The organism is Myroides odoratimimus (assembly GCF_038039805.1).
Lineage (GTDB): Bacteria > Bacteroidota > Bacteroidia > Flavobacteriales > Flavobacteriaceae > Flavobacterium > Flavobacterium odoratimimum_B.
In genome coordinates this window covers 1-44,706 of sequence record NZ_JBBPHK010000027.1, presented here as the reverse complement: position 1 = coordinate 44,706, position 44,706 = coordinate 1, and the positions used below count along the sequence as shown (strand labels likewise).

Here is a 44,706-nt window from a genome sequence, read left to right as displayed (position 1 = left end):
ATTATCTTATAGTATAGCCAAGTGTAACCTTTTACTACAGTCTTGCTAAAACTTAGTACGATAAGAGGTTAATTTAGACTACTTCAAATTTTATAATTGCTTTAATTCTATTAAGTAACTATTCCCTAAACATTCTGAGTAATTAAGTGATAAATAGTATAAAAGATAAATATGATTCATTTAATAATTTACTAAACTTATTTTTTTCTAGTATTGTCAAAGAACGAAGTAGAATTCTATGACAGCAAAATTAACGATCCAGAGAATAACATTTTTTCAAAAGGGAAATATATTCCACTTTTTTCCATTTTTTTCCAAAAAAGACCACTTTTTTCTCTTTTAAAAAGCACAATACATTGATTATAAAATATTTAACATGTTTAATAAGAGCATTTCTTCGGAAGGTCTTCGGAAGAATTCAGTATTTGTTCGGAAGGAGGGGCTGTTTTCCGAAGAACTTCCGAAGCCTTTCTAAACTGCTTCCGAACAACGTATATATAAAGTACTGTAATACAGGTGTTTGCTTTAATTTAGTTTAAAAGCGATTAACAAGTGATTTTAATTAGTTTCGAAAGAAAGCTTAATCAGTATCATAACAATATTTATCCCCATTTTTGTTGATATATTTTACTGCAATACGTCTTATAGCGCAATGTAACTGCCAATTTAAGATTCTAATGATTACTAAAAAAAGACCACTTTAATAGTGCATATTTGTAATTGATACTTTTTCAACAATTTAATGTGTTTAAAAAATTAGCGACTCTATAGAAAAAAAAATTAAATATTAATATTAATATAGACATGCCCCAAAACGTGTCTAACTTTTTGGGGCATGTCTATTAGGAGCTTTTAGTAAACTATAGTATATAACTAAAGTGAATTTAAAAAGGCTAGTAAGTCCTCTCTATCTTTCTTATTTAGCTGTTTAAATTTCTCTTTAGAGGATTGTGCTTCACCACCATGCCAAAGTATTGCTTCTGTCAGGTTTTGAGCTCTGCCATCGTGTAGAAATTGGGTGTGACCATTTACTAAATACTGAAAACCAATTCCCCATAAAGGTCTTGTTTTCCATTCTTGACCATTAGCTAAGAAATCTGGACGCCCATCTGCTAGACCTTCTCCCATATCGTGTAAAAGCATATCTGTGTAGGGATAAAAAGTTTGATTAGCTAATGCTTTAATAGGACTATAACCAGTTTTTTGTTTTGGTTTATGGCATTTAGCACAGTCAATTTTTTCAAAAATTTGAGCTCCTTTTCTAACCTCTGTATTATCGTGAAAGCGAGAAGCAGGAACGGCTAAAGTTTGAGTATAAAAAGTAACTGCATCAGCGACATCATTAGATATCTCTAGACCACTATTTTGTCCATCATTACCATTGCTTTGCCCAAAGCCTGTTTCTTGTGGAAATATATAATTAGTTATTCCCATATCATTATTAAAAGCGGCTGTACATTGTTCTAGCAATGAAGCTGTATTCGCTTTCCATCCAAAACGACCAAGTTTTCGTTGTTTAGTTACTACATCGAATACATAATTAGCTTTTCCAAATATCCCATCTTTATTACTATCATTGGCATCTACATCCGCTAAAATATCTTGCTCAGGTATCGCTTCTAATAATCCTAATCCAAAAACAGGAGAACCAATACGAGGTGAGATCAATATATTACTAGGTACGGGGATGTAGGAATCTTTTAAGCTATAATGTGGTTTGCGTAGTATCACTTTGGTTCCATCAGCTAATACTTCAGTAATATCTGAATAAGTAACATTAAACTTAGCTTCTGATTTTACGCCAAAGACTGCTTGATTTTGCACTTGCAAACCAAAACCTGGAACAGGAACAGGGCCACCATTCTCTGCTATACCAGGCAAACTTACACGAAAAAAGAAACCACTTCGCTCATTTAAATCAGATGGAAAGGGAGCTCTTCCATCCTTAGGATGACAAGAGATACACGATGAGTTATTAAATATAGGACCTAATCCTCCATTAATAGGATTAGGAGGAGTGACATATACAAATTCGAAAATCTGATCTCCTGTAAGATGTAGTACTAGGTCTGGAGCAGATAAGTTAGGAGCAGGAGTACCGTACGCATTACTTGTATTTATAAAAACGGTAGTTTCTCCACCTGCTAATCTTCGCTCATTTAATAGAGGAAGTTCTTCATAGCTCGAGGAATCATTACTAGAACAGGAGGTGAATAGTATTATGAGCAAAAGTGGGAGAGAAGAATATTTCATAACTAGATATTTTAATGAGATAAGAGCCTGTTTATATATAAAACAGACTCTTACTTTACGTTTTTTTGATGTAATCTATAATGAATTTATAAAGGGTTTAAGTTTAGACTTTAATAACTTAGTAAGTTCATTAACACTGTTCTGAGCTTTGATTACCTGAGGCCTATTTTTATAAATAGCTTGTGTGAAGGTACCTGGTATAGCTTCTATATCTTTAATAGCTGTTGTAATTGCAGCTTTTACTTCATTATCTAAAGCTTTGTTCTTTTCTGCTACTAGAGTTGATAATCCTTTTACTTGTTTATTATACTTTCCTAAATAAACATTTTCAATTCCTTTAATATTATCAATAAAATCTTGTTTAGAATTATTACTGAAGCGAGATTCTTCTTTTTCAGGGAAAGGAGAACTTCCTTCAGGGTTTAAGGGGTCTTCTATTTTACCAGTTGCTACTTCATCTGATATAGTGATTAGTCCTTCTACTATTTCTTCTAATGCTGCTATTCTCGATGGGTATTTTTTAGACCCCATTCCTGCAGTATTAAGGACAGCAGCATAGTTTCCACCATCTGATTTCCATTCATTATATAGAAACTTAGTATTGTTTTGTAAATCTTCTGAGGCAGCTTTAAGATATTCTTTTTGTCTAGCTGTAATCTGTTCCGCTTTTTTAGAACCATCTTCTCCCCATAATAAAAACTCTATTAGGTGAAAACCTCTTGCTTCATTATTAGAACTAATCAAAGCTGGAGTTATTTTTTGATTACTTTTTAGAATATTATTCATCGCTTCTACATCTACAGGCCAAGTATCCATAGCAGGATCAATACCATTAGTTTCAACAGGACCATAAAGAAAACCTTCAGATAATTCCCATGGTATACGAGTGTCTACCCATGCTTTTTTAGCAAGTTCTAAGTTTTGTTGAGTTGATGTTGTATTAAAGGTACTAATTGCTTTGTCTAATGCTATAGCTTTATCATTTAATTCTTTATAAGTCTCGATAATTATACTACCAGTAAGGTCTGTAATGACAGCTGTATGTAGTTTGTCTTTACTATCATCTATAGTGGGACTATCATCATTGTTACTACAGTTAGTCATCATAAAAGATATCGTGATAAGTCCTAATGTTAAAATTTTGTTTTTCATTTTTATTGTATTATTTGGGTTAATTAAAAAGTAAATCCTATTCCAGCAGTAAAGGTATTTTCTCGCTGTTTTTTACCTGTGTTTAATGAAGTAATAGGGTCAAAGTGATCAGAGCCTAATCTTCTAGAAGAGTAATGCGCTTTTAGAACTACCTGAGGATGTAAAAACCAGTTGATACCACCGGTTATAACACTTCTTTCCCATCTAGGTTTACGTATTACTGCACCTTCTGTTTTATACATTGTATCATAGTATTCATATCGCATAAAAGGATATAATTGTTGCTTTGTTTTGAAGTTTAGGAAGTGTAAAACTTCATATCCAATATCACCAGAGAAACCGATCATTGATTTCCCGACAGGGGTTCTTTTAACACCTAGATTATTAGATAGATTAGCATTTTTTCTACTTACAATATTTGAGTTTTCAATATTACCATATAAGAGTACAGAACTAAACTTTAGGTTATTTTCATCATAACTCACATGTCCTTCAAAGATGGTTACATAAGCAGAAATATCCATATCTTTTTTAGGTCTATTGGCCGCGGCATCATTGATATAAGCAGCAATTCCAGCAAAGGTATTTTTGTTTTTTCCAAATTTATAGTCTAGACGAGCTGTATAAGCTAAACTATTACCCACAGCCATTTCAAAACGAGTTTGATGTCCTCTTTTTACCCAGTTACGCGAACTAAATCCAGTAGCGTCTAGTCCATTTGTAACAGATACTTCATAACGAAGACGATCCTTGAGAAAAGTACCATAGAACTGAATACCATTCTCATACCAACCTAATGGCAGTATTTCGTTTTCCATTTCTTGGCGATGTGCTGTAAAGTAATTAGTAGGTCTGTCTAGATTCTGAGCTAAGTTGAAGTGAAGTTTCATTCGACCTACACGAACATTAAAATAGGGACGAACTTTAAAGTCTATAAATATTTGTTCTAACTTAACTTCTCCACCTGATTCAATTTCTTTTTCATACTCTCCAAATTCTTCTTGAGTATCTAATTCAATAGTAGAACCAGTACCACCATGTTCAAATTCAATCTCTGTCTTTAAGCTAATCCAATCATTAAAATGATAACCTAAATATAGATTTAATCTTTCAGCATCAAATTTGTTTTTAATTTGAGGATCTGTATCATATTTACCGTAATTATAATAGTTAATAGCACCATAACCACTAAGTGTAAAGTTGTCCCAACTTAACAGTCTTTTTTTATCTTCTTTTAATTCTTTAATAATCTCTTTTTTTAATTCATCCTTTAAGATTTGTCTCTGGATAGAATCATTTTCTTGAGCGTAGGTAAGGAAGCTACTAAATAGTAGACAAGCAAGTAGTTTTGTCTTCATTTTAGATCTTATAAAGTGAATATTCGTATTTATTTTTCCTCAAATATATACTTATTTAGATTTATTAAATATTATATTTTAATATTTGTTAACTTAATTTTAAAAGTTTTTAGTGATAATTATCTATTTTATCCTATTAATGGTATTAATCAATTATTAAAGTAATATTGTGTTAAGATAATTAACTGTACTATTTGGAATTATTCTTGTTACTTCTAAAAAAGAAAGCTACTTATAGAAGATTATTGAATAAAAAAGCCTCATAGTGAATAAACACTATGAGGCTTTTTTCCTAATTAAGGTATTTAAGAAGAATTACTTTATCTTCTCTATAAATTGATTAACCATATTCTCATCTGTAGCCCATGACGTAATCAGTCTAATAGCAGCATAATCCTGATTTATTGCTTTCCATATATAGAAATCATAGTCTTTACTCAGTTCTTCTATCAACGCTAAAGGAAGAATAGGGAATAGCTGATTCGTAGTAGAATCTCCTAAGAAATGATATCCCTTTGCTTTAAATGCTTCTGTTAATTTGGTAGCCATTCTATTTGCGTGATGGGCTAAGTCAAAATAGAGATTATCCGTAAATAAAGTTTCAAATTGTAATCCTAATAATCTTCCCTTGGCTAGTAAGGCACCTTTCTGCTTTAAGTTATAATCAAAATAAGTGGCTAATTCAGTATTGCTAAACACAATAGCCTCACCTAATAATCCTCCATTTTTAGTCGCTCCTATATAGAATACATCTGTTAAATCAGCGATATCTCTTAAGGTAAGGTCATTATTATTAGCTGTCAATGCGTGTCCTAATCTAGCTCCATCTATAAAAAGGTATAACCCTAATTGCTTACAAATAGAAGAGATAGCTGTTAATTCTTCTTTAGTATAGATAGTCCCTAGCTCTGTAGAGTTAGAAATATACACCATCTTAGGCTCTACTACATGGGGTCTTAATCCGTATTCACCTGCCGTACGTTCTATATCTTGAGCAGTTAGCTTACCATTAGTAGTCACTACAGGGATTACTTTATGCCCTGTCGCTTCTATAGCTCCTGTCTCATTCGCAAAGATATGCCCTGTCTGAGGCGCAATGACTGCCTGATGTGTACGTAGGATAGAAGAAATAACTAATAAGTTAGCTTGAGTTCCTCCAGACACGAAGTAGATCTGTGCTTTAGGATTCTCTATTTTGGCTTGGATTAGTTCTTTTGCTCTTAGTGTATATTCGTCTTCACCATATCCAGCTTGTTGGATTAGATTCGTCTCTATTATTCTATTTAGTATATTAGGATGCATGCCTTCAGCATAATCATTTTTAAAACTGTACATAGTCACTTAGTATTAATTGATACACAAAAATACAGTAGAAATAAATAAAAAAATAGAATGCTCTAAACCTAATAGAATATACTTAACCTTTGTGTTGATTTTTAAACACAGCAGGAGTCACACCATATTTTAATTTAAAGATGCGTATAAAATGGCTCTCATCAGAGAAGCCACATTGATAAGCTACTTCAGCTTGACTAATAGGGCTGTATAATAATAAATCGACTGCCTTTTTTAGTTTTTGTTCTCTTAAGTATTCCCCAAAACTCATTTTAAAATAGACAGGAAACTTCCTAGATAAATAAACAGGGTGTAATTCTAATTCAGTAGCGAGGTAATTTAAACTTAATACTTCCCATCGCTCTTCATTAATTAGTTCTATCAATTTATTTACCCATAGCGGTTTATGAGTATTTTGATCTTGAGCTTGAAGACGTGTAATCTGACCAAAAGTCTGTAGTAATAAGCCATCTATAGCAAGATTAGTAGCCTGATCTGCTAATTGAGATTCTATATGTATTTTATGAAATAGCGTTTGTAAACTAGGGTCTTTTAAGAGTAAGTTTCCTTCTATAAGACTAGGAGACAAATCATATTTTAAAAACCAAGCAGAAGGCAATTCTACATGTAAGAAATCAAAATCTTTCTGTATATCTTTATTGTAATGTGGTTCTTGACTATGATGGTATAAGAGTGTATTAGGTTGTAATTGTAAAGTTCCTTTTTTAGTTACCTCATTTAAGTAGCCATTTATGTTGTATAAAAAATAAGCATGCTTGTGATAATGCCATGGAATATGATCAGTAGGAGAGGCATTTGCCTTGCTTAGAATAACATCTTTCACAACGAGTTGTTGTTTCTTTTCTCCGAAGTGTTCTCCCTCTTTTAAATAGTCCATATATCTTTGCTTAAGACCTTAAGCAAAGATAATAATACTTCTTAAACTAATCATGACATTCCATCATCAATAGATTCCCTTTTAGATAATCTATTGTCACTAGTCCATCTTCAGCTACAGTATTACTACTTCCTGTGCGCTCTCCTAGTATAAGGGATTCATTATGAAGAGGGTAGATGAGATTAGTTGTGGTGATATTACTTACCTCACCTACTGGGATAAGTGAGATAATTGTATCTTTCTCATACCACTTTTTGAAGTGATTAGGGAGTGGGTATATACGTGAGTAGTCATCATACATCGTTATCTTCAGTCTATCTTTGTATTTGCTAATATTCGTAATATTCGTGATAGTGTGATCTGCACGTTTACCAGTAGCCCAGATTACATTGGCAGCAGGTATACCACGTTTTATAAGATAGTCAAATGCCTTTTCTAAGTCAGTTGAGTTCTGATCGGCTATATGTACGATCTCTATGGGATACTGCTTTTCTCTATACGCATCTGCATCGAAGTCTCTATCAAAATCACCAAGTAACACATCCACTTTCACACCTAAATCTATTACTCTCTCGATAGCCGAATCTAGTACAACGACTAGGGGAGACCATTCAAGTAATTGGCCCATAAGTTCTTGGCTGCAGGCAGCACCATTAGCAATGATTAAAGCAGGCTCTTGGTCATCTCTGACGATATGATGTGAAGACATATTAGTGAGTTTTAATAAGGCAAATTAAGGTATAATGTAGGATATAGACTCAATTTATTTTAAAAAAATTTCATTTGAAATAGAATAACTTTATATTTGACCCAATTACTAAAAGAACAAACAATGACAAATTTATCACAAGAACAATGGTGGGAAAAAGCGCAAGCTGATTCTAATGCTATTATACTAGACGTACGTACAGAAGAAGAAGTAGAAGAGAAGGCTATTCCAGGTTCTATCAATATAGATATCTATAAAGGACAAGGTTTTTTAGATGAAATAGCTAATCTAGACAAAACTAAAGCTTACTATATCTATTGTAAATCAGGTGGAAGAAGTAGCCAAGCATGTCATGTAATGGAGTCTTTAGGTTTCGAAGAGACACATAACCTTTTAGGAGGGATTACAGAATGGGAAGGTCCTATTAAATAAAGTATATTAAAGCCAATTCTTTAGAGTTGGCTTTTTTGTATTTATAAGGCTATCTCATTTTATGACTATTCCATTTATAGGCGAATATACTTGCACTTTGCTAGAAGTATTCTTGCCCATTTCTTCGAGAAAGAGATGCTCTGGGGAAGGAAACTGCAAGAAAACCGCAAGCAATCCCCTAGAATCAGCAAGCGAGACACAATATCGATTATATATAATATAGCATAAAAAAATATTCAAAATCTAAACTTTAAGGATATCATAAGCATTCTGTAATATTATTATTAGAATAGCTTTGTATATTTGTATTCTCATAGCGTACATGCTGTATAGTATATGATATATTCAAATCTTATTATGAAAAAAATCTTTTTTATCGTTAATCCAATTTCTGGAAAAGGAAAGCACAATATTACTGTAGATTATATTAAAACATTCTTTGATGAAAAAGCATTTGATATACACGTACTATATTCTACTTATAAAAGACATGCTATCGAATTAACACAGCAGGCGCTATCAGCAGGTGCAGATGTTATCGTAGCCTGTGGAGGGGATGGGACCATTCATGAAGTAGCTACACAAGTAGTGGGTAAGGATGTTGTATTCGGAGTAGTACCTGTAGGGTCAGGTAATGGATTAGCTTCTAATCTATCTATTCCTAAAGATATAGAGCAGGCGATAATACGCGTACGCGATGGAAAAGTAATGAATATGGATGTAGGTAGTATTAATGGAGAATATTTTTTCAGTAATATGGGATTCGGAATAGATGCTACGATTATAGATAACTATGAGAAATCAGGTAAGCGCAAATTAGGTGCTTATATCAAAGCGGCATTAAACTCTGCTCAGCAGTATAAAGCTAAGAGAATGCTCGTTACGTATAATGGACAAACTAAAGAAGTAAATCCACTTCTATTATTTATCTCTAATTCTAATGAGATGGGATATAATATGTCCCTGACTCCAAAAGCAAGTCTGACAGATGGACTATTAGATTATTTAATGGTGCCAAAAATCAATTTATTAAAGCAACTAACTTTTGGTCTTTATGTAATTTTAAAGAAAACAGAGAAGTTTAGAAAGACAGATTATGTTCAGTCAGATCATATTACAGTAGAGATCATAGGACAAGAAATAAATGGTTTTCAGATGGATGGAGAATATTATGAATACGATACTAATCTGTTTGAGATCCGAGTTATTAAAGGAGGACTAAGAGTATTGTGCTAGGAGTGATGATTATTGATAAAATTAAGAAACTTTAAAGTTCTCTTTTTAGACTAAATTATATAAAAAGTGTAACTTTGTAAGATATATAAAAACAACAAATAAGATAATATATTATGAATTCATTTGACGTAGTTGTAATTGGTTCAGGACCTGGAGGATATGTAGCAGCAATTCGTTGTGCTCAATTAGGATTTAAAACTGCTATAGTAGAGAAATACTCTAACTTAGGAGGAACTTGTCTTAATGTAGGATGTATTCCTTCTAAGGCATTGTTAGCATCATCTCATCACATGGAAGAGATTGCTCATTTTGCTGATCACGGAATAGAAATCACTGGAGAAGTAAAGTTCGATTTATCAAAAATGATCGAAAGAAAACAAGCAGTAGTTGATCAAACATCTTCAGGTGTTAAATATCTAATGGACAAGAACAAGATTACTGTTTTTGAAGGAGTTGGATCATTTGAGAACGCAACTACTATCAATGTAACTAAAGCAGACGGAAGTGTAGAAACATTCGAAGCTAAACATAGTATTATTGCTACAGGATCTAAACCATCTACTTTACCATTCATTACTTTAGATAAAGAAAGAGTAATTACTTCAACAGAAGCTTTAAAACTTCCTGAAGTACCTAAACACTTAATCGTAATCGGTGGTGGTGTTATCGGTCTTGAATTAGGTCAAGTATACATGAGATTAGGATCTAAAGTATCTGTAGTAGAGTATGCTGATAGAGTATTACCTACAATGGATAGCGCTGTATCTAAAGAATTAACTAAAGTGCTTAAAAAAGCAGGTATGAAGTTCTATACTTCTCACAAAGTACAAGGAGTAGTGCGTGAAGGAGATGTAGTAACAGTAACTGCAGAAGATAAAAAAGGAGAATTAGTAACTCTAGAAGGAGATTACACTTTAGTAGCTGTAGGTCGTCGTCCATATACTGATGGATTAAACGCTGACAAAGCTGGAGTTAAATTAACAGAAAGAGGACAAGTAGAGGTAAATGATCATTTACAAACTTCTGCTTCTAATATCTACGCTATCGGTGACGTAGTACGTGGTGCTATGCTTGCTCATAAAGCTGAAGAAGAAGGAGTAATGGTAGCTGAGTTCTTAGCAGGACAAAGACCTCATATTGATTATAACTTAATCCCTGGTGTAGTTTACACTTGGCCAGAAGTTGCAGCTGTTGGAAAAACAGAAGAGCAATTAAAAGCTGAAGGAATTGAGTACAAAGCTGGTAGCTTCCCATTCAAAGCTTTAGGACGTGCAAGAGCAAGTGCTGAAACAGATGGATTAGTTAAAATCTTAGCTGATAAAAATACTGATGAAGTATTAGGAATACACATGGTAGGAGCTCGTGCTGCAGACTTAATCGCTGAAGCAGTAGTAGCTATGGAGTACAGAGCATCTGCAGAGGATATCTCTAGAATGTCTCACGCTCACCCTACTTTCGCAGAAGCTATTAAAGAAGCTGCGTTAGCTGCAACTGATAACAGAGCATTACACGTATAATCTAATTATACTGAAATACATAGAAAAGCCTAGATATATTCTAGGCTTTTTTTATTTCCCATTATAAATGAAAAAATTGGATTGTAGTTTATTTACATTTTTTATAGTAAGTGATGGTATATTTGAATTTAAAAAAAGCCTTATTAGCTACTTCTGTTATCTATTGCTGTTCCTCTAATGTTCTATTTTTAGATTTTAAAACATTCTTTTGTGTCTTAAAAGTTTTTGCTAATAACATAAAATCCATATAACACTTCTAGCTTGTACACAAGCATTAACAATTACTACTTTGTCTATTATGTTTAATTGACATAAAAAAATATAACAAAATATTATTTTATTGTACTATGTTTGATTTAACAAAAAATGAAAAAATGAAAAAAAACATTTACCTATTAATTCTAATACTTCTAGGAAGTATACAAGGATTTAGTCAAGATATGACTAAAATGTCTGATGAAGAAATAATTAAAAAAAGTAAAGAAATTGCTTTTAATTATATTAACACAGATTCTTTTTTCAATAATAGTAGAGTTGACAATGATATGACTGTTAAGACTAAAGTTTTTTTAATAAAAAAAGAGGATGAGATTTTAAAGAGTAACTCCAATTATAAGGAGGGAGATAAACTCATTTATATTGCTTACTATAGAATAGATATTACGCAGATTCCTCAAGCAGTTATATATATTAGATTAAAAGATTCAAAAATAGTCAGTAAAATGAGAGGAACTGATGGTATGGGATTAGATTTATAAAGAAAAAAACTATATAATTATTATAAAACCTGTGAGAATTTCATAGCTCATAGGTTTTATTCTGAACGTATCTTGACTTTTTAGTATTCTAAAATTTCTTTAATTCTATGACAATAAAAGCAATGAAGTTCTACGATATCTAACTAGAAAATGTGGTATCAAATTTAGTGATTAAAGAACTAACGCTATCTAACCAAACATTCGTTCTTTCAATAGCATAACTTTCTTTCTATAGTTGTTCATCCAAGTAGCTTTCTTCATTACCTTGGCCATTTCGTTTATTAGGACAGATGTTAGCTATTATTTCTTTATCACTCAATATTTTTCTAAGTTTTTGTAAATCAAATCCTGCATCAACATTAATAAATAATCCAACAGTTGGGATTTTGTTTGTTTAGCGTTACAAAATTTTATACTCTTTTTTATTCTACAAAAGTCAAGACGACCTCATAATACTAACATTATATTGGCTTTTAGATTTATTTTTTATTAGTAGATTTGTTACTATAAATACTTGAAATAAATGATCAAATTCAATAAAGAAACTAAAAAGCTTGAAATAACAGATAATCAAAAAGGACGATTAACATCTTCTAGGATTATGTCTTCTGCTATCCTAATCTTAGGAGCGGCTAGGCTATATACTGCTAACTGGCAACAGCCTAAAGAGATGGATTATGTATTCTGTATTATTGTAGCTACCTTTTTATATATTACAGTAAAGAACTTCTTAATGCAGACTGCTGTTGACTCTATCGACAAATATGATATTAAGTATGTGAAGATGCCAAAAGCATTAGGTACTAAAGCTGTGATAAAACTGAATAATAGAAAGACTAGAGACGTGTTTGGACTTAAAACTCCTGATACTAAGAATGCGTTCAGAAAGGTCTTAAACGATGCTAAAATAAAAGTGATTAATTAATGGCTGTTGTTAAAAAACATTACTGTGATTTCTGTAATGAGCTACCTTTAGATTCAGACAATCCGAATAAGTATTATCACGATTATGAATATGGCTTTGAAGTAACAGAAGACAATGCTTTATTTGAAAGGCTAGTTTTAGAGATAAATCAAGCAGGGCTGAGTTGGAATACTATTCTTCAAAAAAGAAAAAACTTCCAAAAAGCTTATGTAGGGTTTGATATAGATAAAGTGGCTAATTTTACGCAGGCTGATATTGATCGATTATTACAAGACAGCGGGATTATTCGCAATAAACTAAAGGTTAATGCTGCGATCTATAACGCTAATCAAATCATCGTGTTACAAAAGGAATTCGGCAGCTTTAAGAACTGGTTAGACTTGCATAAAGAGCACACACTAGAAGAATGGGTAAAGTTATTTAAAAAGCACTTTAAGTTCGTAGGAGGAGAGATTGTAAATGAGTTTTTAATGAGTACAGCTTATTTACCTGGTTCACATCGAGTAGACTGTCCTATCCATAAAAATACAAGATTTTATTTAAACAAGTAAAATAGATATACAATCACTGGAATGCAGTAGTTTAAAATTTAACTCTCAAAGTAAGTTACTTTGGGGGTTTTTTGGTTAATATTGCATGATCATTTCATTATAAAATAGCCAAATGGAGAATCAATTGGGGTTAAGAACAGTTACTGTTACTAGGTATATTATGCCACTGAGAGAAGGAGGTTCACTTCCTGCGCTTGCGGATGCTGATGACGACTTTAAATATGTATTAAAATTTAGAGGAGCGGGGCATGGTATCAAAGCATTGATTGCTGAGTTATTAGGTGGTTTAATTGCTAAGAGATTAGGGTTAAATGTACCTGAGCTAGTCTTTGCTGAATTAGATGAGGCTTTTGGTAGAACGGAAGCAGATGAAGAAATACAAGACCTGTTACAGTTTAGTAAAGGTTTAAATCTAGGTCTTCACTTCTTATCTGGAGCTTTGACTTATGACCCTTCTGCTTTAGAAATAGAAAGTAAATTAGCTTCTCAAATTGTATGGCTAGATGCTTTCATTACCAATGTAGATCGTACATTTAGAAATACGAATATGCTAATCTGGCATAAGGAATTGTGGCTAATAGATCATGGAGCTTCTTTTTATTTCCATCATTCTTTTACAAATTGGGAAAAAAGTGCGTTGACTCCTTTTCCATTTATTAAGGACCACGTATTATTACCTGTAGCAAAAGAGTTAGACTTAGTAGACAAAGAATTTAAAGCATTACTTCAAGAGGAAGATCTTAAATACATTACAGATCAAATACCTACAGATTGGTTAGAATGGGAAGAGAGTGATTTAACTCCTGAAGAGATAAGAACAATTTATTTCTCTTTCTTAAAGAACAGATTAGCTAATTCTAATCTATTTGTTAACGAAGCAAAAAAACATCAGAATGCAGGTATATGAGTATGCAGTAATAAGATATACGCCTAAAGTAGAACGAGAGGAGTTTATCAATATTGGAGTATTAGTATTTTGTAAAGCTAAGCGACTGTTAGTATCTTCATTTCATTTAGATAAGAAGAAGATTGAATGTTTTGAAAGCGAGTTGGACTTTGATACGCTAAAAGAGCATGTTGATGCTTTTGAACGCATTGCTAAAGGGCAATGTAAGATTTCTCCTATAGGAACTTTGGATGCAGCAGAACGCTTTAGATGGTTAACTGCAGTGAAGAGTTCTTGTATACAATCTTCGCGTCCACATCCGGGAATGTCTGAAGATATAGAAAAAGTATTAACTAGACTTTTTAAAGAATTAGTATTATAAGATGCCACTGTACTACCTTAAAGATAAAATAATAAAACAGATTACCTTCGTTCTTAAAAGGTTGCCTTTTTGGATCAGCTTTATTGCTCTGTTTTTACTGATATACGATTTAGGTTTTAATACACTTAATGACTATCATTATCATCTAAATATATTTTACAATATCTGCTTGAGTGTTGGGATGCTTGCTATCGTTAGACGTTATTTTAACAAAGATAACCACGAGACTTTAGGAGTGAAGATATTTGACTGTTTTAGTATTTTATTATTTCTAATTTTAATTATAGCGAGATGGCAGCCTGAGCATACTATAAGATTCTTTGATAGTAATGCTGTTATTTCTTTTGGGTTATTCTTAATGTTAGTTAGAGAGTTTTCTGTCTTACAGTTAAACTTAAAACAGACTAGAATGAACCCTGCACAGCTATTTGTTGTCAGCTTTCTATTAATTATTTTCATAGGAGCATTTATGCTTTCTTTCCCCAAAGCTACCAATACACCAGGTAGTATGCGTTATATAGATGCATTATTTACAGCTACTAGTGCAGTATGTGTAACGGGGTTGTCTACTGTAGATATCGGAGCGCAGTTTACTATATTTGGAAAGACTGTTATGATCTTTTTAATGGAATGTGGAGGACTTGGAATCATGACCTTAGCGAGTTACTTTAGTTTTTTCTTTAGAGGGAAAGCCTCTTATGGAAATCAGTTAGTACTTAAGGATATGTCTTATATTGATAAACTAGGAGATGTATTTGCTACTCTGAAACGAATTATTATTATATCTGGTATTATACAGTTTATAGGTATGATCGCTATATTTATCAGTATACGCCATCAGCATTTTGAATCTTTATTTGACAGAGTATTTTTCTCTATTTTTCATGCTGTATCTGCATTCTGTAATGCCGGTTTCTCTACTTTGCCAGAGAACTTGTACACTTTTGAATACCGCTTTAATTATCCATTGCATTTAATTATAGCAGGGTTGTTCATTATGGGAGGGTTGGGCTTTCCGATTGTATTTAATGTATATAAGTATGTTAAACACCTAATTATAAACAAGCTTCTTCCTTTTAGTATGAAGGAGGCTAAGATTCACATTCCTCGTGTTATTAATCTAAGTACTCGAATTATCTTAATCACCACAGCAGTATTAATAGTAGGAGGTACCGCAGTAGTCTATATTTCAGAATATAATAATACACTAGCAGAGCACAGTGGCTTCGGGAAGTTAGTCACAGCATTCTTTACCGCTACTTCACCTCGTACTGCTGGTTTTGCGACAGTAGATAATAATCTATTTACTACTTCTACGTTCTTAGTTGTGATTCTATTAATGTGGATCGGGGCATCACCAGTATCAACAGGAGGGGGGATTAAAACAAGTACTTTTGCTATCGCTGTCTTAAATATATGGGCCTTAATGAAAGGTAGGTCTAGAATAGAAGTATACAGAAGAGAGGTAGATCAACTGTCTGTACAACGTGCTTTTGCGATTATCTTCTTATCTTTATTTGTGATAGGAATAGCTATTTTTGCACTTTCCTTTTTTGAGCCTAAGACAGATTTACTAAGATTAGCTTATGAGGCATTCTCTGCTTATAGTACATCAGGATTAAGTACAGGGATTACAGCTCAGCTGACAGATCCAAGTAAAGTAACTTTGATTTTACTTATGTTTATTGGACGAGTGAGTATGCTTACCATTTTAATAGCGATAAGTAAAAAAGAAAAATTAACGAATTATAGATATCCAACAGAAGAGATTCTGATTAACTAATATATAAGGCATGAAATATATTATTATTGGTTTAGGAAATTTTGGTGCATCACTAGCACAAAAACTTACTGAACAAGGAAATGAGGTAATAGGTGTAGATAAAAGTATGGCTAGAGTAGATGCTTATAAGGATATAATATCCCATACAATCTGTCTAGACGCTACAGATCAATACATGATGTCTGGATTACCTCTAGCGAATACAGATATCGTGATAGTAGCAATAGGTGAAGACCAAGGAGCTAATATTATGACTACTGCTGTTCTGAAAAATTTAAATGTAAAAAGACTTATTAGTAGAGCTATAAGCCCTGTACATGAAAACGTATTACAAGCCATAGGGGTAGACGAAATCGTACACCCTGAAGAAGAGACAGCAGAGAGATGGGCTAAGAAATTATGTATAAAAGGGGTAGTGGACTCTTATGAAATTAATGGACGATACAGTATTGTAGAGATAACTGTTTCTGATCGTTTTGCAGGAAGAACATTAGGAGAGATCGGTTTTAGAACTAATTATAACTTAGTGGTACTTACAACACTTAAAATAAAAGAAGAAAAGAGCTTTATAGGTATGCATAAGAAGATACATGAAGTACAAGGTATTGCCTCTTATGAAACAGTATTAAATAAAGGAGATATCATGGTTATCTATGGTGATAACAGAGATATTAAAAAAATATTAGCAGAATAATCTAAAATCATAAAGAAATGGGAGAGCAAGTTTTAAATGATCTGTTTTGGTTAAAAGATAGAGCAGAGGAGATACCTGTACTATTTGTGGGGCATGGCTCTCCTATGAACGCTGTAGAAGACAATGAGTTCTCTCAATATTGGAAAAAACTAGGAAAGCAATTACCTAAACCAGAAGCGATCTTAGTGGTCTCTGCCCATTGGCTAACAAAAGGAACTTTAGTTACTGCTAATTCTACGTTAGAAACAATTCACGATTTTAGAGGTTTTCCAAAAGCGTTATTTGATGTTGAATACAATGTAAAAGGAAATCCTATTTTAGCAAATGAGATCACTCTTCTAAGCGAACATCAAGATATACACGAAGATTTAACTTGGGGATTAGATCACGGGGCATGGTCTATACTGTGTCATTTATTTCCTGAAGCGAATATTCCTGTGCTGCAACTAAGTGTTGATTATTACAAAGGCCCCAATTATCACTTAGAAATAGGAAAACAATTAAAAGCACTGAGAAAAAAGGGGGTGCTAATTATCGGTAGTGGGAATATTGTACATAATCTATCTGCATTAGATTGGCATCATATCAATGAAGATAATTATGCATTTGATTGGGCAAAAGAGAGTAATGAACTAGTTAAAGCTGCCATATTGAATAGAAACTTTACGGATCTATTAGATTATAAAAATAAAGGTGTAAGTATGCAATACGCTGTACCTACACCTGATCATTATTATCCTTTATTATATATTCTTGGTCTAACGAGTAGTAGAGATAACATCCATATATTCAATGATAAATATGTAGGAGGGTCATTAAGTATGACTTCTTATCTGTTTGGATAGTATTAGTATAAATACATTTCCATTTCTATTTGCTCTAAGTATGGTTCTCCACCAATAGATTTAAAGAAAGAGTGAATACCGAAGTTTTGACCATCGATATTGGTGATTGTGAAATTTCTCTCGTTGCCGATTAGTTCTTTTATAAGATATGATGCTATTCCTTTACGTCTATAGCCCTCTTTTACCCATACTTGAAGGATCTTATTAGTGCGCTGATCATATATTAGATATCCTACTGTAGTACCATTAATAGAAGCTTTGCGCATAGTCAAACTCGTCTCAAAGTTATGTACACAGAACTCGTTATTCTCCCATGTAGGAATAATATCTTTCTCTGCAAAATAAATAAGGTACTCATAATAGGGTAAATTATTTATTTGCAAACCTTCTATTTCTTCAAACTTAGAACTTTTTACATTAGTAACTCCTTTAATAGAATTAATCACTCTCCATTTCTTAAAACCTATTTTGCGATATGACTTACAAGCAGTTTCGTTAGAACTAATTACTTCTAAGTTAATCTTACGCATATTAAAGCTCTTAAACAATGGTATCGCATAATCATACATCTTAGTAGTCAGGTTATTACCTCTAAAAGAAGGTAATACTCCAGTACCAGCATTGTACAAATAATCATTGTTTTTTGCATGAAGGATAAATCCTACTAATTCTTTATTACAAAAAGCCCCTACAGAAATTGTTAAATCAATGCCCTCTGCTTTAATTTTGTCTTTTAATTGCTCCAATGTTAATCTCATTGGGACAGTATAATCAGAAAAAGACTTGTTAAAAACCAATAAAAGTTCCTCTAAGTTAATGTTCTTTAAAAAACGATATTGAAAACTATAAGTCATACACTTCCTTAATCAATTTATTTATAATTTTTGATGTTGAATCTCTTCTGGCATAATGAGCATTAGTTCCACACCAAAGAGAATTAAAATTATGAAATTTTTTTTGTTTAGCAAAACTTCTTAATTTTTGTGTTAAAATATTTTGAATAGGATACAAAGGTATGTTTTTATTATCATAATCTATCATTTTCACAAATTTATTAAGAATACCTCTAGCAAATTTACCAGAAAAAGATTTAGTCAAGACAGTTTCTATAGTATCTCCTTTGTGTAAAAGATCTTTTTGATAGTCCATAGCTGTGCTTTCATCAGCTGTAATAAATAAGGAACCATAGCATATCATAGCTGCTCCCTTGCTTAAATAATCTCGCCCAATGAAACCATCGTATAAACCTCCTGCTACAAATAAGGGTTTATCTACCAGGGGTAATACTTTGTTAAATAATTCTTCTAAAGGGAGATTGTCTTCTAAAGAATCTTTCAGAAAGGTTCCTCTATGTCCTCCTGCTTCTATCCCTTGGAGAATAATAGCGTCAATTCCTTTACGATCTAAATAAACAGCTTCTTCAACGGTAGTAGCTGTACCTATCAAATAAATATCGAGGTCGTGTAGTTCTTTTATCTCTTGATCTGTAAAACAGCCAAAAGTAAAAGCAAGATAGGAAAGGCCTAGTTCCTTTACTACTTCAAGATTACCACGATATGTTTCTTGTTCAAAATGGGTAATAGTAGTATGAGAATATCCTATTTCCTTGCCTATCTCACTTAATGTATGTTGCATATCATCAATATCTCTTTGATTGATATCAACTATAGGATTAAGGAACATATTAACGATAAAGGGCTTGTCTGTTAAAGACTGCGTCTTTCTGATTAACTCTCTGCTTAAGCCAGGAGGGAAGCCACCTAATGGAAGTGTGCCTATACAACCTGAGTTACTTACTGCTGCTACCATCTCTGGTGTAGCTACTCCTAACATAGGAGCTTGGCAAATAGCATAATCTATACCGAAAATGATGTCCGCTTTTTTCATAATCTATATTTTTAGAGTTCCATATCTCCTACGGGGTAATCTCCAAAGTGATGAGATAAGTGAATAGTCTTATAGGTCAATGTAGAATATTTATTAGAAAATAAGATGATACATACATTATCCTTAGCAAGTCTGATATAAGAAGAAGTATTACCTCTCCACCAACCGTTGTGATACGTATACATATCGCCATTGTCCATCTCTAATAATCTTATTCCTAAACCATAATTTCTATTTCCTTTTTTCTCAAAACTATACCCTTTAAACATTTCTTGTTTAAGATCTGCACTTAAGAAATTATCTGAATATAAAGCAGTATCAAACTTTAGAAAATCTCTAGGAGTCGTATAGATATTTTTATCGCCATAAGTTCCATCCATATAGTCCCATCTCATCAACTTCTTACTTCCAGAAAAAGATTGTGTTACCTCATTCTTTTTCGTTAGATCATCAAATACAAAACTGTGACTCATCTCTAATGGATCAAAAATTAACTCTCTAACAGCTTCTCTAAAGCTTTTCTGAGTAACTCTTTCTACAATAGAAGCTAATAATACATAATTCGTATTACTATACGTAAACTTAGTATTAGGAGTAAAGTCTAGTGATACTCTTTTTTTATTAATTACTTTGATAACATCCTCATTAGTTACGGTAGTCTTATTATCCCAGATGTTTTTATAATATCCATAATATCCTAAACCACTTCTATGGCTTAGTAGGGTTCTTACTGTTATTTCAGGATAAGGGAAGCCATCTATTATCTCTGATACACTCTGATTTAGGTCTAATCTACCACTATCTACTAATCTTAAGATAGTTACAGCAGTGATAACTTTTCCAACAGAAGCGACATGCATGGATGTCTCACTTCCGATAGAATCATTTCCACTTCTATCTGATACTCCAGAATAGTTCTCATAGATGATCTGGCCATTTTTGGCAACTAAGAAACTACCTGTATACCCGTTTTTATTAATATTATCGTTATAAAAATTTTCTATAATATGTGCCTTCTCTAAAATATAATCTGTAGTAACTTCTGGAAAGTCCACTTTATAAGGATTATCCACGCGTACATTATGTTCTTTTATGATAGGAATATTTGTAGCTAATTCTTTATTTTCTTGGCAAGCATATAATGACAATGCTGCTAGTAATGTTACTGCAAAATATCTTTTATTAATCATTCGTTCTTCTAAGTAAAAGACCAGTTAGAGTGATTTTATAACTGGTCTTATTTTAATATCTTATAACTACTTAATTCTTAGTTCTTCTTTGGTCTTTTTAAGTAAGCCATCTTTGTGTAAAAGCACTGAAATAGACTTTAACTTCATGTATGGAATACTCATGTAAATATAACCATCATTTCCTACACGATCACTATTTGCTCCCCATGAATTTTTAACTTTGTAATAAATATTACCTTTCTGATCTTTTACCTTTCCGACGATGTGCATGAGGTGATCATCTTGCGTATTAAAGCTATAGAACTCTTGTAGTCTATATGCCGGTGTGATCTCTTTTTCTGTGATAATTTCAGTTAATCCTTTCTCTATGTCAGCATCGTCATCTGGAATAAAAGCGATTCCATATTTGCCTGAGAAAGTCTTTTCTGATACATCACAATCTAAAGAGAGTGTATAGCCATTATCTAAAGCGTGATCTATATTAGCAATATACTCATCTAGTGGAAGATTATACATACTACCGTTAGAGAAATTATCTGGAATATTAAGAATAAACGAAGAATAATTCTTTTTATTTTGGAAAGAAGAAATTGTTATATAATCATCAGGATTTAGGGTAGTCATTTTCAAGAAACTCTCAGGAGTATACTTCTTGCCTTGATAAGTAAACTCTTTAATGTTAGCCCCCATATACATATCTAATACGTGCTCTGTTAGTTCTTTCCAATTGCTAGAAATAGGAGAGTCACTCTTAGCATAAGCATCTATCATACTTTTTAATACTTTAAACAACTCTTTATGATCATAAGTTTCTTGTCCTACTAAACCAGAATAAGCTTCTACAGGGACTAAACCATACTCTCTCATACTGTTAATCACATCGTGAGCTAGACCACCTTCCCCGAACTGAGTTTTACCCTGTCTTAGAATATAGTTTTCTATCTTTTTGGGATATGTATTTCTAACATTATACATCTCAGAAAGATCAATATGCTTATTGGTTTTTCTAATTATTTCAGACTCTAAGAAAGAAGAAGTGCTAAAGCTCCAACAAGTTCCCGTCTTTCCTTGACTAATAACAGGTGTACCTTGAATATCTACAATGTTTTGAAAATCATACTTTTGAGCATGTGCTGCTAATCCTAAAAATAGGATGGATAAGGATAATAGTGTTTTTTTCATGGATTATAATGTTTTGGAATGGCAATATAATGCAAAAAATAGGTTATTTTTACCCTAAATTAAAAAACATTATGAGTAAGATTCAATGGGAAACAGCTATCGAGTTTGAGGATATTACATACAAAAAGTGTAATGGAGTAGCTCGTATTGCTTTTAATAGACCAGAGGTTCGCAATGCTTTTAGACCAAAAACAACAAGTGAACTATATCGTGCTTTTTATGACGCACAAGAAGATACCTCTATCGGAGTAGTTTTATTATCAGCAGAAGGACCATCTCCTAAAGATGGAGTTTATTCATTCTGTAGTGGAGGAGATCAAAAGGCTAGGGGGCATCAAGGCTATGTAGGAGATGATGGTATGCATCGTCTAAATATCTTAGAAGTACAACGCCTTATTAGATTTATGCCTAAGGTAGTAATCGCGGTAGTTCCTGGATGGGCTGTAGGAGGAGGACATAGCTTACATGTGGTATGTGATATGACACTCGCAAGTAAAGAACACGCTATCTTTAAACAGACAGATGCGGATGTAACTAGCTTTGATGGTGGATATGGTTCTGCTTATTTGGCTAAAATGGTTGGTCAGAAGAAAGCAAGAGAGATATTCTTCTTAGGAAGAAACTATTCTGCTCAAGAAGCTTTCGAAATGGGAATGGTAAATGCTGTTATTCCTCATGCAGAATTAGAAGATACAGCTTATGAGTGGGCACAAGAAGTATTGGCTAAATCACCTACTTCTATTAAAATGCTTAAGTTTGCGATGAACTTAACTGATGATGGAATGGTAGGTCAACAGGTATTCGCAGGTGAGGCTACTCGTCTAGCTTATATGACTGATGAAGCAATAGAAGGAAGAAATGCATTCTTAGAAAAGAGAAAACCAAACTTCCCTAAAAAGTGGATTCCATAATAGTTTATATCTAATAAACTCTCGAGATATAGAAGCCATCCAACATTTGGATGGCTTTTTTATACAATATGGTTAAAGATCTAGATTATACTGAAATTTAAATAAACATGAAGTGTAAGAGGGAATTTTTTGGCATTTTTTTCCAAAAAAGTCCAAAAACTTCCACTTTTTTCCAAAAAAGGACTATTTTAAAAACATAACTAATTGATTTTAAATTACCTAGTGTGTTATGATATTCACTTTGTTCGGAAGGTCTTCGGTAAACTTCAGTGTTTCTTCGGAACAGAGGCCCTTTTTCCGAAGAACATCCGAAGACTGCCCAATGACTTCCCGAAGAAACTTTTTTAAACATAGTCATTAGGACTGTCTTTCTACGAAGAGAATCTAAATTATAAAAAACTTATTTATTTTCTTTAATGAACCTCATTTTATATAAAAAAAGAAGTATTTATAAGCTAATATTATTCCCTTAGCCCATCTTAATTCACTGTATTTTACATTTTACAAATTAGGTTTAAAGCCTCTGATTTACTTAAATTATTACTTTACATAATATGTAATATGTATTGATATATAGATAGTTGTGTTTTTAATTTGCACTTTATAACTTTTTGTTATAAAGTGTAATATACGTTTTTTTGAGAAAAAACAAACAAAGCTAAACATCACTCTTAAAAGTTTTTAAATAACTTCTGTTTTATGACCTTAATTCTTGAATAACTTTTTAACTTTACTACAAACCAGGAGACAATAGAAAATGGCAAAATTAATATTAAGAAGAAAAAAGGCATTTGTTGAACGATTTAGAAATTATACTATTTTTCTCGATGGGGAGAAAATAGGATCTATTGCTAATGGTACAGAGATGACTTTTGATATTTCGGAAGGGAAGCACATTCTTAGTACAAAAATAGATTGGAATACATCTAACGCTATTATCTTTGAGATAGCAGAAGACCAAACATTGACTTTCTCAGTAAAAGGGGCTAATCCTCTTTATGCATTGTACTATACCTTTGTCAAACCACATAAGTATTTAAAACTTAAACTAATTGGATAAATAATATTTTATATGTATACAAGTATTGTAATTAGACTTAAGCAATAGTTATCGTATCTCATAAATTCTATTTAATTTTGGCTTTTTAATACCTTACTAGAAGTAATGACTTTTAGTATTACCTAAATATATTGATGATAAAAATTAAAGCTTGGGTAAGTGCTGCAAGATTGCGTACTTTGCCTCTTTCTGTTTCTGGAATTATAGTTGGTAGTGCTTGTGCATACCCATATTTTTCAACTAATACTTCGTTTATAAGTATCTTTTCTTTTGCAATACTTACAACGTTATTATTACAGATTTTATCAAATTTTGCTAATGACTATGGAGATGGAGTAAAAGGAACAGATAATGAGACTCGTATAGGTCCTCAGAGAGCTTTACAAAGTGGTCTTATCACACCTAAAGAGATGAAGCAGGGAGTTATAGTTACTTCTTTGTTATCTCTAATAGCAGCTTTGATATTAATTTATATCTCTTTTGGGAAGGATAATTTCTTTACCTCTTTATTCTTTTTTGTTTTAGGAATATCGTGTGTAGCTGCAGCAATTAAATATACTGTTGGTTCAGGAGCTTATGGATATAAAGGATTAGGAGACTTATTTGTATTTATATTCTTCGGGCTAGTGAGTGTTATCGGATGTTTTTATTTATATGGAATGCATTTTGACTATTGGGTTATCTTACCAGCGATCGCTATAGGAAATCTTAGTATAGCTGTCTTAAATATTAATAATATGAGGGACTTAGAGTCTGATAAATTAGTAGGCAAAAATACATTAGCTGTTAAATTAGGAAGACAAGGTGCAAAACAGTACCATTATTTTATTATCCTTTTTGCTCTTATCGCATTAATTATTTATGCAATGCATGCTGGTTTAGAAATCTATAAATACTTCTTTATATTAGCTTATATACCCTTATTAAGGCATTTGATCTTTGTCAAGAAGAATACTGAGCCGCGAGAGTTAGATTCACAGATGAAAATAGTTGCATTAAGTACTTTTTTACTTTCTGTATTATTTTCAATAGCTTTAATACTTTAAAATTTAGAATTATGGAAATTACGTATTATGGACATGCCTGTTTAGGTATTAGAATAGAAGATATTAATATCATAGTGGATCCTTTTATTACTGGGAACCCATTAGAAGCAGCTAAGAAAATAGATGTAGATGCTATTAAAGTAGATTATATCCTTATTACTCATGCACATGGTGACCATATCGCGGATGTAGAACGTATTGCTAATAATAATCCTGAAGCTCTAATTGTATCCAACGCCGAAATAGCAGGATATTATGAAGCTAAAGGATTCCAAGCTCACCCAATGAATCACGGTGGATCATGGATATTCGATTTCGGAAAACTAAAATATACACCAGCTATACACTCTAGCTCTTTCCCTGATGGGAGTTATGGAGGACAGCCTGGGGGATTTGTGATAGAAAGTAAAAATAAAAATATTTATATAGCAGGCGATACTTCTCTTACTATGGATATGAAATTGATACCTATGTTTACGAATCTAGACTTAGCTATCTTGCCAATAGGAAGCAACTTCACAATGGATATAGACGAAGCTGTTGTTGCATCTGATTTTGTTAAGTGTGATAAAGTTTTAGGGTATCATTTTGATACATTTGGTTTTATAGAAATAGACCACGAAGAAGCTAAACGTAAGTTCTTTGAGAAAGGAAAAGACTTAATGCTTCTAAATATTGGAGAAAGTTTGACTTTGTAGTTATGATTGCTAGATATAAAAGACATAATTTAATATTCAAAAGACCTTCTGGTACCTCTAGAGGTATTCTTACAGAGAAAGAAACTTGGTATATTATATTAGAAGAGGGCAATAAAATAGGAATAGGGGAGTGTGGTATACTGCGCTCTCTTAGTTTTGATGATAGGCCCGATTATGAAGAGAAGCTAAAATGGACAGTAGAAAATATTGATCTAGGTCTAGAACAACTTTGGGAAGCTCTTAGAGATTGGCCTTCTATACAATTTGGATTAGAACAAGCTTTTCTATCCTTAGAAAGTGATAATCCATTTATCTTATTTCCATCAAATTTCACAAATAGTAAAGATGCTATTACCATCAATGGGTTAGTCTGGATGGGAGAGGAGGCCTTTATGAAAGAACAGATAGATGAAAAGCTCAAAGATGGCTATAAATGTGTTAAATTAAAAATTGGAGCTATTAATTTTGAAAGAGAGATAGCTCTACTTCAATATATCAGAAAATATTTCTCTTCAGAACAAATAGAACTAAGAGTGGATGCTAATGGAGGTTTTAAGCCAGAAGAAGCAAAAGCTAAACTAGAAGAGTTAAGCAAATTAAGACTACATAGCATCGAACAGCCAATAAAGCAACATCAGATAAGCGAAATGGCTGCATTATGTAGAGATACACCTTTACCTATAGCATTAGATGAAGAATTAATAGGAATAACTAAACTAGATGAGAAAGCTAAACTTCTAGATCAAATAAAACCTCAGTATATTATCTTAAAACCAAGTTTAATCGGAGGTTTTAAAGGTAGCTTAGAATGGATAGAGCTCGCTAATCAAAGAAATATAAATTGGTGGATAACATCTGCATTAGAAAGTAATATAGGGCTTAATGCTATAGCTCAATGGACGTATACACTTCAATCAGATATGCCTCAAGGTCTAGGAACAGGGGCTCTGTATACTAATAATATAGATTCTCCCTTACTAGTAAAAAATGGAGCATTATGGTATGATAATAGAGGAGTTTGGGATGAGTCAATTTTAACTTACTAAAAAAACGAAAAGGAAGAATAGCTATTCTTCCTTTTTGTTTTTTCTATAATCTTCTTAGTAAATCACGATTTTCTAAATTCATCTGGGGATACTCCTACATACTTTTTAAAAAACCTTGAGAAATAAGAATTATCCTTAAAGCTTAATTTATAAGCTATTTCTCCAGCAGATAGATTTGTATTAACTAAAAGTCTTTTACTTTCTAATAAAATACGACTTCTAATAATCTCTCCAGCAGATTGTCCTTTAATTTTCTGACATATAGCATTTAAATAATTAGGAGTTACATATAGAAGTTTAGCATATTCTTTTGGGAATCTTAGTTCATAAAAGTTTTTTTCAACTAGGTGCTCAAATTGCTTGATTAAGTTAGTGGGTTGCAATTGAGTATAAGAAAAATTGTATTCCTCATTTACCTGTTTTTTAACTAAAAGTAATAACTCAAGTATGTATATACGTATTAGATTAAGATCTGTGCTTTCTTTTATTTGAAATTCAAAAGTTATTTTATCAAAAATATTAACTATAGTAGAGTATTGTTTAAAAATATTAAGCTTGATATATTCTGAATTATAATTGAAGAAAGGTAATAATTGAATAAAATCCTTATTTAATAGAAAAGATGAAAAGAAGTCAGCTGTGAAATTGATAATAAATCCTTGAGTAGTTTCATTAAAATCCCATCTATGTACTTGTCCTGGAGCTAAGAAGAAAATATCGCCTTTAGTAACAGAATAAGTTTTGCTATCTATATGATGTATCCCAGTACCATTAGTTATAAGTAATATTTGATAGAAAGCATGTTGATGAGCAATAGAAACTACATTATTGCGCATTTGGATTATTCTATGCAAATCAAAAATTACACAATCTTTTAGGACATTATTTTGGTCTAATAGATCACAACTATTATATCTAGGTATCTTTTTCATATTACTTATAAAAGTTATCAATACTTAAAATATTAAATATACTATAATATTTTGTACAAAATTAATAAATTTTATTTAATATAAGAACTGATTGATTTAGTAAGTGATTAGTTATATCTATATTAGATACTATTTATTCATAATACATATTATGTAAAATAGGAATTTTGTAAGAGAAAACAATACTTCTTTTGTCACTATTATAAACTATATTTGTACTTATACAAATTTAAACCTAATGCTCTATTTAATACTTAGCATCTTAAGTAGTATCTCTGTAGGAGTTCTATTTAAAGTTTTAAAAAAACAAACCACTAATATTTTTCAGATTATAATTCTCAACTACATTGTAACAGTTTTTTTATCATTCTTAATATTTAAACCTTCATCTATTACAATTAATGCATTTCCAATATTTCTTATTATAGGTTTAGGAGTTCTATTACCTTCAATATTCTTAGCACAATATCTAAGTATTAAAAATACAGGAATTATAAAAACAGATATTGCTCAAAGAATGTCATTATTTATTCCAATATTGGCATCTGTATTTATTTTTAAAGAAAATATTACAAATTTGAAATATATAGCTTTGTTAATAGGTTTTATATCTATAGGTCTAATACTAAACAAAAATGAGCATAAAGAAATAAAAGCTAAAAATAACTATTTTTATTTACTCTTAGTTTTTATTGGTTTTGGAGTAATTGATGTGTGTTTTAAGCAAGTAGCTTTATATAGTACTATTCCCTATACTTCTACTCTATTTTATATATTTAGTTGTTCTTTAATATTATCTCTGATTTTTTATACTGTTTACATAAAGTTCAAGAGAATTAAATTTGAAATGACTAAAAAAACAATACTGTTTGGCCTTTTAGTAGGATTATTGAATTTTATAAATATATACTTTTATTTAAATGCACATAAAGCTTTTGCTGATAATCCTACTGTAGTTTTTGCAGGAATGAATTACGGAGTCATTCTACTAGGTACTTTGATCGGATATTTTTACTTTAATGAAAAGTTGAATAAGTATAATGTTATTGGTTTAGGATTTGCAGTCTTATCTATAGGATTGCTTATAATAAGTCAAGTTATAATCTAAACAAAAAAGGAGATGATAAATTCATCTCCTTTTTTGTTATAACCATTCCATTAAAGAAATTCCTAATCCTATATTTGTTTGTTTCCAGTTATAATCGATCATGGTCTCGCCATAACCGTGATTTACAACTAAGAAAGCTTTTAAGTTATTCTTAATTGGATAAGCCCAAGTAAACTCTGCAAAACCTTTATAGTTGTTATTAAACTTTAGATTGTTGCGAATCATTAAAGTAAATAATTGACCGCTCTTATGCTGATATCCTATGACAGCCTCTCCTCTACCTACATAATCTTCTATCCTTGGATTGTCATCAGAATCAGCTTCTTCTTGAAGTCTAAACCAAGGGCGAACTAAGAAAGTCCAATTGTGGTACTCCATTCCTAAGTGCATCGTAATTCTGTTCCAACTTCTAGAGTAAGGTAGACTCTTACCATTAGACTGGTGATTAAAGCCTATCCCTGCCATTGTAAATTTAAAATCATTGATAGCATAATCTAAAGGATAGTTAAAGATCACCTCTGGTTCATAATTTAATTCCCTAAAAGGCCGAGATTCCTTTTCGTTATATGCTTGCCAGTTAGCAGTCTGTGTAAAAGCTAACCAAATATCTCCTTTGCCCCAAAAAAGCCCTGTAGCAACTTTAGTTTTAAAACTTATCTGAAATCTAATCTCTGTTCTATTGTAATCTATAGGTTCAGAAGCTGAATTAGCATCGTGCAAACTAGTAGGCATCTCATTAGGCTTACTAGACCATCTAGCAGGCAAAAGATATACTGGCTTATAAGGAGTAAGGGCAAAAGTCTTTCCTTTTCTCTCTGGATTTAAGTCCCATCTATCTCTTAAGCTTTTAATCTCTCTATTATTATCGAAGATATAGTCATCAGGTTCTTGACCCAAAACCTGTACACTCACTAATAGAGAGAGTAAAAAACATTTATATTTCATTCGTTTTATTTAAAAAAGTAAAGTCTGCTGTCCATCATCATCTATTTCTGTTTCTGGAGCTTCACCTATAGTTATTTCTTCTTCCTCTTCCTCCTCTTCTTCCTCTTCATTAAAAGGCAATGACTCTAAAATATTGACTTGTTTTATCTTATCTATAGAAACTTGATTACCTAAAGCTTTAATTCCTTTTATAGTTATAAATTGCTCTACATCAATTGTTTGGTTGTCCTTTTGTATTCCTTTGATCTTAGTAAATATTACTTCAAAGACAGGTCTAAAGTCAGTAGAAACTATCTCCAATCTAGAGTTAGGATGTTCAGTAATAAACAATTCCTCTTTATTTTCATTCTCAATTAAGAAGCGCTTAAGGTAATATCTACTTTTTTCTCCATCAAAATATAGAGCAGAAACAGGCTTGTTTTCTTTCCATTTTTCGAGAACAATCATATCTTCGTCGAAATGAGTAGTAAGTTCAGGAATAATCGTCTTCACCTTACCACTTTGAGTTACAATAAGTAATCTATCTTCAGGTTTAAACTCTCCTAATAACTCTCCTCTACCATCTACATTTAAGCGTTTTACGGTTTCGTCGAACCATATCTTACGAGGACGTAATGTAGAAATTCCCTTTTCTTTGAGCTCTATTTTCTTAATAGCATATTTAGTTACTACATTTCCTTTTGCTGCTCTACCTTTAATTAATAAGTCAGCAAAGTCAAGATCAAACTTAAGCTTCTTAACACTAGTCAGTTGTCTTAATAGTATCGTTACTACCTCTGCTTCTCCATTTGGATTAGCTGAGAAATACAATATCTGTGAGCCTGGTTTGTCTTGAGTCAGTGGATATAATTTATCACGAGTTACCCCTGTTACATTAAATCTTTTGATAAAAGAAGAACCAGATTTACCATCTCTATAAATTAAGTTATAGATAGTGCGTTTGTCATTCTTATCCCATACAGCGATATGGATAATATCTTTTCCGACGAACTTCTTTTCATCTACTCTAGAGACCATCATAGAACCGTCACGTAAGAATACGATAACATCATCTATATCAGAACAGTCACATACATACTCATCTTTGCGCAATCCTGTACCGAAGAAACCTTCTTCCCTATTTACATAAAGCTTAGTATTTCTCAGGACTACTTTAGTTGCCTCGATAGTATCGAAGTTTCTAAGCTCGGTAAGACGCTCTCTACCTTTGCCATATTTTTCCTTTAAACTCATAAAGTATTTAATAGCAAAATCTATCAGGTGTTCTAAGTTGTATTTTACAGCTTCTATTTCTCCTTCTAGCGCCTCAATATTTTGGTTTGCCTTATCAATATCAAAACGTGAAATACGTTTAATGCGTATCTCTGTTAATCTAGCGATATCCTCCTGTGTAATGTCTCTTTTAAGATTTGCTATAAATGGCTTTAATCCTAAATCAATAGCATTTAAAACTCCTTCCCAAGTTTCTTCTTCTTCAATCGCACGGTAAATACGATTCTCAATAAATATTCTTTCAAGAGAAAGGAAGTGCCATTTTTCCTCTAACTCATTCAGTTCTATCTCAAGTTCTTTCTTTAATAGCTCTACTGTCTGATGAGTAGAGTTTTTAAGCATCTCTGAGACACCTGTAAATAGAGGTTTATTATCCTGGATAACACAGCCTAATGGAGCAATAGAAGTTTCACATGCTGTAAAAGCATAAAGAGCATCTATAGTTTTATCAGGAGAAGTCCCCGCAGGTAGATGGATTAGTATTTCCACCTGTGCAGCCGTATTATCTTCTATCTTTTTAATCTTTATTTTACCTTTTTCATTCGCTTTAAGGATGCTTTCTATCAAACTTGTCGTTGTAGTAGAGAAAGGTATCTGCGTAATTACTAAAGTATTCTTGTCTAGTGGAGCTATTTTAGCACGCACACGCACACGTCCTCCACGAGCACCATCATTATAGTTAGATACATCTGCTATCCCCTCTGTAGGGAAGTCAGGATATAGCGTAAAGGGTTTGCCTTTTAGAATTTTGATAGAAGCATCTATCAGTTCGTTAAAGTTATGAGGAAGTATTTTAGTAGATAACCCTACTGCAATACCCTCTCCTCCTTGTGCGAGAAGTAATGGAAACTTAACTGGTAGATTGATAGGTTCATTCTTTCTACCGTCATAAGATGCTTGCCAATTAGTGATTTTTGGAGAATACAATACCTCTAAAGCAAATTTACTCAAACGAGCCTCAATATAACGCGAAGCTGCAGCACCATCTCCTGTTAGGATATTTCCCCAGTTCCCCTGCATATCTATTAATAGATCTTTCTGCCCAAGTTGAACAAGGGCGTCTCCTATACTAGCATCCCCATGAGGGTGATACTGCATCGTATGACCTACAATATTAGCAACTTTATTATAACGGCCATCATCTAGCTCTTTCATCGAGTGCATGATACGTCTCTGAACAGGCTTAAAACCATCTTCGATAGCAGGTACAGCACGTTCTAAGATAACATAAGAAGCATAGTCAAGGAACCAATCCTTGTACATACCTGTTACCTTAGTAATAGTCTCCGTTACCTCCTCTTGAACATCAGAAAAATCCTCTATAGGATGTTCATTATTTATATTGTTTAACTCTTGATCTAAATTATCTTCTTGGCTCATAATATTATTCTACAACATCAAGTTCTACTTTAAGATTATCTATGATAAATTCTTGTCTATCTGGTGTATTTTTACCCATATAGAACTCTAACATTTTATCGATAGATATTGACTTATCTAACATTACAGGATCTAATCTTATATCTTCCCCTATAAAATACTGAAACTCATCAGGAGAAATCTCTCCTAATCCTTTGAATCGAGTGATCTCCGGCTTAGGTTTTAATTTCTCAATAGCGTTTATACGTTCCTCTTCACTGTAGCAGTAAATCGTTTCTTTCTTATTTCTCACCCTAAACAATGGTGTTTGTAAGATGTATAAATGCCCTTCTTTGATTAATTCTGGGAAAAACTGTAAAAAGAAAGTAATTAATAACAATCGAATATGCATACCATCCACATCGGCATCAGTAGCAATAACAATATTGTTATACCTTAAGTTCTCAAAGTCATCTTCTATATCTAATGCTGCTTGTAGCAAGTTAAACTCTTCATTTTCATACACGATTTTCTTCGTCATTCCATAAGAGTTTAGAGGCTTACCTCTTAAACTAAATACAGCTTGTGTATTAACATTTCTTGATTTTGTAATCGAGCCCGAAGCAGAATCTCCCTCTGTAATAAACAAAGTACTGTCTAAATACAGTGGATTCTTTATATCTGTTAAGTGAACTCTACAATCTCTTAATTTTCTATTGTGTAGACTAGCTTTTTTAGCGCGGTCTTTAGCTATCTTTCTGATACCAGATAACTCTTTGCGTTCTTTTTCAGCTTGAAGTATTTTCTTTAATAAAGCTTCAGCTATATCAGGGTTTTTGTGTAAATAGTTATCTAACTGTGTCTTCACAAAATCATTGACAAAAGTACGCACTGTAGGCAGATCTGGTCCCATATCAGTAGACCCTAGTTTAGTTTTGGTTTGAGATTCAAATACAGGCTCTTCTACCTTTACAGCAACAGCAGCTACAATAGACTTTCTAATATCAGAAGCGTCGAAGTTTTTATTATAGAACTCTTTAAGTGTTCTTACCACAGCTTCTCTAAATGCAGCTAAGTGTGTTCCTCCTTGAGTAGTATTCTGTCCGTTTACGAAAGAGTAATATTCCTCAGAGTATTGGCTTTTACTGTGCGTTAATGCTACCTCGATATCATCACCTGATAAATGAATAATTGGATATACTTGATCTTCTTCAGTAATATTCTCTAAAAGCAAATCTTTAAGCCCATTTTCAGAGAAGAATTTTTCACCATTAAACATCACTGTCAATCCTTTATTAAGATAACAGTAGTTCTTTAGCATACGCTCTATATACTCTTTACGGTATTTATAGTTCTTAAAGATTGCCTCATCCGCTACGAAAGATACTTTAGTTCCTTTTCGTCTAGTAGTTTCTACTAATTCCTCCTCATTGACTAAATCCCCAGCAGAGAATTCAGCTCCTTTAAGCTGACCATCACGTACAGACTCTACACGGAAGTAGTTAGATAAAGCATTTACTGCCTTAGTACCCACACCATTTAGACCTACCGATTTCTTAAATGCTTTAGAGTCATATTTTCCTCCAGTATTCATCTTAGATACTACATCTACGACTTTACCTAAAGGAATACCACGACCATAATCACGTACAGTGACAAGTTTATCTTTGAGAGTAACCTCAATAGTTTTACCTGTCCCCATAACGAATTCATCTATACTATTATCTATAACCTCTTTAATTAGAATGTAGATACCATCATCAGGAGAAGAACCATCTCCTAATTTTCCGATATACATACCAGGACGCATACGAATATGTTCCTTCCAGTCTAACGAACGAATATTATCTTCGGTATATTGATTTTGATCTTGCATAAAAACGTAGGAATTTGCGCTAATTTACTACTAATTAGCTTAAAATAAAAATTGTGAAATAACAGTTTTTTAGGATTTAATCCTCTGATGACTTTTTGATAACATTCTTCTCAATCTCAATAGAATAAGGCCCTGGTACTATTCTTCTGCCATATAATATAGCATAATTTTTTGTAAACTCTGCACCAAAATATAAGATCATAGCCGAATAGTACACCCAAATCAACATAACTGTCACAGAACCAGCTGCTCCATAAAGTGAAGAAGAAGCTGTATTACCTAAATACCAACCTATCCCAAACTTTCCAAACATAAATAGAACAGCTGTAAAACCTGCCCCTATGAAGGCATCTTTCCATCTTAATTTACCATTAGGTAAAGTCATGAAGATAAGTACAAATAGGATCGTTATGATTAAAAAGACAACTAAATTGTTTAATAACTTTACTAAACTCAATGTTTCTTCTCCAAAAAAACTACCCAAATAACTATATAGAAGGCTTACAATTGAATTAATCATTAGACTTACTAATAAGACAAATCCAACTGATCCTATCATAGCAAAAGAAAGCAACCTGTTTTTAACCAATCTAGCAATACTTTTATCTGGTTTGGCCGCTAACCCCCATATATAATTAATAGAACTCTGTATCTCTGCAAAAACCCCTGAAGCACTAAATAAAAGTATCCCTACACCTATAATAGTAGTTATATAACCACTTTTTCGATTTAACTGAACATTACTCATTGCATTTTGTATTTCAGCTGTTGTATTAGGACCTACCAAATCTCTTAATTGGTCATAAAAGAAATTAGCTACTTCTTGTTCCTCAAAAATAAAACCACTTGCAGAAATAATTAATAGCATTAAAGGAGGTAAAGCAAAAATCGTATAATAGGATAATGCTGCACTAAACTTCATCGCATTATCATCTAGAAAGTCAAATACGGATTGTTTAAACAATACTATTACTTTTTTAAAACCACTACTCTGCATAGTTAGACTATTATTAATAAATTAAGATATTAAAATTTATACATTAAAACTATTTAAACTCTAAAACATTGATTTTTAGACTAAATACAATAACAAGACTAATAGTCTAATTACTATTACAAAATTCTATAAAATTTTAACAATTCCTAATTTACTTTTACTAAAAATAATAGCAAAAAAAAGAGAAGCACTTGGCTTCTCTTTCTCAATTATTTAAACGTTAAAACGGAAGTGCATTACATCTCCATCCTTAACAATGTATTCTTTTCCTTCTACTCTTAGTTTCCCAGCTTCTTTTACTTTAGCTTCTGAACCATAAGTCACATAGTCATCATAACCGATTACCTCTGCACGAATAAATCCTTTTTCGAAGTCACTGTGGATAACTCCTGCAGCCTGTGGTGCAGTATCTCCTACCTTAATAGTCCAAGCTCTAACCTCTTTTACACCAGCCGTAAAGTAAGTTTGAAGATTTAATAGTTTATAAGCAGAACGAATCAATTTAGATACTCCTGGCTCATCTAATCCTAAATCTTCTAAGAACATTTGTCTTTCTTCAAAAGTCTCTAATTCCATGATATCTGCTTCAGTTCCTACTGCTAATACGATCACTTCTGCATTCTCATCTTTCACTAGTTCTTTTACCTTTACTACATAATCATTCCCGTTTACAGCAGCTCCTTCATCTACGTTACATACGTATAATACAGGCTTAGTAGTAATTAATTGGAAGTCTTCTATTAATGCCTCTTCATCTTGGTTTTTAGCTTCTACTACACGAGCAGATTTACCTTCTAATAAAGTCACTCTGATGCGCTCTAACAGATCAGCCTCTACTTGTGCTTCTTTATTTCCTGTCTTAGCTGCTTTCTTAACTTTCTCTAATCTCTTTTCTACAGTTTCAAGGTCTTTTAACTGCAATTCGATATCGATAGTCTCTTTATCTCTGATTGGGTTTACATTCCCATCAACGTGAATAATATTATCATTGTCAAAGCAGCGCAATACGTGGATAATAGCATTACACTCTCTAATATTTCCTAAGAATTGGTTTCCTAAACCTTCTCCTTTACTTGCTCCTTTTACTAATCCAGCAATATCTACTATCTCTACAGTAGCAGGCAATACACGCTCAGGTACTACTAGCTCTTCTAGTTTTAATAGACGTGGATCTGGTACATTCACAACCCCAATATTCGGTTCTATTGTACAAAATGGGAAGTTAGCACTCTGTGCCTTTGCATTAGATAAACAATTGAATAATGTTGATTTACCTACATTTGGCAATCCTACTATACCTGCTTTCATATTTTTAAAATATATTGTGAATTTTTAATCGTTTGCAAATATATTGAAAATTATAGAAGTTCATAGTCTTAATATAATATTACCTAAATAAAAAAGCCACTCGAGATGAGTGGCTTTTCTATATTTAGATTATTTTGTTAATCTTCATCGTCAGCAATTTCCAAGTCTTTTAATGCATCTAATGAATCTTCTGGAGCTTCTACGAAATCCTCTTCATCCTCATCGAAGTTTTCAATTCTATCTGCTAACTTAGTACTTACTTTTACCAGGTATATAGTATCCTCAGTTCTAACTTCCACTGCTTCTACAGTTTCGTTCTTTACGTTTTTAAAACGTATAATGTCTGCATCATCATACCCGTCAGGAAATTTTTCAACCAATAATGTCAAAATTTCGTTCGTTAACTTTGCGTAATCAACAATTACTCTTTTCATTCTTTGTTCTTGCTTTATTTCAGTTTCAAATGTAATAGCTAAATTGTAAACTACAAATAAAATATCACATTTATTTACTGCGAAAAATTAAAAATTAATTACCAAGAATATATGCAAAAATTAATGGCGCAACGATAGTAGCATCTGACTCCACGATGAATTTAGGTGTGTCGATATCTAATTTACCCCATGTAATTTTTTCGTTAGGAACTGCTCCTGAATATGATCCGTAAGATGTAGTAGAATCAGAGATTTGGCAGAAGTATGACCAGAAAGGTACATCTTCCCACTCTAAATCTTGATACATCATTGGAACTACACAGATAGGGAAATCTCCAGAGATACCTCCTCCGATTTGGAAGAATCCTACTCCGTGCCCTCCTGAGTTAGCTCTATACCACTCTGTTAAATAAATCATGTACTCAATACCTGTTTTTACAGTGTGTACATTTAGTTTTCCTTTGATTACATTAGATGTAAAGATGTTACCACATGTAGAATCTTCCCATCCTGGACATACGATTGGAATATTTTTCTCAGCCGCAGCGATAATCCAAGAGTGTTTAGGATCAATCTCATAGTATTGCTCTAATACACCAGAGTTTACTAATTGGTATAAATATTCGTGTGGGAAATAACGTTTTCCTTCAGCTTCAGCTGCATGCCATACGTCTTCTAAGTGTTTTTGTAAACGACGGAATGCCTCTTCTTCAGGGATACACGTGTCAGTCACACGGTTATAGTGATTGTCTAATAACTCTCTCTCTTGCTCTGGAGTCAAATCTCTGTAGTTTGGAACTCTTTTGTAGTGAGAGTGAGCAACCAAGTTCATCACGTCCTCTTCTAAGTTAGCTCCTGTACAAGAAATGATATGTACTTTATCTTGACGAATCATTTCTGCTAAAGAAATTCCTAACTCAGCAGTACTCATCGCACCACCCATAGAGATTAACATTTTACCTCCAGCGTTTAAGTGTGCTTCATATCCTTTTGCAGCATCCACTAACGCAGCAGCGTTAAAGTGTCTATAGTTATGCTCAATAAACTGACTAATTGGTCCTTTACTCATTTTATTTATTCTTTTATATTAATATTTCTTTTATTTCTTATTTGTTATACCCTAAGATATCTAATACTTGTTCTGCAGTTTGTTGTTCGGAGAACAACTCTGTTGCGATAATTCCATTTTCATCTTTGTCGATTAAGATGTGTTTTGGTTGTGGAATTAAACAATGGTGAATACCACCAAATCCTCCAATTTGATCTTGATATGCACCTGTATTAAAGAATCCTATATACAATGGTTTTTCTTTATTGTATTTAGGCAAATAGATTGCATTTAAGTTTTGCTCAGAATTATAGTAGTCATCGCTATCACAAGTCAATCCACCCAACAAAATACGCTCATAAGTATCATTCCATCTGTTGATTGGCAACATGATAAAACGCTTGTTAATCGCCCATGAATCAGGTAAAGTAGTGATGAATGACGAATCAATCATATTCCACTTCTCTCTGTCATTTTGTTGTTTTTGGTATAAGATCTCATAGATTGCTCCTCCACTTTCACCTACTGTGTATGAACCAAACTCTGTAAAGATGTTCGGTACAGGTACTTCTGCCTCATCACATACAATCTTAATTTGATTGATGATCTCATCTACCATATACTGGTAATCAAATTCGAATGCTAAAGAATCTTTAATAGGGAATCCTCCTCCGATATTCAAGCTATCTAGTGTAGGGCATTCTTTCTTTAAAGTAATGTATACTTTTAAACATTTCACTAATTCGTTCCAGTAGTACGCCGTATCTCTAATACCCGTATTGATAAAGAAGTGAAGCATTTTAAGCTCTACCTTTGGATTCTCAGCAATTTGTTTTCTGTAGAAAGGTAAGATACTCTTATATCCAATTCCTAAACGAGAAGTATAAAATTCGAACTTAGGAGATTCTTCAGAAGCAATACGGATACCGATTTTAAACTTCTTGTTTATTTGCTCTTGTAATAGATCTAACTCTTCATAGTTATCAATAATAGGAATAGTATTCTCATGTTTATTATTGATAAGGTTAGCGATATTGTCGATGTACTGCGCACGTTTAAATCCGTTGCACAATACGAATGTATCTTTATTGATCTTACCTGTCTCTAGTAAGTTCTCTACGATATTAACGTCGAACGCAGATGATGTCTCTACGTGAATATCATTTTTAAAAGCTTCGTTTAACACATAAGAGAAGTGAGAACTCTTAGTGCAGTAGCAGTAATAGTAATTTGCCTTATACTTATTCTTCTCCATTGCTTTTCTGAAGATAGTCTTCACATTGCTAATGTTTTCTGAAATTTTAGGCAAATAAGTGAACTTTAATGGAGTACCGTATTTTTCAACAAGGCCCATTAAGTCAATATTGTGAAATTGTAAGTTATCTTTGTTTAATTTGAATTCTTCTTGTGGGAAGTAAAAAGTTTGGTTGATTAAGTCAACGTATTTTGTGTTCATCTTTTATCTTTTTAATAAAGGTTAAAAAAAATCTTTCTCAATTAACTCTGATTGCACAGTAAACAAATCTTGCTTTGCATAAAGATACTAAATAGTTATTACTTATACTGCAATCCGACACCTAACTTAATCTAGTTTTCAAACCCTTATATTAGCAAATACTATTGGCAACTTATCTCTGAATCTAAACGAATTAAGAGCCTCCTTAGAATACTTGATAATGCCATATACATAATTAGCCTTCTGTCTCTTGACAAAACGCCTTACTTTGTGCCTTGCAGACACACTGAATTTAATATATAAAACATCTATTTTCACGACCGCAAATGTAACAAAATATTGGAATGAAAAACTAAAAACTATTTGTTTTTACCCCTTAATTCAAATATGCATATAATCCTTTTACTACCAGCTCTTTGCTAACCTCTATATCGTAGATAGCAGAGCCTATTTTGTCTAATAATACACAACGTATATTACCACCATAGTTCTTTTTATCAAACTTCAACCATTCTAAGGAATTTTCTATGTCTTCTTTTGACATAGGAACTACTCCATATATAGTGTGAATTGTTTCTTTTATATCTAAATATTCTTCCGCAGTTAAATACCCTAATTCTTTAGCAATATAAGCCTCTGCCACCATACCTAAAGCAACAGCTTCTCCGTGTAGCATAGTTTCTTTTTGCTCATCGGTTAAAAAGTAACTCTCTACTGCATGCCCTACCGTATGCCCGAAGTTTAATATCTTGCGCAGACCGTGTTCCTTAGGATCTTGAGTAACGACTTCATTTTTTATTGATATTGAATGATGGACTAATGCTTCTAAGTCATTAAAATCAACATTAGCAATATCTTTCAAATAAGTATAGTAATTTTCATCAAATATCAAGCCGTGTTTTAACATTTCTGCATATCCTGCTTTAATTTGTCTTGCCTCTAAAGTCTCTAAGTAATTTACATCAATAATTAGCATTTTAGGCATAGCAAAAGCTCCTATACAATTCTTGATACCGTTTAAGTCTACTCCTGTCTTCCCTCCTACAGAAGCATCTACCATAGCTAGCAATGAAGTAGGAATATTTATAAAGTCTATTCCACGCATAAATATAGAAGCGATAAAACCTCCCATATCTGTAATCACCCCACCTCCTACAGTGATGATTATACTCTTGCGATCTCCTCCTAGCTCTAGCATCGTCTGGATCACTCCTGCACAGGTATCTAAGACTTTGTGCTCTTCACCAGCTTCTACTTCTATAATTTCGAAAGGTACATCTGTAGGCAAGTTGCTTAAAAAGTAAGGTAAACAGTGCTCATAACAATTAGAATCTGTCAAGATAAAAAGCTTGCTATAACCATTATTGTTTAAATATGAACCTAAATGTTCGTATGCTTCTTGTCCGAATAGAATATCGTAATGCTCTGTTATTATGTTTTCCATTTTATATTATTTATGCTATACAAAATAAAGTATAAATATTTGAAATATGCGTGCTAAAAAACTTTTTTAACGAATTACTACTAATCAAATTTTAAAACATCCTTTTAATTAAAAAAATAAGAAACATGTTTAGAGTTAATTTAAAGTATGTATTTATTTTTTTGCTGTTTAATCCAGAATCAGCATTAACCAAATATTACAGAACCACTCTAGTTCAGTCCTGTTTTATCTAATTTCTTTTCGTTTATATACCTGTCACTTATGTCAGATTTAAGTAAGGACAGCAAGCGAATAACAACCATTAATCACATCAGTATCACCAGTGGTCAAAGACTTTTTAATAGGTCAGTGGAGGGCTGTTATATTTGCATTTTTTAAAAAACAGTCATGCAGTATATTTATAATTCTATTGGATTTTTATTGAGTAAGGTATTTCATTACAGATTCAGTGTCTCTCTTCAGAATATAGCCAGATCTTTTCCTAAAGCTTCTTATCAAGAGATTACCGACTACCATAAGCACTTTTATAGACATCTTGGACGTATAATAGTAGAAACACTTTTTGCTAAAAAACAATTATTATATCTCACACAAGGAACCAAAGAATACTTAGAAGAAAGGAAAAAAGAGAATCGCAATATGATATTAATACTAGGTCATTACGGCAACTGGGAATTAATTAAACAACTCCCTCTTTCTACAGATATACAAATACAAGCATTGTTTAAGCCATTAAAGAATAGGTTTTGGAATCAAAGAATAATAAATAAGAGACAGAAGCACGGCATTCGCCTTATCCCATCACAGCACGCCCTACGTATATTGCTTAAAGAAAAAGATGTCCTTAATATGACTGTATTTATTGCAGATCAGTATCCTGGTAAAAATACAGGCATAGAGCTCTTATTCTTAAACCAACAGACACACATCTATACAGGAGCAGAACAAATAGCCAAAAAACTTAATGCTCATGTATTATATGGAGAAATAACTCCTTTTGGCAAGAAAAAATGGCAACTTTCTTTAAAAACGATTTGTACAGAAGCTATAAAAACAGAGCAAGGATTTATTTCTCTTTCTTTTATTAAGCATTTAGAAAGAAGTATTCAAAAGAATCCATCTCTATGGTTATGGTCTCATAAGCGATGGAAGTGATATATATAAGAAAGCCAGAGCTATAGCTCTGGCTTTCTTTATTCATTTTAATCATCTTAAATGATTAGTTTTTTCCTAAGAAAATTTGAAATCCTAATCCAACTCCTAAACCAGAGAATTTCTCTCCTCCAGAAATGTTAGCTTTACTATAGCTATATCCAGCAGTTACTTCTAAAGCAACGTGACGAGATACGAAGTGAGAATAACCTCCTTTGATGTCAAATGCAAATGAGTTTTCGTTTTTTCCATCTTGTTCAGTTCCTTTAATACCGATACCTCCTTGTCCGAAGAATCTTCCAGTAGCACTAGCACCTTCAGGGAAGTAGTAACGTGCATAAGGCATAACTACATAGCTCCATTTATTCTTACCATCTTTGATAGTCTTAAGACCACCACCGATTTCAGCTCCTACTGCAAATCCATCAGAAATAAAGTACGCTGCTGTAGGTTTCACTTCAAAACTAAAACTTTCACCTTCGAAATCATATCCAATATTACCTACGGTAGCTCCTACCATCCAGTTTCCTTTTTTAATAGGCGTAGTACCTACTTTTTCAGATAATTTTGGAGTTTCAATGTTCATTTGAGCGTTAGCAGTTGTAATTCCAGCCACTAATAATGCTGCCAATAAAGTAATCTTTTTCATAATTTTTACTGTTTTGTTTTTAATTTATTGTACTAGACTAATGTTATTTGTTTAACGAGAGCTAAATTAATTAAAATAAACATATTAATTATCGTTTTTTAAACAATTCTTGCTTTAATTTTAGAAAATCGTTGTTAGAATTGATTAATCTATCAAGTAAAAATGTTCTAGCTTCCTCAATATCAATAAAGTCTAGGTATTTGTACCATCCATCTGTTTCTAGAATTTCTTTGACCTTAGTTATTCTCTTTGCAGTCTCGGAAGCACTTCTCAACACATGGCTTGTATCATTAAGACAACCTTTGTGTCTAAAAGTCACATATTTTTTTTCAATATCTAGTATTATTGCATATAAAGGCTCTTGTTCATTGTTTGGAAAGAAGCTATCCCAAGTAGCATAAGCCAGTGTATATACACTATTCTTGTATTCATCTGAAGTGATCTTCCACCTACAGTTAGCTGCTCTTCCCCAGTGGTTTGCATATCTTGCCACACCTTTATCATCATAGTAATACATACTTCCTGTCTTACTTTTATAATCAGGTTTTCTCCCTTCAATAAATGACATTGGTATTTCTTGCCATTCACAATAAGTATGCTTAAAAAAATTATATCTACTGTATTTCTTCATTGTTTAATTTAGCTCTTCTTGATGATTTAGAATAGTAATACCTAGAGTTGCCATTTTTCTTTGTGCTTTTATTAAACCTTCTTCCGTAATAGGCTTAGTTGCAAAATTCAAAAAGAATGTCTTGATTCCAGCTTCTTGTGCATCCTTAGCACTAAAATAAACACAAAACTCAGCGGCTAATCCACAAACGTATAACTCTGTAACGCTCTTGTCATTTAAAAAACCTAAAAGGCCTGTACTATGCTGGTGATCGTTGTCGTAAAAACCGCTATAAGAATCAACTTCTACATTCATTCCTTTTCTAAAAACAGCCGCTACTTTAGTGCTATCCCATTCCGCTGTGAACTCCGCTCCTCTAGTCCCTTGTATACAGTGATCAGGCCAAAGTACCTGTGGTATGCCATTAAGGTTAATTAAATCAAATGTATTGCTATCTGGGTGTTGACTAGCAAAACTCTTATGATTAGCAGGATGCCAATCTTGTGTTGCTATAACGAGGTCAAAGTCTTTTTGTATTTTATTAATCACTGGAATAATTTCATCTCCTTGAGCAACTGCTAGGTTACCTCCAGGTAAGAAATCATATTGTAAATCTACTATGAGTAATGCTTTCATCTTATTTTGAATATATTTATAAGCCGTGTTCTTTGTTTATAAAACAAAAATACTAAAAATCTAAAGGAGCATTAAATTGTATTCTGCAGTTACTTTAAAGATACTATTCACAGGATGCCTTTGATTTTCTTTATTTATATCACTACTTCTTGTAAGTCCCTTTAGGAGAATACAAATCTATAGAGATTAAAAAATATTAACCTTACTTACTTCCACTTATTTCCAATTTTTTCCATTCTTTTCCGAATACTTCCAAATATTTCCAAAAAAGTCCATTTATTTCCACTCTTAAAATTTTAAATAACTGAAAATCAGCACACAATAGTTTTAAGCATACCCGTTTCTTCGGAAGCCCTTCGGAAGAGTTCAGTATTTGTTCGGAAGGAGAGCTAGTTTTCCGAAGAACATCCAAAGACTGCCCAATAAATTCCCGAAGAAAATGTATTTAGGCTTCTGTTTTTTAAATATTCTAAAACTAGTTTTTGCATTAGCCATATACTATAAAACATGGTTAGTTTTTCTCTCCTATTATTAGTTTTATAACCACACTATAGTGTGCTTTACGCGCTAATTAAGGCCTATTTTGTATAATTCCCTTTTGTTTATATGTATATCAGTAATCTAGGTGAAAATGACTTTAAGAATATCAAAATACTAAAAAAGGCATTCAGTGATCTGAATGCCTTTTGCTTTAGGGTGACTAATGGGTCTCGAACCCACGACCTTCGGAACCACAATCCGACGCT

40 protein-coding genes and 1 pseudogene are annotated in these 44,706 nt (G+C 32.5%); 18 read left to right on the top strand and 23 right to left on the bottom strand.

Features of this window, described 5'->3' with window-relative positions:
- Window positions 1-873: 873 nt before the first annotated feature.
- The 6 genes from AABL85_RS15490 to AABL85_RS15465 all read right to left on the bottom strand — a co-directional run bounded on the left by AABL85_RS15490 (window position 874) and on the right by AABL85_RS15465 (window position 7,705).
- Window positions 874-2,253 carry a di-heme oxidoredictase family protein gene (locus AABL85_RS15490; RefSeq protein WP_341310736.1) on the bottom strand — a complete coding sequence of 460 codons (1,380 nt, stop codon included), beginning with the start codon at window positions 2,251-2,253 and terminating at the stop codon, window positions 874-876.
- 75 nt (window positions 2,254-2,328) lie between these two features.
- Entirely contained in the window at window positions 2,329-3,405 is a 1,077-nt protein-coding gene (locus AABL85_RS15485; protein WP_341310735.1) for an imelysin family protein, read from the bottom strand.
- 23 nt (window positions 3,406-3,428) lie between these two features.
- A complete protein-coding gene (locus AABL85_RS15480) occupies window positions 3,429-4,763 on the bottom strand; it encodes an autotransporter outer membrane beta-barrel domain-containing protein (RefSeq protein WP_341310734.1) in 1,335 nt (444 codons plus the stop codon).
- Window positions 4,764-5,078: 315 nt separating this feature from the next.
- Window positions 5,079-6,098, bottom strand: a complete 1,020-nt coding sequence (locus AABL85_RS15475) for a threonine aldolase family protein (RefSeq protein WP_341310733.1) — start codon at window positions 6,096-6,098, stop codon at window positions 5,079-5,081.
- Window positions 6,099-6,180: 82 nt separating this feature from the next.
- Window positions 6,181-6,996, bottom strand: coding sequence for a helix-turn-helix transcriptional regulator (locus AABL85_RS15470; RefSeq protein ID WP_341310732.1), 816 nt, complete (start codon window positions 6,994-6,996; stop codon window positions 6,181-6,183).
- 46 nt (window positions 6,997-7,042) lie between these two features.
- A complete protein-coding gene (locus AABL85_RS15465; RefSeq protein ID WP_341310731.1) occupies window positions 7,043-7,705 on the bottom strand; it encodes a thiamine diphosphokinase in 663 nt (220 codons plus the stop codon).
- Window positions 7,706-7,828: 123 nt separating this feature from the next.
- On the opposite strand from AABL85_RS15465, the gene AABL85_RS15460 reads away from it, so the two are divergent.
- The 11 genes from AABL85_RS15460 (at window position 7,829) to ygiD (ending at window position 17,714) form a co-directional block, all read left to right on the top strand.
- Window positions 7,829-8,137, top strand: a complete 309-nt coding sequence (locus tag AABL85_RS15460; RefSeq protein ID WP_006261228.1) for a rhodanese-like domain-containing protein — start codon at window positions 7,829-7,831, stop codon at window positions 8,135-8,137.
- Window positions 8,138-8,494: 357 nt separating this feature from the next.
- The gene (locus AABL85_RS15455; RefSeq protein WP_341310730.1) at window positions 8,495-9,373 is read left to right on the top strand and encodes a diacylglycerol kinase family protein; all 879 of its coding nucleotides are present in this window, start codon (window positions 8,495-8,497) and stop codon (window positions 9,371-9,373) included.
- Between the two features lie 113 nt (window positions 9,374-9,486).
- Window positions 9,487-10,890 (top strand): dihydrolipoyl dehydrogenase, encoded by a 1,404-nt coding sequence (lpdA, locus tag AABL85_RS15450; RefSeq protein ID WP_006258839.1) that lies wholly within the window; start codon window positions 9,487-9,489, stop codon window positions 10,888-10,890.
- Window positions 10,891-11,264: 374 nt separating this feature from the next.
- Window positions 11,265-11,648 carry a hypothetical protein gene (locus AABL85_RS15445; RefSeq protein WP_341310729.1) on the top strand — a complete coding sequence of 128 codons (384 nt, stop codon included), beginning with the start codon at window positions 11,265-11,267 and terminating at the stop codon, window positions 11,646-11,648.
- A gap of 523 nt (window positions 11,649-12,171) precedes the next feature.
- Window positions 12,172-12,573 (top strand): hypothetical protein, encoded by a 402-nt coding sequence (locus tag AABL85_RS15440; RefSeq protein ID WP_341310728.1) that lies wholly within the window; start codon window positions 12,172-12,174, stop codon window positions 12,571-12,573.
- Window positions 12,573-13,124: a DNA-3-methyladenine glycosylase I gene (locus AABL85_RS15435; RefSeq protein ID WP_341310727.1), complete on the top strand. Its 552-nt coding sequence runs from the start codon at window positions 12,573-12,575 to the stop codon at window positions 13,122-13,124. Before AABL85_RS15440 ends, AABL85_RS15435 begins: the two co-directional genes overlap by 1 nt.
- Before the next feature lie 112 nt (window positions 13,125-13,236).
- Window positions 13,237-14,031, top strand: a complete 795-nt coding sequence (locus AABL85_RS15430; protein ID WP_286386161.1) for a HipA family kinase — start codon at window positions 13,237-13,239, stop codon at window positions 14,029-14,031.
- The gene (locus tag AABL85_RS15425) at window positions 14,018-14,392 is read left to right on the top strand and encodes a DUF3037 domain-containing protein (protein ID WP_286386160.1); all 375 of its coding nucleotides are present in this window, start codon (window positions 14,018-14,020) and stop codon (window positions 14,390-14,392) included. The genes AABL85_RS15430 and AABL85_RS15425 overlap by 14 nt, the downstream gene beginning before the upstream one ends.
- A gap of 1 nt (window position 14,393) precedes the next feature.
- Window positions 14,394-16,175, top strand: coding sequence for a TrkH family potassium uptake protein (locus AABL85_RS15420; RefSeq protein ID WP_286386159.1), 1,782 nt, complete (start codon window positions 14,394-14,396; stop codon window positions 16,173-16,175).
- Window positions 16,176-16,185: 10 nt separating this feature from the next.
- The gene (locus AABL85_RS15415) at window positions 16,186-16,869 is read left to right on the top strand and encodes a potassium channel family protein (RefSeq protein WP_286386158.1); all 684 of its coding nucleotides are present in this window, start codon (window positions 16,186-16,188) and stop codon (window positions 16,867-16,869) included.
- A gap of 17 nt (window positions 16,870-16,886) precedes the next feature.
- A complete protein-coding gene (gene ygiD, locus AABL85_RS15410) occupies window positions 16,887-17,714 on the top strand; it encodes a 4,5-DOPA dioxygenase extradiol (RefSeq protein WP_341310726.1) in 828 nt (275 codons plus the stop codon).
- A 2-nt stretch (window positions 17,715-17,716) separates the two neighbouring features.
- Here ygiD and AABL85_RS15405 read toward each other — a convergent pair whose 3' ends face one another.
- The 4 genes from AABL85_RS15405 to AABL85_RS15390 all read right to left on the bottom strand — a co-directional run bounded on the left by AABL85_RS15405 (window position 17,717) and on the right by AABL85_RS15390 (window position 21,973).
- Entirely contained in the window at window positions 17,717-18,472 is a 756-nt protein-coding gene (locus tag AABL85_RS15405) for a GNAT family N-acetyltransferase (RefSeq protein WP_286386156.1), read from the bottom strand.
- Window positions 18,473-18,557: 85 nt separating this feature from the next.
- On the bottom strand, window positions 18,558-19,601 hold the full coding sequence (locus AABL85_RS15400) for a nitronate monooxygenase (RefSeq protein ID WP_341310725.1): 1,044 nt from the start codon (window positions 19,599-19,601) through the stop codon (window positions 18,558-18,560).
- Window positions 19,602-19,612: 11 nt separating this feature from the next.
- A complete protein-coding gene (locus tag AABL85_RS15395) occupies window positions 19,613-20,791 on the bottom strand; it encodes a serine hydrolase domain-containing protein (protein WP_341310724.1) in 1,179 nt (392 codons plus the stop codon).
- 66 nt (window positions 20,792-20,857) lie between these two features.
- Window positions 20,858-21,973 carry a C1 family peptidase gene (locus AABL85_RS15390; RefSeq protein WP_341310723.1) on the bottom strand — a complete coding sequence of 372 codons (1,116 nt, stop codon included), beginning with the start codon at window positions 21,971-21,973 and terminating at the stop codon, window positions 20,858-20,860.
- Window positions 21,974-22,044: 71 nt separating this feature from the next.
- Between AABL85_RS15390 and AABL85_RS15385 the strand changes: the two genes are divergently transcribed.
- From AABL85_RS15385 to AABL85_RS15365, 5 genes are all read left to right on the top strand, one after another.
- On the top strand, window positions 22,045-22,884 hold the full coding sequence (locus AABL85_RS15385; RefSeq protein WP_286386150.1) for a 1,4-dihydroxy-2-naphthoyl-CoA synthase: 840 nt from the start codon (window positions 22,045-22,047) through the stop codon (window positions 22,882-22,884).
- Between the two features lie 757 nt (window positions 22,885-23,641).
- On the top strand, window positions 23,642-23,944 hold the full coding sequence (locus AABL85_RS15380; protein ID WP_341277510.1) for a hypothetical protein: 303 nt from the start codon (window positions 23,642-23,644) through the stop codon (window positions 23,942-23,944).
- Window positions 23,945-24,078: 134 nt separating this feature from the next.
- On the top strand, window positions 24,079-24,990 hold the full coding sequence (menA, locus tag AABL85_RS15375; RefSeq protein ID WP_286386148.1) for a 1,4-dihydroxy-2-naphthoate octaprenyltransferase: 912 nt from the start codon (window positions 24,079-24,081) through the stop codon (window positions 24,988-24,990).
- A gap of 11 nt (window positions 24,991-25,001) precedes the next feature.
- Window positions 25,002-25,688 (top strand): metal-dependent hydrolase, encoded by a 687-nt coding sequence (locus AABL85_RS15370; RefSeq protein ID WP_286386146.1) that lies wholly within the window; start codon window positions 25,002-25,004, stop codon window positions 25,686-25,688.
- Window positions 25,689-25,690: 2 nt separating this feature from the next.
- Entirely contained in the window at window positions 25,691-26,734 is a 1,044-nt protein-coding gene (locus AABL85_RS15365) for an o-succinylbenzoate synthase (RefSeq protein ID WP_341310722.1), read from the top strand.
- 62 nt (window positions 26,735-26,796) lie between these two features.
- Here the strand turns inward: AABL85_RS15365 and AABL85_RS15360 are convergent, their stop codons facing one another.
- A complete protein-coding gene (locus tag AABL85_RS15360; RefSeq protein WP_286386144.1) occupies window positions 26,797-27,666 on the bottom strand; it encodes a helix-turn-helix domain-containing protein in 870 nt (289 codons plus the stop codon).
- Between the two features lie 238 nt (window positions 27,667-27,904).
- On the opposite strand from AABL85_RS15360, the gene AABL85_RS15355 reads away from it, so the two are divergent.
- Window positions 27,905-28,774, top strand: a complete 870-nt coding sequence (locus AABL85_RS15355) for an EamA/RhaT family transporter (protein WP_341310721.1) — start codon at window positions 27,905-27,907, stop codon at window positions 28,772-28,774.
- Window positions 28,775-28,810: 36 nt separating this feature from the next.
- Here the strand turns inward: AABL85_RS15355 and AABL85_RS15350 are convergent, their stop codons facing one another.
- From AABL85_RS15350 to aroB, 9 genes and pseudogenes are all read right to left on the bottom strand, one after another.
- Entirely contained in the window at window positions 28,811-29,719 is a 909-nt protein-coding gene (locus tag AABL85_RS15350; RefSeq protein WP_341310720.1) for a phospholipase A, read from the bottom strand.
- 9 nt (window positions 29,720-29,728) lie between these two features.
- A complete protein-coding gene (locus AABL85_RS15345) occupies window positions 29,729-32,371 on the bottom strand; it encodes a DNA gyrase/topoisomerase IV subunit A (protein ID WP_341310719.1) in 2,643 nt (880 codons plus the stop codon).
- A gap of 4 nt (window positions 32,372-32,375) precedes the next feature.
- Window positions 32,376-34,226 (bottom strand): DNA topoisomerase IV subunit B, encoded by a 1,851-nt coding sequence (locus AABL85_RS15340; protein WP_286386138.1) that lies wholly within the window; start codon window positions 34,224-34,226, stop codon window positions 32,376-32,378.
- A 76-nt stretch (window positions 34,227-34,302) separates the two neighbouring features.
- Entirely contained in the window at window positions 34,303-35,223 is a 921-nt protein-coding gene (locus AABL85_RS15335) for a YihY/virulence factor BrkB family protein (RefSeq protein WP_286386137.1), read from the bottom strand.
- 213 nt (window positions 35,224-35,436) lie between these two features.
- Window positions 35,437-36,531 carry a redox-regulated ATPase YchF gene (gene ychF, locus AABL85_RS15330; protein WP_341310718.1) on the bottom strand — a complete coding sequence of 365 codons (1,095 nt, stop codon included), beginning with the start codon at window positions 36,529-36,531 and terminating at the stop codon, window positions 35,437-35,439.
- A 140-nt stretch (window positions 36,532-36,671) separates the two neighbouring features.
- A pseudogene (locus AABL85_RS15325) lies at window positions 36,672-36,965 on the bottom strand (hypothetical protein); the annotation flags it as partial.
- A gap of 94 nt (window positions 36,966-37,059) precedes the next feature.
- Window positions 37,060-38,034: a deoxyhypusine synthase family protein gene (locus AABL85_RS15320; protein ID WP_155091505.1), complete on the bottom strand. Its 975-nt coding sequence runs from the start codon at window positions 38,032-38,034 to the stop codon at window positions 37,060-37,062.
- Window positions 38,035-38,071: 37 nt separating this feature from the next.
- Complete coding sequence (locus tag AABL85_RS15315; RefSeq protein ID WP_286386135.1) at window positions 38,072-39,469, bottom strand: arginine decarboxylase; 1,398 nt, start codon at window positions 39,467-39,469, stop codon at window positions 38,072-38,074.
- A 376-nt stretch (window positions 39,470-39,845) separates the two neighbouring features.
- Complete coding sequence (gene aroB, locus AABL85_RS15310; RefSeq protein ID WP_341310717.1) at window positions 39,846-40,913, bottom strand: 3-dehydroquinate synthase; 1,068 nt, start codon at window positions 40,911-40,913, stop codon at window positions 39,846-39,848.
- A 387-nt stretch (window positions 40,914-41,300) separates the two neighbouring features.
- Between aroB and AABL85_RS15305 the strand changes: the two genes are divergently transcribed.
- Entirely contained in the window at window positions 41,301-42,068 is a 768-nt protein-coding gene (locus AABL85_RS15305; RefSeq protein WP_286386132.1) for a lysophospholipid acyltransferase family protein, read from the top strand.
- Window positions 42,069-42,132: 64 nt separating this feature from the next.
- Here AABL85_RS15305 and AABL85_RS15300 read toward each other — a convergent pair whose 3' ends face one another.
- The 3 genes from AABL85_RS15300 to pncA all read right to left on the bottom strand — a co-directional run bounded on the left by AABL85_RS15300 (window position 42,133) and on the right by pncA (window position 43,960).
- Entirely contained in the window at window positions 42,133-42,714 is a 582-nt protein-coding gene (locus tag AABL85_RS15300; RefSeq protein WP_286386131.1) for a hypothetical protein, read from the bottom strand.
- 88 nt (window positions 42,715-42,802) lie between these two features.
- Window positions 42,803-43,345 carry a hypothetical protein gene (locus AABL85_RS15295; RefSeq protein ID WP_286386130.1) on the bottom strand — a complete coding sequence of 181 codons (543 nt, stop codon included), beginning with the start codon at window positions 43,343-43,345 and terminating at the stop codon, window positions 42,803-42,805.
- A gap of 3 nt (window positions 43,346-43,348) precedes the next feature.
- A complete protein-coding gene (pncA, locus tag AABL85_RS15290) occupies window positions 43,349-43,960 on the bottom strand; it encodes a bifunctional nicotinamidase/pyrazinamidase (protein ID WP_341310716.1) in 612 nt (203 codons plus the stop codon).
- Window positions 43,961-44,706 lie beyond the last annotated feature (746 nt).

What these genes read in the sequence shown, in the direction of transcription:
- AABL85_RS15300 (WP_286386131.1), bottom strand. Translation starts at nt 42,714, where the DNA reads ATGAAAAAGATTACTTTATTGGCAGCATTATTAGTGGCTGGAATTACA.
- AABL85_RS15445 (WP_341310729.1), top strand. Translation starts at nt 11,265, where the DNA reads ATGAAAAAAAACATTTACCTATTAATTCTAATACTTCTAGGAAGTATA.
- AABL85_RS15400 (WP_341310725.1), bottom strand. Translation starts at nt 19,601, where the DNA reads ATGAAAAAAGCGGACATCATTTTCGGTATAGATTATGCTATTTGCCAA.
- AABL85_RS15425 (WP_286386160.1), top strand. Translation starts at nt 14,018, where the DNA reads ATGCAGGTATATGAGTATGCAGTAATAAGATATACGCCTAAAGTAGAA.
- AABL85_RS15305 (WP_286386132.1), top strand. Translation starts at nt 41,301, where the DNA reads ATGCAGTATATTTATAATTCTATTGGATTTTTATTGAGTAAGGTATTT.
- AABL85_RS15360 (WP_286386144.1), bottom strand. Translation starts at nt 27,666, where the DNA reads ATGAAAAAGATACCTAGATATAATAGTTGTGATCTATTAGACCAAAAT.
- AABL85_RS15340 (WP_286386138.1), bottom strand. Translation starts at nt 34,226, where the DNA reads ATGCAAGATCAAAATCAATATACCGAAGATAATATTCGTTCGTTAGAC.
- AABL85_RS15460 (WP_006261228.1), top strand. Translation starts at nt 7,829, where the DNA reads ATGACAAATTTATCACAAGAACAATGGTGGGAAAAAGCGCAAGCTGAT.
- AABL85_RS15350 (WP_341310720.1), bottom strand. Translation starts at nt 29,719, where the DNA reads ATGAAATATAAATGTTTTTTACTCTCTCTATTAGTGAGTGTACAGGTT.
- AABL85_RS15295 (WP_286386130.1), bottom strand. Translation starts at nt 43,345, where the DNA reads ATGAAGAAATACAGTAGATATAATTTTTTTAAGCATACTTATTGTGAA.
- ychF (WP_341310718.1), bottom strand. Translation starts at nt 36,531, where the DNA reads ATGAAAGCAGGTATAGTAGGATTGCCAAATGTAGGTAAATCAACATTA.
- AABL85_RS15490 (WP_341310736.1), bottom strand. Translation starts at nt 2,253, where the DNA reads ATGAAATATTCTTCTCTCCCACTTTTGCTCATAATACTATTCACCTCC.
- AABL85_RS15475 (WP_341310733.1), bottom strand. Translation starts at nt 6,098, where the DNA reads ATGTACAGTTTTAAAAATGATTATGCTGAAGGCATGCATCCTAATATA.
- AABL85_RS15405 (WP_286386156.1), bottom strand. Translation starts at nt 18,472, where the DNA reads ATGAGATTAACATTGGAGCAATTAAAAGACAAAATTAAAGCAGAGGGC.
- AABL85_RS15365 (WP_341310722.1), top strand. Translation starts at nt 25,691, where the DNA reads ATGATTGCTAGATATAAAAGACATAATTTAATATTCAAAAGACCTTCT.
- menA (WP_286386148.1), top strand. Translation starts at nt 24,079, where the DNA reads ATGATAAAAATTAAAGCTTGGGTAAGTGCTGCAAGATTGCGTACTTTG.
- AABL85_RS15420 (WP_286386159.1), top strand. Translation starts at nt 14,394, where the DNA reads ATGCCACTGTACTACCTTAAAGATAAAATAATAAAACAGATTACCTTC.
- lpdA (WP_006258839.1), top strand. Translation starts at nt 9,487, where the DNA reads ATGAATTCATTTGACGTAGTTGTAATTGGTTCAGGACCTGGAGGATAT.
- AABL85_RS15480 (WP_341310734.1), bottom strand. Translation starts at nt 4,763, where the DNA reads ATGAAGACAAAACTACTTGCTTGTCTACTATTTAGTAGCTTCCTTACC.
- AABL85_RS15470 (WP_341310732.1), bottom strand. Translation starts at nt 6,996, where the DNA reads ATGGACTATTTAAAAGAGGGAGAACACTTCGGAGAAAAGAAACAACAA.
- AABL85_RS15385 (WP_286386150.1), top strand. Translation starts at nt 22,045, where the DNA reads ATGAGTAAGATTCAATGGGAAACAGCTATCGAGTTTGAGGATATTACA.
- AABL85_RS15345 (WP_341310719.1), bottom strand. Translation starts at nt 32,371, where the DNA reads ATGAGCCAAGAAGATAATTTAGATCAAGAGTTAAACAATATAAATAAT.
- AABL85_RS15440 (WP_341310728.1), top strand. Translation starts at nt 12,172, where the DNA reads ATGATCAAATTCAATAAAGAAACTAAAAAGCTTGAAATAACAGATAAT.
- AABL85_RS15315 (WP_286386135.1), bottom strand. Translation starts at nt 39,469, where the DNA reads ATGAACACAAAATACGTTGACTTAATCAACCAAACTTTTTACTTCCCA.
- pncA (WP_341310716.1), bottom strand. Translation starts at nt 43,960, where the DNA reads ATGAAAGCATTACTCATAGTAGATTTACAATATGATTTCTTACCTGGA.
- AABL85_RS15485 (WP_341310735.1), bottom strand. Translation starts at nt 3,405, where the DNA reads ATGAAAAACAAAATTTTAACATTAGGACTTATCACGATATCTTTTATG.
- AABL85_RS15370 (WP_286386146.1), top strand. Translation starts at nt 25,002, where the DNA reads ATGGAAATTACGTATTATGGACATGCCTGTTTAGGTATTAGAATAGAA.
- ygiD (WP_341310726.1), top strand. Translation starts at nt 16,887, where the DNA reads ATGGGAGAGCAAGTTTTAAATGATCTGTTTTGGTTAAAAGATAGAGCA.
- AABL85_RS15335 (WP_286386137.1), bottom strand. Translation starts at nt 35,223, where the DNA reads ATGCAGAGTAGTGGTTTTAAAAAAGTAATAGTATTGTTTAAACAATCC.
- AABL85_RS15455 (WP_341310730.1), top strand. Translation starts at nt 8,495, where the DNA reads ATGAAAAAAATCTTTTTTATCGTTAATCCAATTTCTGGAAAAGGAAAG.
- AABL85_RS15390 (WP_341310723.1), bottom strand. Translation starts at nt 21,973, where the DNA reads ATGAAAAAAACACTATTATCCTTATCCATCCTATTTTTAGGATTAGCA.
- AABL85_RS15395 (WP_341310724.1), bottom strand. Translation starts at nt 20,791, where the DNA reads ATGATTAATAAAAGATATTTTGCAGTAACATTACTAGCAGCATTGTCA.
- AABL85_RS15435 (WP_341310727.1), top strand. Translation starts at nt 12,573, where the DNA reads ATGGCTGTTGTTAAAAAACATTACTGTGATTTCTGTAATGAGCTACCT.
- aroB (WP_341310717.1), bottom strand. Translation starts at nt 40,913, where the DNA reads ATGGAAAACATAATAACAGAGCATTACGATATTCTATTCGGACAAGAA.
- AABL85_RS15355 (WP_341310721.1), top strand. Translation starts at nt 27,905, where the DNA reads ATGCTCTATTTAATACTTAGCATCTTAAGTAGTATCTCTGTAGGAGTT.
- AABL85_RS15320 (WP_155091505.1), bottom strand. Translation starts at nt 38,034, where the DNA reads ATGAGTAAAGGACCAATTAGTCAGTTTATTGAGCATAACTATAGACAC.
- AABL85_RS15380 (WP_341277510.1), top strand. Translation starts at nt 23,642, where the DNA reads ATGGCAAAATTAATATTAAGAAGAAAAAAGGCATTTGTTGAACGATTT.
- AABL85_RS15415 (WP_286386158.1), top strand. Translation starts at nt 16,186, where the DNA reads ATGAAATATATTATTATTGGTTTAGGAAATTTTGGTGCATCACTAGCA.
- AABL85_RS15465 (WP_341310731.1), bottom strand. Translation starts at nt 7,705, where the DNA reads ATGTCTTCACATCATATCGTCAGAGATGACCAAGAGCCTGCTTTAATC.
- AABL85_RS15430 (WP_286386161.1), top strand. Translation starts at nt 13,237, where the DNA reads ATGGAGAATCAATTGGGGTTAAGAACAGTTACTGTTACTAGGTATATT.